The sequence below is a fragment of the Streptomyces sp. P17 genome, from assembly GCF_032436805.1.
Classification (GTDB): Bacteria; Actinomycetota; Actinomycetes; order Streptomycetales; family Streptomycetaceae; genus Streptomyces.
Genome location: NZ_JAVRBF010000001.1, coordinates 226,068 through 268,278 on the forward strand (window position 1 = coordinate 226,068; position 42,211 = coordinate 268,278).

General features: G+C 70.4%; 34 protein-coding genes and 1 pseudogene (1 of these 35 running past the window's edge). 24 read left to right on the forward strand and 11 right to left on the reverse strand.

The window, feature by feature from the left end:
* Positions 1–327 carry the 5' end (the start) of a pseudouridine-5'-phosphate glycosidase gene (locus tag RMT89_RS01080; RefSeq protein ID WP_315881969.1) on the reverse strand. Its footprint begins 582 nt before the window's first position, so only the first 327 of its 909 coding nucleotides appear in the window; the start codon lies at positions 325–327; the stop codon falls past the left edge of the window.
* Positions 328–427: 100 nt separating this feature from the next.
* On the opposite strand from RMT89_RS01080, the gene RMT89_RS01085 reads away from it, so the two are divergent.
* Positions 428–856: a VOC family protein gene (locus RMT89_RS01085; RefSeq protein ID WP_315881970.1), complete on the forward strand. Its 429-nt coding sequence runs from the start codon at positions 428–430 to the stop codon at positions 854–856.
* Between the two features lie 30 nt (positions 857–886).
* On the opposite strand, the gene RMT89_RS01090 is transcribed toward RMT89_RS01085, so the two are convergent.
* Positions 887–1,441, reverse strand: coding sequence for a methylated-DNA--[protein]-cysteine S-methyltransferase (locus tag RMT89_RS01090; RefSeq protein WP_315881971.1), 555 nt, complete (start codon positions 1,439–1,441; stop codon positions 887–889).
* Positions 1,442–1,480: 39 nt separating this feature from the next.
* Positions 1,481–2,353, reverse strand: coding sequence for a glycerophosphodiester phosphodiesterase family protein (locus RMT89_RS01095; RefSeq protein WP_315881972.1), 873 nt, complete (start codon positions 2,351–2,353; stop codon positions 1,481–1,483).
* A gap of 278 nt (positions 2,354–2,631) precedes the next feature.
* Here RMT89_RS01095 and RMT89_RS01100 point away from each other — a divergent pair, with 278 nt between their 5' ends.
* The 7 genes from RMT89_RS01100 to RMT89_RS01130 all read left to right on the forward strand — a co-directional run bounded on the left by RMT89_RS01100 (position 2,632) and on the right by RMT89_RS01130 (position 11,461).
* The gene (locus tag RMT89_RS01100) at positions 2,632–3,498 is read left to right on the forward strand and encodes an MHYT domain-containing protein (RefSeq protein WP_315881973.1); all 867 of its coding nucleotides are present in this window, start codon (positions 2,632–2,634) and stop codon (positions 3,496–3,498) included.
* 183 nt (positions 3,499–3,681) lie between these two features.
* Positions 3,682–5,814, forward strand: a complete 2,133-nt coding sequence (gene uvrB / locus RMT89_RS01105; RefSeq protein ID WP_315881974.1) for an excinuclease ABC subunit UvrB — start codon at positions 3,682–3,684, stop codon at positions 5,812–5,814.
* Positions 5,815–5,965: 151 nt separating this feature from the next.
* Complete coding sequence (locus tag RMT89_RS01110) at positions 5,966–6,544, forward strand: TerD family protein (protein WP_315881975.1); 579 nt, start codon at positions 5,966–5,968, stop codon at positions 6,542–6,544.
* A gap of 62 nt (positions 6,545–6,606) precedes the next feature.
* On the forward strand, positions 6,607–8,604 hold the full coding sequence (locus RMT89_RS01115; protein ID WP_315881976.1) for a TerD family protein: 1,998 nt from the start codon (positions 6,607–6,609) through the stop codon (positions 8,602–8,604).
* A 254-nt stretch (positions 8,605–8,858) separates the two neighbouring features.
* Complete coding sequence (locus tag RMT89_RS01120) at positions 8,859–9,860, forward strand: TerC family protein (RefSeq protein WP_315881977.1); 1,002 nt, start codon at positions 8,859–8,861, stop codon at positions 9,858–9,860.
* Positions 9,861–9,988: 128 nt separating this feature from the next.
* Positions 9,989–10,291 (forward strand): hypothetical protein, encoded by a 303-nt coding sequence (locus RMT89_RS01125; protein ID WP_315881978.1) that lies wholly within the window; start codon positions 9,989–9,991, stop codon positions 10,289–10,291.
* Positions 10,292–10,360: 69 nt separating this feature from the next.
* Entirely contained in the window at positions 10,361–11,461 is a 1,101-nt protein-coding gene (locus RMT89_RS01130; protein WP_315881979.1) for an ionic transporter y4hA, read from the forward strand.
* On the opposite strand, the gene RMT89_RS01135 is transcribed toward RMT89_RS01130, so the two are convergent.
* Both RMT89_RS01135 and RMT89_RS01140 read right to left on the reverse strand, forming a co-directional pair.
* On the reverse strand, positions 11,451–12,725 hold the full coding sequence (locus RMT89_RS01135; RefSeq protein WP_315881980.1) for an MFS transporter: 1,275 nt from the start codon (positions 12,723–12,725) through the stop codon (positions 11,451–11,453). The two genes, RMT89_RS01130 and RMT89_RS01135, sit on opposite strands and share 11 nt — an antisense overlap.
* Before the next feature lie 95 nt (positions 12,726–12,820).
* Positions 12,821–13,867, reverse strand: coding sequence for an LD-carboxypeptidase (locus RMT89_RS01140; protein ID WP_315881981.1), 1,047 nt, complete (start codon positions 13,865–13,867; stop codon positions 12,821–12,823).
* Between the two features lie 104 nt (positions 13,868–13,971).
* Between RMT89_RS01140 and aroQ the strand changes: the two genes are divergently transcribed.
* On the forward strand, positions 13,972–14,445 hold the full coding sequence (gene aroQ, locus RMT89_RS01145) for a type II 3-dehydroquinate dehydratase (RefSeq protein ID WP_315881982.1): 474 nt from the start codon (positions 13,972–13,974) through the stop codon (positions 14,443–14,445).
* A gap of 284 nt (positions 14,446–14,729) precedes the next feature.
* On the opposite strand, the gene RMT89_RS01150 is transcribed toward aroQ, so the two are convergent.
* Together RMT89_RS01150 and RMT89_RS01155 are read right to left on the reverse strand one after the other, a co-directional pair.
* Positions 14,730–15,386: an MBL fold metallo-hydrolase gene (locus tag RMT89_RS01150; RefSeq protein WP_315881983.1), complete on the reverse strand. Its 657-nt coding sequence runs from the start codon at positions 15,384–15,386 to the stop codon at positions 14,730–14,732.
* A gap of 9 nt (positions 15,387–15,395) precedes the next feature.
* Positions 15,396–16,082, reverse strand: a complete 687-nt coding sequence (locus tag RMT89_RS01155; protein WP_315881984.1) for a maleylpyruvate isomerase family mycothiol-dependent enzyme — start codon at positions 16,080–16,082, stop codon at positions 15,396–15,398.
* Positions 16,083–16,304: 222 nt separating this feature from the next.
* Between RMT89_RS01155 and uvrA the strand changes: the two genes are divergently transcribed.
* Positions 16,305–19,340 (forward strand): excinuclease ABC subunit UvrA, encoded by a 3,036-nt coding sequence (uvrA, locus tag RMT89_RS01160; RefSeq protein ID WP_315881985.1) that lies wholly within the window; start codon positions 16,305–16,307, stop codon positions 19,338–19,340.
* Positions 19,341–19,400: 60 nt separating this feature from the next.
* On the opposite strand, the gene RMT89_RS01165 is transcribed toward uvrA, so the two are convergent.
* Positions 19,401–20,324 (reverse strand): carbohydrate kinase, encoded by a 924-nt coding sequence (locus RMT89_RS01165; RefSeq protein ID WP_315881986.1) that lies wholly within the window; start codon positions 20,322–20,324, stop codon positions 19,401–19,403.
* Positions 20,321–21,364, reverse strand: coding sequence for a LacI family DNA-binding transcriptional regulator (locus tag RMT89_RS01170; RefSeq protein WP_315881987.1), 1,044 nt, complete (start codon positions 21,362–21,364; stop codon positions 20,321–20,323). The genes RMT89_RS01165 and RMT89_RS01170 overlap by 4 nt, the downstream gene beginning before the upstream one ends.
* A 210-nt stretch (positions 21,365–21,574) precedes the next feature.
* Here RMT89_RS01170 and RMT89_RS01175 point away from each other — a divergent pair, with 210 nt between their 5' ends.
* The gene (locus RMT89_RS01175) at positions 21,575–22,003 is read left to right on the forward strand and encodes a Rieske (2Fe-2S) protein (RefSeq protein WP_315881988.1); all 429 of its coding nucleotides are present in this window, start codon (positions 21,575–21,577) and stop codon (positions 22,001–22,003) included.
* A 33-nt stretch (positions 22,004–22,036) separates the two neighbouring features.
* Here RMT89_RS01175 and RMT89_RS01180 read toward each other — a convergent pair whose 3' ends face one another.
* Positions 22,037–23,026 carry a hypothetical protein gene (locus RMT89_RS01180; RefSeq protein WP_315881989.1) on the reverse strand — a complete coding sequence of 330 codons (990 nt, stop codon included), beginning with the start codon at positions 23,024–23,026 and terminating at the stop codon, positions 22,037–22,039.
* 291 nt (positions 23,027–23,317) lie between these two features.
* On the opposite strand from RMT89_RS01180, the pseudogene RMT89_RS01185 reads away from it, so the two are divergent.
* From RMT89_RS01185 to pgi, 13 genes and pseudogenes are all read left to right on the forward strand, one after another.
* A pseudogene (locus tag RMT89_RS01185) lies at positions 23,318–23,663 on the forward strand (DNA-binding response regulator); the annotation flags it as partial.
* A gap of 60 nt (positions 23,664–23,723) precedes the next feature.
* Positions 23,724–25,778 (forward strand): excinuclease ABC subunit UvrC, encoded by a 2,055-nt coding sequence (gene uvrC, locus RMT89_RS01190; RefSeq protein WP_315881990.1) that lies wholly within the window; start codon positions 23,724–23,726, stop codon positions 25,776–25,778.
* Positions 25,775–26,779 carry an RNase adapter RapZ gene (rapZ, locus tag RMT89_RS01195; RefSeq protein ID WP_315881991.1) on the forward strand — a complete coding sequence of 335 codons (1,005 nt, stop codon included), beginning with the start codon at positions 25,775–25,777 and terminating at the stop codon, positions 26,777–26,779. The genes uvrC and rapZ overlap by 4 nt, the downstream gene beginning before the upstream one ends.
* Positions 26,776–27,843: a uridine diphosphate-N-acetylglucosamine-binding protein YvcK gene (gene yvcK / locus RMT89_RS01200; RefSeq protein ID WP_315881992.1), complete on the forward strand. Its 1,068-nt coding sequence runs from the start codon at positions 26,776–26,778 to the stop codon at positions 27,841–27,843. Before rapZ ends, yvcK begins: the two co-directional genes overlap by 4 nt.
* Positions 27,834–28,823: a DNA-binding protein WhiA gene (gene whiA / locus RMT89_RS01205; protein WP_315881993.1), complete on the forward strand. Its 990-nt coding sequence runs from the start codon at positions 27,834–27,836 to the stop codon at positions 28,821–28,823. The genes yvcK and whiA overlap by 10 nt, the downstream gene beginning before the upstream one ends.
* A gap of 146 nt (positions 28,824–28,969) precedes the next feature.
* Positions 28,970–31,924, forward strand: coding sequence for a M14 family zinc carboxypeptidase (locus RMT89_RS01210; protein ID WP_315881994.1), 2,955 nt, complete (start codon positions 28,970–28,972; stop codon positions 31,922–31,924).
* Between the two features lie 216 nt (positions 31,925–32,140).
* Positions 32,141–33,148, forward strand: a complete 1,008-nt coding sequence (gene gap / locus RMT89_RS01215) for a type I glyceraldehyde-3-phosphate dehydrogenase (protein WP_315881995.1) — start codon at positions 32,141–32,143, stop codon at positions 33,146–33,148.
* A gap of 134 nt (positions 33,149–33,282) precedes the next feature.
* Positions 33,283–34,494 carry a phosphoglycerate kinase gene (locus RMT89_RS01220; RefSeq protein WP_315881996.1) on the forward strand — a complete coding sequence of 404 codons (1,212 nt, stop codon included), beginning with the start codon at positions 33,283–33,285 and terminating at the stop codon, positions 34,492–34,494.
* 6 nt (positions 34,495–34,500) lie between these two features.
* Positions 34,501–35,277, forward strand: coding sequence for a triose-phosphate isomerase (gene tpiA / locus RMT89_RS01225; protein ID WP_315881997.1), 777 nt, complete (start codon positions 34,501–34,503; stop codon positions 35,275–35,277).
* 114 nt (positions 35,278–35,391) lie between these two features.
* Positions 35,392–35,622, forward strand: coding sequence for a preprotein translocase subunit SecG (gene secG / locus RMT89_RS01230; protein WP_015661252.1), 231 nt, complete (start codon positions 35,392–35,394; stop codon positions 35,620–35,622).
* Between the two features lie 199 nt (positions 35,623–35,821).
* Complete coding sequence (locus RMT89_RS01235) at positions 35,822–36,157, forward strand: RNA polymerase-binding protein RbpA (protein ID WP_003957010.1); 336 nt, start codon at positions 35,822–35,824, stop codon at positions 36,155–36,157.
* 147 nt (positions 36,158–36,304) lie between these two features.
* On the forward strand, positions 36,305–37,573 hold the full coding sequence (locus RMT89_RS01240; RefSeq protein ID WP_315881998.1) for an MFS transporter: 1,269 nt from the start codon (positions 36,305–36,307) through the stop codon (positions 37,571–37,573).
* 52 nt (positions 37,574–37,625) lie between these two features.
* On the forward strand, positions 37,626–39,278 hold the full coding sequence (pgi, locus tag RMT89_RS01245; RefSeq protein ID WP_315881999.1) for a glucose-6-phosphate isomerase: 1,653 nt from the start codon (positions 37,626–37,628) through the stop codon (positions 39,276–39,278).
* Positions 39,279–39,554: 276 nt separating this feature from the next.
* On the opposite strand, the gene RMT89_RS01250 is transcribed toward pgi, so the two are convergent.
* Positions 39,555–41,837, reverse strand: coding sequence for an FtsX-like permease family protein (locus RMT89_RS01250; RefSeq protein WP_315882000.1), 2,283 nt, complete (start codon positions 41,835–41,837; stop codon positions 39,555–39,557).
* Positions 41,838–42,211 lie beyond the last annotated feature (374 nt).

Sequence of the window (42,211 nt, forward strand, 5' to 3'; positions counted from 1 at the left end):
CAGGGCCGTCGCCGACACTGTGGTCGCCCCGCTCGCCCCGGCCGCCATCGCGAGCGGCAGATCACGGTGGCCCAGCTTGCGGATCCCGTCCTCGTTGGCGACCCGCTCCACCTGCTCCTTGTCCAGGCCGACATGGGGCCGGCCGTCCAGCACGGCGATCGTCGCGGGAACGGCGCCCTCCCGCCGTACGACGTCCTCCAGCTCCAGGGCCACCTGGAGGTTGCGCGGCCGCGGCAGCCCGTGCGCGATGATCGTGGACTCCAGGGCCACCACGGGTTGACGCGCGTCAAGCGCGTCCCGCACCTCTTCCGACACCACCAGCACCACGCGCCTGCCTCCTGTCCGTCGGTCCTCCCTCATCCCTGGCGGGCCCGGCGCCCGGTCAAACCACTTGCGGCCGGTGGGGGACGACACCAGCCTGGGACGCATGACCGACCACACCGCACGACTCGACCACGTCGTCCTCTGGGTGAGCGACCCGATCGGTTCGGCCGAGTTCTACGAGAGGACGCTCGGCACACAGCCCGTGCGGCTCGCCGAGTTCGCCGCGGGGCAGGTGCCGTTCCCCTCGGTGCGCCTCAACGAGGACACCATCATCGACCTCATGCCGCAGTCCATGGCGGAACGCATGAAGATGCTCCCGGGCGCCGAGGAGAGCGCAGGACACCCGGTCAACCACGTCTGCGTCGCCCTCCCGGCGGCCGCCTTCGACAGCCTCCTCGCCCGCCTGGCGGAGGAGAATCTGCCCCTCTCGGAGATCTCCCACGACTCCTTCGGCGCCCGCGGCCCGGCCAAGCGCAGCTTCTACTTCCGCGACCCGGACGGGAACGTCTTCGAGGCCCGGCACTACGACTAGGGCCTGTTCAGCGGGCGGCACGGGGTGGGCTCAGAACAGCGGCTCGGGCAGCACGCCTTCCAGGGCGAGCAGCTTCCGCTTGGTCTCCAGGCCGCCTCCGAATCCGCCGATGCCGCCGTCGCTCTCCACGACCCGGTGGCAGGGGACGACCACGGGCAGCGGATTGGCGCCCATCGCCATGCCCACCGCCTGGGCGGCGCCCGGCTGGCCGACCCGCCCGGCCAGATCGCCGTAGCCGACGACCGAGCCGTACGGCACACCGGCGGCCAGCTCGCGCAGCACCTGCCGGTTGAAGCCCGAGATCAGTGACCAGTCCAGCGGCAGCTCGAAGTCGTGCCGCTCACCCGCGAAGTACGCCTTCACCTGGCGTATCGCCTCGGTGAGCACAGGGGAGTCGGGCGCCTCGACCAGCTCGCCGCCCAACCGGGACGCAAGCCGGTCCAGGGCCTTGTCGCGCACCGTGTCGGTGGCGTGGAAGACGACGTTGACCAGGCCCTCGCGGGTCGCGGCCAGCAGCAACGGACCGATGTCGGTGCCGACGACGGTCCACACGATCCGCTGCTCGTACTGCCCATGGCTGTCCATGCGCTCCACCGTACGGCCCGGCACTGACAACGCCCTCGGTCAGCGCCCGCTCACCGCGTCCCGCACCACGTCGGGCTTGTTGGTGACGATGCCGTCGACGCCGTACCCGGCCACCCGCCGTGCGTTCACCGCGTCGTCGACGGTCCAGGTGAAGACCTCCAGCGGCTTGCCGTGCGCTCCGGTGAAGGCGTGCACGGCGGCGACGTAGCCCGCGGAGATCGAGCCGTGGGAGGGGTTGATCTGGTCGGTGAATTCGGCGTACGCGGGCAGGTCGGCCACGTTCGGCGTGCCGAGGAAGCCGGTCTTGACGGCCGGCTTGAGCTGGTGGACGGTCCGCACACTGTCCGCGCTGAAGCTCTGCACGATCAGCCGGCCCAGGTGGCGCCGGTCGAGCCAGCCCTCGTTGCCGAGCACCTTCAGGGTCTGACGCTCGATGCCCGGGTACAGGCCGGGGTTCTTGATCTCCAGGAGCAGCTTCTGGCGGTGGCGCTCGACGCGGGCCATGTACTGCTCCAGTGTCGGCACGCGCGCGCCCGCGTACGCGGGGCCGAACCAGCTTCCGGCGTCCAGGCGGGCGATCTCCGCGGCCGTGAAGTCCTTCACCTTCCAGGGCGCCCGGCCGGGGAAGACCTCCTCGACGTCGGTCGTCCGCTTCAGGTTGTCGTCGTGGATGACGACCAGCTCGCCGTCCTTGGTGCGCTGGACGTCGTTCTCGACCCACCTGATCCCGAGCTGTGCCGCCTTGTCGACGGCGGCCAGGGTGTTCTCCGGCGCGTAGGCCGAGGCGCCCCGGTGGGCGAGGACCGTCGGCGGGGTGCCGGTGACACCGGCCCGGGCATCGGGAGTCGGCAGCAGGAAGGTGGCGGTACCCAGGAGCGCGGTGGTCGTGGCGGCAACAGCGCGCGCGTGCATGCGTACTCCTTCTGACAAGCGTCACGGACAGCACCACTGTGACAGCAGAGCGTCAACAACAGGGGGTTGCAGGATGGCCATGGATCGAATGGGGTTGCCCAAGTCCGTTCACCGCTGCCGCACAACTGGGGCAGGTCCGTGTTTCTTTGCCGGAAAATCGTTCGACCATTCCGGTGGGGGTCATACTCTCTGCCTCAACCCTGACCGCTCGGGCGGTCCTGGGAGGGGGCGTGTTTCAGCACATTCCGGGACGCAAGAGGGCGGAAGGACAGCCGCGCATGCAGGGCACGGTCGACGGATTCAGCTACGGCCTCGTCACACCGCTGGTGGCCTTCCTCATGGCCTGCCTCGGCGGCGCCCTCGGCCTGCGCTGCACCACCAGAGCGATGCTCGTCACCCGCTCCTGGCGCCCCGGCTGGCTCGCCCTCGGCTCGGCGGCCATCGGTTCCGGCATATGGACCATGCACTTCGTCGCGATGATGGGGTTCACGGTCAAGGAGACCCCGATCCACTACGACAAACCGCTGACGTTCGCGAGCCTCGCCGTCGCCATCGTCATGGTCGGCATCGGGATCTTCATCGTGGGCTACAAGGGCGCACGCGGCACCGCCCTGTTCACCGGCGGCACCATCACCGGACTCGGCATAGCCTCCATGCACTACCTGGGCATGGCAGGGCTGCGGCTCAACGGCAAGCTGGAGTACAACACCCTCACCGTCGCCGCCTCCGTCGCCATAGCCATGGCCGCGGCAACCGCCGCCCTGTGGGCCGCAGGTCAGGTCAGGGGCTTCCTGTGGAGCGTGGGCGCGAGCCTCGTCATGGGGCTCGCCGTCAGCGGGATGCACTACACGGGCATGGCCGCCCTCAGCGTCCAGCTGCACAGCGCCTCGGACGTCTCGACGGGCGACTCGCCCGCGGCCATCCTCGCGCCCCTGATGATCGGCCCGCTCGCCTTCCTGCTGCTGGCCGGAGTCGTCGTGATGTTCGACCCCCTGATGGTCATGGGCAAGCCCGACCTGGCCGCCGTCGACAACAAACCCGGCATCCCCGCCCACAGCGCCGCCGCCCACACCGCCCGCCGCCCGCAGCTCCGCCCCCACCGCAGCCTGGACGAACGCCGCTCCCGCACCCCGCAGAACCGGTGACCCGGCCCCGTTGATGCTCCTATCAGGTCATGTTCCGCCCGGCCGGAGCCATGAGAACAGGTCCCGGCGACCGGACAGAACAGCGGGAAGACAACCCAGCAGGGCGTCAGTCAGTGGCTGGGCCACGATCACCGGAACCTGGGTACCAGCATCAATGTCAGTGGGTGGCCGTACGGTGGATCCATGCGGCCCGTTTCCAGCATCGAACGCACGGTGGCGCCCTTCGAGGTCGTCAGCCCCTACCAGCCCAGCGGCGACCAGCCGCAGGCCATCGCCGATCTCGCCCGGCGCATCCAGGCAGGTGAGAAGGACGTCGTCCTGCTCGGCGCGACCGGCACCGGCAAGTCCGCCACCACCGCGTGGATGATCGAGCAGCTCCAGCGCCCCACCCTGGTCATGGCGCCGAACAAGACCCTGGCCGCCCAGCTGGCGAACGAGTTCCGGGAGCTCCTCCCGAACAACGCCGTCGAGTACTTCGTCTCGTACTACGACTACTACCAGCCCGAGGCCTACGTACCGCAGTCGGACACCTACATCGAGAAGGACTCCTCGATCAACGAGGAGGTCGAGCGGCTGCGCCACTCCGCCACCAACTCGCTGCTCACCCGCCGCGACGTCGTCGTGGTCGCCTCCGTGTCCTGCATCTACGGCCTGGGCACCCCGCAGGAGTACGTGGACCGGATGGTCCCCCTCAAGGTCGGCGAGGAGATCGACCGCGACCAGCTGCTGCGCCGCTTCGTGGACATCCAGTACACGCGCAACGACATGGCCTTCGCCCGCGGCACCTTCCGGGTCCGCGGCGACACCATCGAGATCTTCCCGGTCTACGAGGAGCTGGCCGTCCGCATCGAGATGTTCGGCGACGAGATCGAGGCGCTGTCCACCCTGCACCCGGTCACCGGCGAGATCATCAGCGACGACGAGCAGCTGTACGTCTTCCCGGCCTCCCACTACGTCGCCGGACCCGAGCGCATGGAGCGGGCCGTCAACGACATCGAGAAGGAGCTGGGGGAGCGCCTGGCCGAACTGGAGAAGCAGGGCAAGCTCCTGGAGGCCCAGCGGTTGCGCATGCGCACCACGTACGACCTTGAAATGCTCCGCCAGATCGGCACCTGCTCGGGCGTCGAGAACTACTCGATGCACTTCGACGGCCGGCTGCCCGGCTCCCCGCCCAACACCCTGCTCGACTACTTCCCGGACGACTTCCTGCTCGTCATCGACGAGTCGCATGTGACCGTGCCCCAGATCGGCGCCATGTACGAGGGCGACGCCTCCCGCAAGCGCACCCTGGTGGAGCACGGCTTCAGGCTGCCCTCGGCGCTCGACAACCGCCCGCTGAAGTGGGAGGAGTTCCAGGAGCGCATCGGCCAGACCGTCTATCTGTCGGCGACCCCGGGCCAGTACGAACTCTCGCGCTCCGACGGCGCCGTCGAGCAGATCATCCGCCCCACCGGCCTGGTCGACCCCGAGGTGGTGGTCAAGCCCACCGAGGGCCAGATCGACGACCTGGTGCACGAGATCCGCAAGCGCACCGATAAGGACGAGCGGGTCCTGGTCACCACACTCACCAAGAAGATGGCCGAGGACCTCACCGACTACTTCCTGGAACTCGGCATCCAGGTGCGCTATCTGCACAGCGACGTCGACACCCTGCGCCGCGTGGAACTGCTGCGCGAGCTGCGCGCCGGTGAGTACGACGTACTGGTCGGCATCAACCTTCTGCGCGAGGGTCTCGACCTGCCCGAGGTCTCCCTGGTGGCCATCCTCGACGCGGACAAGGAGGGCTTCCTGCGCTCCGGCACGTCCCTGATCCAGACCATCGGCCGCGCCGCGCGTAACGTCTCCGGCCAGGTCCATATGTACGCCGACAAGATCACCGCGGCGATGGAGAAGGCCATCGACGAGACCAACCGCCGCCGGGAGAAGCAGGTCGCGTACAACAAGGCGAACGGCATCGACCCGCAGCCGCTGCGCAAGAAGATCAACGACATCGTCGCGCAGATCGCCCGCGAGGACGTCGACACCGAGCAACTCCTCGGCTCCGGCTACCGCAAGACCAAGGACGGCAAGGGTGCGAAGGCCCCGGTGCCCTCGCTGGGCGGCAAGGCGGCCAAGGGCGGGGCGAAGGGCAAGGCCAAGGAGACGGTGCCCACCGACCGCCCCGCGGCCGAGCTCGCCGAACAGATCGAGGAGATGACCGCGCGGATGCGCGCCGCCGCGGCCGACCTCCAGTTCGAGATCGCGGCCCGGCTGCGCGACGAGGTCTCCGAGATGAAGAAGGAACTGCGCCAGATGAAGGAGGCGGGCCTGGCCTGACGGGACAGGGGTGACCGCGCGGGGCGCGCAGTGTTGCAAGACCGACACAAAGTGCGGACCTGGGTACGGCACTGTCAGTGCCTCTGCGTAGGGTTCTCGTCATCCGCGGACTCCGCGGCAACAGGGGACAGTTCGAGAGGGGAATCAGCGCGTGACCGTCAACATGACCAAGGGTCAGGCCATCAGTCTGCAGAAGGGCGACGGCGGCAGCCTGACTGCGGTGCGTATGGGTCTCGGCTGGCAGGCGGCCCCGCGGCGTGGCCTGTTCGGCTCGCGCACCCGGGAGGTCGACCTGGACGCCTCCGCCGTCCTGTTCGCCGACAAGCAGCCGGTCGACGTGGTCTTCTTCCGCCACCTGGTGAGCGACGACGGCTCGGTCCGGCACACCGGTGACAACCTGGTCGGCGGTGTCGGCCAGGGCGGCGACGACGAGGCGATCCTCGTCGACCTGCAGCGGATCCCGGTCCACATCGACCAGATCGTCTTCACCGTGAACTCCTTCACGGGCCAGACCTTCCAGGAGGTCCAGAACGCCTTCTGCCGCATCGTCGACGAGACCAACGGCCAGGAGCTCGCCCGCTACACGCTCGCGGGCGGCGGCGCCTACACCGCCCAGATCATGGCGAAGGTGCACCGCAACGGCCCGGGCTGGACGATGACGGCCCTCGGTAGTCCGGCCAACGGCCGCACCTTCCAGGACCTGATGCCGGCGATCCTGCCGCACCTGTAGGCCCACCCGGCGAGCAGCACACTTCACCACACGAGACACAGCGACACAGGGGGACGAAGGCGATGACGGCCGAGCTGGTGCGGGGGCAGAACCACCTGCTCTCCCAGGCCCGTCTTGAGATCCGGGTCTCGGCCGGAGCGCCGGTCGTGGCGGGCGCCACGCTCAGCGACGAGCACGGCAAGATCCACGGCAAGGAGTGGGTGGCCCATCCGGGCGCGCCCACCCTGCCGGGCCTGGAGGTCTCCCGGCAGGCGGCCGCCGACCATCGGCTCGCCGTCGACCTGGACGCCGTGCCGGAAGCCGTGCACCGGGTCAGTGTGCTGCTCGCCCTGCCCACCGGCGTGGGGGGCCCGGTCCGCTTCGGCGCGGTCGCCGCCCCCTTCGTCGCGGTCACCGGCCTCGACGGCTCCGAGGTGGCCAGCTACACCATCACCGGTCTGGACGCCGAGTCGGCCGTCGTCGCCCTGGAGCTCTACCGGCGCCAGGGCGTCTGGAAGGTGCGCGCCATCGGCCAGGGCTACGCGGGCGGTCTCGCCGAACTGCTCGCCGACCAGAACCTGCCCGAGGCGGGTCTGCTGGCGAACGGCATCAACGACGCGGTGGCCCAGGGCCTGGCCCGATCGGTCCAGGCGCCTCTGCAGGGCGACCGCACCCGGCAGCCGGCCGCCCCGGCTGTGGGACCCGACCAGGGCGGCACCGCGGCCACGTCGCCGTACGGCACACAGGGCCCCTCCGGCGCCGTATCGCCGCCGCCCGCCACCCAGCCGTACGGCGCGCAGGCGCCGCAGAACACCCCCGAGCCCGGCTACCCGGCCGCGCCCGCTGACCCGCCCGCCGCTGGCATCAACTACAGCCACCCGGGCCGGCAGAACACCGCTCCGCCGCCGCCCGCCCCGCCCGCGCCCCCGGCCCAGCCGGGCCGGCCCGGGCAGCCGGTCGCGGGCGACGCCACCGGCTGGTCCATGGACGAGCGGCTCTACAACCAGGTCTGGGGCATGTTCGAGGACCTGGCCCGGACGACGGCCGCGTACCGCAGCGCCGTCGACTTCGCCGACTCGCGCATGGAGAAGGAGCTCGACCAGGTCCTGTCCGACCCGCGCAGCCGGATCGGCGGCCAGGGCGACGCCGCGCGCGAGGCGGCCCAGGCCAAGCACGCCCAGCTCGTGGACCAGGCCAGGGCCACCCTCGACCGGGACCTTGCCCAGCTCACCGCCGAGTCCGACGTCGTCGAGCCCGCGCTGCCGCCCGCGTACGCACGCTGGGACAACCCCGTCTGGCATGCCTACCGCGTGCCGATGGAGACGCCCATGGCGCTGCGTCTGGGCGATCTGTACCTGCCCGAGAGCGACCCGCTGCGCATACCGATGCTGGTCCGGCTGCCGCTGGAGCGCGGTCTGTGGATCGACAGCGGACAGTCGGGATCCCTCGACGGCTCGTTCCACGACTCCCACGACCTGCGCCGGCTCGCCCTGGAGACGGCCTTGGCGCACGCGGCGCGGCTGCTCGCCGTCCATCCGGCGGGCGACTTCACGGTCCATGTGATCGACCCGGCCGGCTCCGGCGCCCAGGCGCTCGCCCCGCTGGTCCAGACCGGCGTGCTCGGGGCCCCGCCTGCCGTGGGAGCGGCCGGAGTGACCGAGGTGCTCGGCAGGCTCACCCAGCGCGTCGACCTGGTGCAGATGGCGGTGCGCGGGGGCGCGTCCGAGTCACTCCCGCCCGGCTTCGACACCTCCGAGCAACTGCTGATCGTCCATGACTTCCCGCACGGCTTCGACGACCGGGCCGTGAACCAGCTGCGCTATCTCGCGGACGAGGGCCCGTCCGTCGGCGTCCATTTGATGATGGTCGCCGACCGTGAGGAGGCCGCTGCCTACGGCCCGTTGCTGGACCCGCTGTGGCGTTCGCTGCTGCGACTCACCCCGGTGCCGGAGGACCACCTCGCCGACCCCTGGGTGGGGCACGCCTGGACCTACGAGCCCCCGCTCGTACCGCCCGGCAGCCAGGTGCTCCAGCAGGTGCTCACCCAGGTCGCGGCGGCCCGCCGCTCCTGGAACCGGTGACCTGACACCCCCTTTACCAAGCATCCGCAAAGCCGCTCCGACCTGGGCTTTTGGTGTTTCTTTTACTTCGCCCTTTACCTTTCCTTGGTGATTGGGTACTCTCGTTCGTGCGGAGGGGAGTACTCCCTGTCTACTGCGGCGTTCCCGTCAATACGGATCAGGCCAGATCCCGGGGCGTCGGCCCGATCGCGGGTGGAAGAGACCTCCGGCAGCGACGACGCTGACATTTGCCGTTACGTACTGCCGGAGGCGCAGTGGATGTTTCCCTGACCCTGTGGGTCCTGACGATCGTGGGCCTCGCCGCCCTCATCGCGGTCGACTTCTTCATCGGCCGCAAGCCGCACGACGTGTCCATCAAGGAAGCCGGGATCTGGACCGTCGTCTGGATCGCCCTGGCCGGTCTCTTCGGCCTCGGACTGCTGGTCTTCGGCGGCGGACAGCCCGCTGGCGAGTTCTTCGCCGGCTTCATCACCGAGAAGTCGCTGAGCGTCGACAACCTCTTCGTCTTCGTCCTGATCATGGCGAAGTTCGCCGTGCCCTCGCAGTACCAGCAGCGCGTGCTCCTCGTCGGGGTGCTCATAGCCCTGGTGCTGCGCGCGATCTTCATCGCCGCGGGCGCCGCTGTCATCGCCAACTTCGCCTGGGTGTTCTACATCTTCGGCGCGTTCCTGATCTGGACGGCCTGGAAGCTCATCCAGGAGGCCCGGGCCGACAAGGAGGACGAGGAGTTCGAGGAGAACAAGCTCCTCAAGGCCGCCGAGCGCCGCTTCGGTGTCGCCGACCGCTACCACGGCACCAAGCTGTGGATCCAGCAGAACGGCAAGCGGGTCATGACCCCGATGCTCGTCGTGATGCTCGCCATCGGCTCCACGGACGTGCTCTTCGCCCTGGACTCCATCCCCGCGATCTTCGGTCTGACCCAGGACCCGTACATCGTCTTCACCGCCAACGCGTTCGCGCTGATGGGGCTGCGGCAGCTGTACTTCCTGATCGGCGGTCTGCTGAAGAAGCTGGTCCACCTCAGCTACGGCCTGTCGATCATCCTCGGCTTCATCGGAGTCAAGCTGGTGCTGCAAGCGCTGCACGAGTCCGGTGTGGATGTCCCGGAGATCAGCATTCCGGTCTCGCTGGGCGTGATCTGCTCCGTCCTGATCGTCACCACGATCACCAGCCTCCGCGCTTCCAAGAAGCAGGCCGCGGCCGAGGCGGCGCAGAAGGGGAGCGAAGGCGCTCCGAAGGACAGCATCGAGGCCTGACGGCTTCGGGCGTAGAAACAACCATCACCGGGAGAGATGCGCGGCGATTGCCGTGCGCCTCTCCCGGTGCTTGCTTTGTTCTGAGCGCGTTCCCCGGCCCGGGGGCGCAGTGGCCGGCGGAGGTATCCGTGAAGTTCGTGCAGATCATCGACTTCGAGACCGAGCGGCTCGACGAAATGGAACAGCTGCTGGAGGACGCACGGCAGCGCCTGGCCGACCAGGAGGGCGGCCCCACCCACCGCATCCTCCTGAAGGACCGTGACACGCCCGGGCGTTACCTCTCGCTGATCGAGTTCGAGTCGTACGAGGAGGCCATGCGCAACAGCGAGCGCCCTGAGACCACCAAGATGGCCGAGCAACTCGGTGCGCTGTGCACCCGTGAACCCCGCTTCATCAACTGCGATCTGCTGGACGCACGCGATCTCAAGTAGTCCGGCCGAGGCGAACGGGCCCCGCACCATCGACATGCGGGGCCCGTCCCCCTTTGCGACGATCGCTGCATGATCGCTCGGCTCAGGTCGCTCGCCCTCCAGTGGACAGCCGCCGTGCCGGTGCTCGCGGTGGCCCTGCTGGCTCTGACCTGGGGCCGGGACCTGCCGGGCGCGGTCGTCGCCCTGGTGACCCTCGTTCTCGCCGGAGCCGTCCTGGCCGCCGTCCACCACGCCGAGGTCATCGCCCACCGGGTGGGTGAACCCTTCGGCTCCCTCGTCCTCGCCGTCGCGGTCACGATCATCGAGGTCGCCCTGATCGTCACCCTGATGGTGGACGGCGGCGACAAGAGCGCGACCCTCGCCCGGGACACCGTCTTCGCCGCCGTGATGATCACCTGCAACGGCATCGTCGGCCTGTGCCTCCTGGTCGCCTCCCTGCGCCACGGCACCGCGGTCTTCAACCCCGAGGGCACCGGCGCGGCCCTGGCGACCGTCGCCACGCTGGCCACCCTCAGCCTGGTCCTGCCGACCTTCACCACCAGCAAGCCGGGCCCGGAGTTCTCCACCGTCCAGCTGACCTTCGCCGCGATCTCCTCGCTCGTCCTGTATGGCCTGTTCGTCGCGACGCAGACCGTGCGCCACCGCGAGTACTTCCTGCCCATCACCCGGCAGGGCGACGTGATCACCGCCGATGACCACGCCGGCGCCCCGACTGCCCGGACCGCCTGGATCAGCCTGGCCCTGCTGGCTCTGGCGCTCATCGGTGTGGTCGGCCTCGCCAAGGCGGTGTCGCCCACCATCGAGTCCGGTGTGGAGTCGGCGGGACTGCCGCAGGCCGTCGTCGGCGTGATCATCGCCCTGCTGGTGCTGCTGCCCGAGACGATCGCCGCGCTGCGCTCCGCCCGCCGCGACCGTGTGCAGACCAGCCTCAACCTCGCGCTCGGCTCGGCGATGGCCAGCATCGGCCTGACCATCCCCGCGGTCGCCCTGGCGACGATCTGGCTCTCCGGGCCGCTCGTCCTGGGCCTCGGCGCCACCCACATGGTGCTGCTCGCCCTGACGGTCGTGGTGAGCTCGCTGACCGTGGTGCCGGGCCGGGCCACACCCCTTCAGGGCGGGGTGCACCTCGTGCTGTTCGGGGCCTACCTGGAACTCGCGATCAATCCATGACCGGCGTCGGCGTCGCCACCGCCCGCGCCGGACGCGTCTCCGGCAGCAGCGCGAAGCAGCCGAGACTGAGCAGCGCGATCCCCGTGAGATACGCCCCCACACCCCACGGCACCCGGCCGCCCTGCTCGGCCAGCGCGGTCGCCGCGAGGGGCGTGAGCGCGCCGCCCAGGACTCCGCCGAGGTTGTAGCCGACGGCGGCGCCCGTACAGCGCACCCGCGGCTCGTACAGCTCCGGCAGATACGCCGCGACGACGGCGAACATCGTGATGAACGAGAGCATCGCGCCCAGGAAGCCCAGGAACATCAGCAGCGGCGCACCGGTGGCGAGCAGCGCGACCATCGGGAACATCCACACCGCGGCCGCCGCGCATCCGGCCAGACACATCGGCCGCCGCCCGTACCGGTCCCCGAGCAGCGCCGCCACCGGGGTGAGCGACCCCTTCACCAGCACCGCGCCCATGATGCAGACCAGCATGACCGTACGGCTCACCCCGAGCCGTTCCGTCGCATAGGCGAGGGACCAGGTCGTCACCGCGTAGAAGATCGCGTACCCGACCGCCAGCGCGCCGGCTGTCAGCAGCACGAGCCGCCAATGGTCGCGCACGACCTCGGCGAGCGGCACGCGCGCGTGGTCGTCGATCTCCAGGAACTGCGGGCTCTCGGCGAGCGACGACCTGAGCCACAACCCCGCCACGGCCAGCGCCCCCGCCGCCCAGAACGGCACTCTCCAGCCCCACGCGGCGAACTGTGCCTCGGACAGGGTCGCCGCGAGCGCCAGCGTCACGCCGTTCGCGAGGAGAAACCCGACCGCCGGGCCCACCTGCGGAAAGCTCGACCACAGTCCCCGCCGGTCGGCGGGCGCGTGCTCCGCGGTCAGCAGGACGGCCCCGCCCCACTCCCCGCCGAGCCCGAGCCCCTGCAGAAAGCGCAGCACGAGCAGCAGGACGGGAGCGGCCACCCCGATCGTGTCGTACGTCGGTACACAGCCGACCGCGACCGTGGAGGCGCCGGTCAGCAGCAGGGAGGCCACCAGGACCGGCCGCCGCCCGTGCCGGTCCCCGATGTGCCCGAACAGCACGGAGCCGAGCGGCCGCGCGACGAACCCCACCCCGAACGTCCCGAACGCGGCCAGTGTCCCCGCCACAGGCGAGAACGTGGGGAAGAACAGCGGCCCCAGGACCAGCGCCGCGGCGGTCCCGTAGACGAAGAAGTCGTAGAACTCGATGGCCGTCCCGGCGAGCGAGGCGGCCGCGAGCCGCAGCATGGAGGGCTTCCTTACGGTGCGTACGTCGTGCATGCCGCGTCAACTACCCACGGTGACCGCGGGTTACGGGGCCGCGGGGAAGCGCCCGCCGCGCCTCAGTACGTGACGGTGATGCGCCGGGCCGGGCCGTCGACCCGTACGAGACCGCCGTAGGGGATCACAAGCTGTGGATCGGTGTGGCCGAAGTCCACATCGAAGACGATCGTGGTGTCGGGGGCGTACACCCGCATGGCGCGCAGGACGGCCTCGCGCTGTTCCTCGGCGTAACGCGCCGCTTCCTCGGGGCTGTTGGGGTGTTCGAAGGACCAGGTCTTCGGGCGGCCCATCAGCAGGGCGGAGAAGCGCTGGAGCAGTCCGCGCTCGCCCATGTTGCGCAGGGTGCGGAAGACCTCGGTGCCGCTCGGCAGTTCCTCCGAGGTCTCCAGGAGCAGGACGCCGCCGTCGAACTCCGTCAGATCGCGCGGGATCTCACGGTCGGCCATCAGCAGCCAGCCGAGGATCTCCAGACAGCCGCCCCAACTGCGGCCCTCCACCACGCGGTCGGCGTTCACCCAGGCCCAGCCGGCGCCCGGCTTCGTCTCGGGCTCCGCGTCGAAGGTGGCCGGGTCGGCCCAGTCACGGTCGATGCCGTTCCAGCGGTCGGCGGGGCTCAACTCGTACTCGCCCGAGGTGAACAGCGCCGCGCGCAGCGAGTCCGCCGTCAGCCGGTTCATGGTGACCGGGCGGCCCAGCTCGGTCATCACCGTCGCGCCGTGGTAGGCGACGATTCCGGTATTGCGCAGGAACGCCAGCAGATTCGTGTTGTCGCTCATCCCGAAGAACGGCTTCGGGTTCGCCCGGATCAACTCCCGGTCCAGGAAGGGAAGTACGGTGATCTGGTCGTCGCCGCCGATGGACGCGATCACCGCCTTGATGTCCGGATCGGCGAAGGCGGCGTGGATGTCGTCGGCGCGCTCCTGGGGCGTCGAGCCCATCTTGCGGGTCGCCGGGTACTCCACCGGTTCGAGGTCGTACTCCTTGCGCAGCCGCTCCAGACCCAGTTCGAAGGGGCGCGGGAAGAGTCCGGGCAGGCCGCTGCCGGGGGAGATGACGGCTATGCGGTCGCCGGGGGAGGGCTTGGGCGGGTACGAGATCGTCGTCATGCCGGGCAGGGTACGGGCCGTGGCGTCGTCCGTGCACCGTGATAAACCGGGTCTGAGCAGCGGTCCTCGACGGACCGCTCCCATTCGAACGGACCGGAGGAACCGTGCCCCGCACCCTGGCCAACGCCCCGATCATGATCCTCAACGGCCCCAACCTGAACCTGCTCGGCCAGCGTCAGCCCGAGATCTACGGCTCCGACACCCTCGCCGACGTCGAGGCGATGTGCGCCAAGGCGGCGGCCGCGCACGGCGGGACGGTGGACTTCCGTCAGTCCAACCACGAGGGCGAGCTGGTCGACTGGATCCACGAGGCCCGGCTCAACCACTGTGGGATCGTGATCAACCCGGCCGCCTACTCGCACACGTCCGTCGCGATCCTGGACGCACTCAACACCTGCGACGGCATGCCGGTGGTGGAGGTCCACATCTCCAACATCCACCAGCGCGAGTCCTTCCGCCACCACTCCTACGTCTCGGCCCGCGCCGACGGGGTCATCGCCGGCTGCGGCGTGCAGGGCTATGTCTTCGGCGTCGAGCGCGTAGCGGCCATGGTGGGCGCGGCGCAGGCCGAGGCGTAATACCCGCCGCCCATGGATGCGCGCCCCTTACCGGTGCGCGGTCCGGGAGCGCACCGGGGCCGCCGGTCGAGGGCGGGGAATGAGACCGGCGGCCCGTACCGCGCAGGAGCCGTCATCCTGTGCGGGTTGCTTCCAGTTGACTACGCAACAGCATGCGCGGGGAGCGCGCGCAGGGCGCGGGTGCGTGTGAAGGGTTCACACGGGGCGCGCGGACAGGGTTGCGCGCCGGAGCGCCCGCGCTGGGCGTACGAGTTGGGGTGCGCGCCCGGCGTGCACCCCACCGTTCACCATCCCCGAGCCCGCCACTCCGGCAGGTGCGGCCGCTCCGCGCCCAGCGACGTGTCATTGCCGTGGCCCGGGTAGACCCAGGTCTCGTCCGGCAGCACGGCGAAGATCTTCGTCTCGACGTCGTGGATCAGGCTGGCGAAGGCCTTCGGGTCCTTGCGGGTGTTGCCCACGCCGCCCGGGAACAGACAGTCCCCGGTGAACACATGGGGATGCCCGTGCGGGTCGTCGTAGACGAGGGCGATCGAGCCCGGCGTGTGCCCGACCAGGTGGCGCGCCGTCAGTTCCACGCGCCCCACGCGGATGACGTCCCCGTCGTCGACCAGGACGTCGGTCGGCACGGGGATGCCCTCGGCGTCCTCGCGCCCCGCGTACGTGCGCGCGCCCGTGGCCGCGACGACCTGCGCGAGCGCCTGCCAGTGGTCGCCGTGCCGGTGGGTGGTGACGACGGACGCGATGCCGTCGTCACCGATCATGCCGATCAGCGTCTCCGCGTCGTTCGCCGCGTCGATCAGCAGTTGCTCGTCCGTGGCCCGGCAGCGCAGCAGATAGCAGTTGTTGTCCATCGGACCGACCGCGATCTTGGTGATCATCAGGTCCTTGAGCTCGTGCACGTCCGCCGGGCCCCCGACCGTCACCTCTCCGCTGTACGTCATGGCGGCAGCCTATAGTGGGGGAAGCGTCGGCAGGGGTCCGCCGGCAGCGGTCAGCGCCGATCCGTCGCGGCGGCCGCAGAGCCAGCCGAGCAGATCGGCCTGGCGGCCGCTGACGGTGACCGGGTCTCCCTCCCGACGGCCGGTGGGGATGTTCCTCCCGTCGTCCTCCACGATCATCACGGCGGCCACCGCGGGGTTGCCCCGGAACCGCTCCGCAAGGAAGTTGATCTCCCGCTGGGTGAACTCCTCCGGAAGATCCTCCAGCTCGTACCCGATCCCGAGGTCCACGTGGTGCAGCTCCACCTCGACCCACCGCCGGAACGGCACCCGGGCCGCGGAGTCGGTGACCCCGTTGCGCAGCTCCACGGTCCGCGACCAGTCCGCGGGCACCTCCCCGGCCCGCGCGAACCGGGCCGCGCTCTCGCGCACGTCCGCGAGCTGGACGTCGAGGGCGCGCGGCGCGTCCCGCTCGATGTCGGCGTCCCGTGCCTCGGCGGAGGCGTACATGGGCCGCCCTTCGAGCACGTTCACCAGAGCGTCCGCGTTGCGCGCGAGATGGGCGAGGACATGGCCGCGGGTCCAGCCGGGGAGCCGTGACGGCTCGGCGATCGCGGCGTTGTCCAGCTTGGCGGCAGCGGTGAGCAGTCGTTCGGTCGCGTCACGTACAGACGCCAGGTCATGAGCGTGATCAATCATGCTGCTGACCTTAGTCCCGCCACACCTTTGGGTGAAGGTCGTGAAGCAGTGCCGAAAATCGAATGCGCGTGCTATATGGTCGGAAGTGGCGTCGGGCATGCTGGAGAGCTGGGGATTGTTACGCATCCGGGAATCCGACCGGCGTTGTCAGTGGCTCCCCCTAGTCTGAGAAAGACGGGGGCCCCGCCCCTGTCACTTCTCTCAAGAAAGGTGCGGACCGGCGTGGCCGACCGTCTCATCGTCCGTGGCGCGCGCGAGCACAACCTCAAGAATGTCTCGCTCGACCTGCCGCGCGACTCGCTCATCGTCTTCACGGGCCTGTCGGGGTCGGGCAAGTCCTCGCTGGCCTTCGACACCATCTTCGCGGAGGGCCAGCGGCGCTACGTGGAGTCGCTGTCCTCGTACGCCCGCCAGTTCCTCGGCCAGATGGACAAGCCGGACGTCGACTTCATCGAGGGCCTCTCGCCCGCGGTCTCCATCGACCAGAAGTCGACCTCGCGCAACCCGCGCTCGACGGTCGGCACCATCACCGAGGTCTACGACTATCTGCGCCTGCTCTTCGCGCGCATCGGCAAGCCGCACTGTCCCGAGTGCGGCCGCCCGATCTCGCGCCAGTCGCCGCAGGCCATCGTCGACAAGGTCCTGGAGCTGCCGGAGGGCAGCCGCTTCCAGGTACTGTCGCCGCTGGTCCGCGAGCGCAAGGGAGAGTTCGTCGACCTCTTCGCCGACCTCCAGACCAAGGGCTACTCCCGCGCGCGGGTCGACGGCGAGACCATCCAGCTCTCCAACCCGCCCACGCTGAAGAAGCAGGAAAAGCACACCATCGAGGTGGTGGTCGACCGCCTCACGGTGAAGGACTCCGCCAAGCGCCGGCTCACCGACTCCGTGGAGACCGCCCTCGGCCTGTCCGGCGGCATGGTCGTGCTCGACTTCGTCGACCTCCCCGCGGACGATCCCGAGCGCGAGCGCATGTACTCCGAGCACCTGTACTGCACGTACGACGACCTGTCCTTCGAGGAGCTGGAGCCCCGCTCCTTCTCCTTCAACTCGCCCTTCGGCGCCTGCCCCGAGTGCACCGGTATCGGCACGCGCATGGAGGTCGACCCCGAGCTGATCGTCCCGGACGAGGACAAGAGCCTCGACGAGGGCGCCATCCACCCCTGGTCGCACGGCCACACCAAGGACTACTTCGGCCGGCTGATCGGCGCCCTCGCGGACGCGCTGGGATTCCGGACCGACATCCCCTTCGCGGGGCTCCCGCAGCGCGCCAGGAAGGCCCTGCTGTACGGGCACAAGACGCAGATCGAGGTCCGCTACCGCAACCGGTACGGCCGCGAGCGCGTGTACACGACGCCGTTCGAAGGCGCCGTCCCCTTCGTCAAGCGCCGGCACAGCGAGGCCGAGTCCGACGCCAGCCGGGAGCGCTTCGAGGGCTATATGCGCGAGGTGCCCTGCCCCACCTGTGAGGGCACACGCCTGAAGCCGATCGTCCTCGCGGTCACCATCATGGAGAAGTCGATCGCCGAGGTCGCCGCGATGTCCATCAGCGACTGCGCGGACTTCCTGGGCGAGCTCAAGCTCAACGCCCGCGACAAGAAGATCGCCGAGCGCGTGCTGAAGGAGGTCAACGAACGGCTGCGGTTCCTGGTCGACGTCGGCCTGGACTACCTCTCGCTCAACCGCGCGGCCGGCACCCTCTCCGGCGGCGAGGCCCAGCGCATCCGCCTGGCCACCCAGATCGGCTCCGGCCTCGTCGGCGTGCTGTACGTCCTCGACGAGCCGTCCATCGGTCTGCACCAGCGCGACAACCACCGGCTGATCGAAACCCTGGTCCGGCTGCGCGACATGGGCAACACGCTCATCGTCGTCGAGCACGACGAGGACACCATCAAGGTCGCCGACTGGGTCGTCGACATCGGCCCCGGCGCCGGTGAGCACGGCGGCAAGGTCGTGCACAGCGGCTCCCTGAAGGAGCTGCTCACCAACGCCGAGTCGCAGACCGGGCAGTACCTCGCGGGCAAGAAGTCCATCCCGCTGCCCGCCATCCGGCGCCCGCAGGACCCGACCCGCAGGCTCACGGTGCACGGCGCCCGGGAGAACAACCTCCAGGACATCGACGTCTCGTTCCCGCTGGGCGTCTTCACCGCGGTCACCGGTGTGTCCGGTTCCGGCAAGTCGACGCTGGTCAACGACATCCTGTACACACACCTGGCCCGCGAGCTCAACGGCGCCCGGAACGTCCCGGGGCGGCACACACGCGTGGACGGCGACGACCTCGTCGACAAGGTCGTGCACGTCGACCAGTCGCCCATCGGCCGCACCCCGCGGTCCAACCCGGCGACGTACACCGGAGTCTTCGACCACATCCGCAAGCTGTTCGCCGAGACGACCGAGGCGAAGGTCCGCGGCTACATGCCGGGCCGCTTCTCCTTCAACGTCAAGGGCGGCCGCTGCGAGAACTGCGCGGGCGACGGCACCATCAAGATCGAGATGAACTTCCTCCCGGACGTCTACGTCCCGTGCGAGGTCTGCCACGGCGCCCGGTACAACCGGGAGACCCTGGAGGTCCACTACAAGGGCAAGTCCATCTCCGAGGTCCTGAACATGCCGATCGAGGAAGCCATGGACTTCTTCGAGGCCGTCCCGGCGATCAACCGCCACCTCAAGACGCTGAACGACGTCGGTCTCGGCTATGTCCGCCTCGGCCAGTCCGCGACCACCCTGTCCGGCGGCGAGGCCCAGCGCGTGAAGCTCGCCAGCGAGCTCCAGAAGCGCTCCACCGGACGCACGGTCTACGTCCTCGACGAGCCGACCACCGGTCTGCACTTCGAGGACATCAGCAAGCTGCTGAAGGTCCTGTCCGGCCTGGTCGACAAGGGCAACACGGTCATCGTCATCGAGCACAACCTCGATGTGATCAAGACCGCCGACTGGGTCGTCGACATGGGCCCCGAGGGTGGCGCCGGCGGCGGTCTGGTCGTCGCCGAGGGCACGCCCGAGGAGGTCGCAGCGGTCCCGGCCAGCCACACCGGCAAGTTCCTGCGGGAGATCCTCGGCGACCGGATCAGCGACGCGTCCTCGGTGCAGGCCCCGCGCAGGGCGGCGGCCAAGAAGACGGTCGCGGCCAAGTCGACGGCGAAGAAGACGGCCACTGCCAGGACCACGAAGGCCGTCAACAACACGGCCACCAAGAAGGCCGCGGGAGCCACCAAGAAGGCGGCACCGGCGAAGAAGACGACCCGGGCCCGCAGGGCCTGAGCCCGTCGGCCGGAGAGCGGCGCGCCCCCGCGGAGACCTCCCGCGGGGGCGCGCCGCGTCTCACCTGCCTTCGAGTACGTCGGCCAGTTCCGAGGCGTACGGCGGTTCCGCGCCCGCGCGCGAGCAGGTGATCGCCGCCGCGCGGGCCGCGAAGCGCAGCAGCGCCGTCCAGTCGTTCCCGCCGAGCCGCGCCACCGCCTGCGGGGACAGCGCGCCCCGGACGGAGAGACCGTGCAGCAGGGCCGCGTTCACGGTGTCCCCGGCTCCGATCGTGTCCACGACGTCGACCTTCTCGCCCGGCACGGAGTGCTCCGCGCCGTCCCGGGTGAACACGGTGAGCCCGTCACCGCCGTGGGTGACCACCACGGCCGCGGGGCCCTCGGCCAGCCACGCGCGCGGGGTGCCGCCGAGCCACTCCGCGTCCTCCGCGGACAGCTTGAGCAGCGACACCGACGGCAGCCAGCCGCGGAACCGGGCCCGGTAGGCGTCCGGGTCGGGGATCAGTCCCGGGCGGATGTTCGGGTCGAGGGCGGTGAACACGCCCTGCGCGGCCGCCGCCCGCATCAGCTTCTCGTAGGCGGTCGCGCCCGGCTCCAGGACGAGCGAGCAGGTCCCGAAGGACGCCGCGCGGGTGCCGTGGGGCAGGGCGTCGGGCGTGGTGAACAGCCGGTCGGCGGTGCCGTCGACGTAGAAGGAGTAGGCGGCCGAGCCACCCGCGTCGACAGTGGCGACCGCGAGCGTCGTCGGCTCGGTCCCGCGCTGCACGCCCGACACGTCCACCCCGGCCGTCCGCAGCCCGTCCAGCAGGGCCTCGCCGAAGGCGTCGGAGGACGTACGGGAGCAGAAGGCCGTGGGGGAGCCCAGGCGGCCGAGGGCCACGGCCGTGTTGAAGGGGCCGCCGCCGAGGGCCGGCCGCAGGCTCGCGAGGGCGCCCGTGCCCTGCGGCACGAGGTCGATCAGGGCCTCACCGGCGACGACGATCACGAGGCGGTTCCTTTGCTTGCGTTCGGGAGCTGGTCGGGGCAGCCGCACGAGGTGCGGTGGACGAAGGAGCAGTCGAGCCGCACCGTGCGGGCGGGCCGGTCCGGTTCGGCGAGCCGGTCCAGGAGGACGCGTACGGCCTGGGCGCCGATCTCCCTGCTGGGCTGGGCGATCGCGGTGAGCCGGGGTGCGAACAGGTCGGCCCAGGCGAAGTCGTCGAAGCAGCACAGGGCGATGTCGTCGGGCACGGACAGGCCGCGTTCGCGCAGGGCGCGCAGGGCACCGATGGTCATCGCGTTGTTGGCGGTGACCAGAGCCGTGGGCGGTGCGGCGAGGGACAGCAGGGCCGCGGTGGCGCGCTCGGCGCCCGCGGACTCGGAGTCGCCGTGCACGATGAGACGTTCGTCGTGGGCGAGGCCGGCGTGCGCGAGCCCGTGCCGGTAGCCGGTGATCCGTTCGCTGGTGGTGCTGAGCCCGTGGCGCCCCGCGACCAGGCCGATCCGCCGGTGGCCGAGCTCCGTGAGGTGGGTGACCAGACGGGTCGTCGGCTCGGCGCTCGCGGCGCACACCTGGTCGAAGTGCGGCGCGGCCTCGTCGTCCACCAGCCGGTCGAGGAACACCGTCGGTACGTGGTGGCGGCGCAGGTAGGCCAGGAGCGCGCGCGGGTCCGCGGAGGGCGCGACGATCATGCCGTCCACGCGCCGCTCGAGCAGCAGCTGGACGACCTTGCGCTCGTGCTCGGGGTCGTCGTGCGGATCGGCGATGAGCAGGCTGTAGCCGTGCTCCAGGGCGCCGGCCTCGACGCCCTGGAGGATCTCCGTGAAGTAGGGGTTGCTGATCGCCGACACCGCGAGGCCGATGGACCGGGTGCGGGCGGTCACCAGGGAGCGGGCCAGGGAGTTCGGTGTGTAGCCGAGCCTGTCGATGGCGTCCAGGACCGCCTGACGGGTGTGGGGGAGGACCGGGCGGGTGTCGTTGAGCACATGCGAGACGGTCGCCACGGAGACGCCCGCGTCACGGGCCACATCGGCCATGGTCGGCATCGTGTTCCTCCCGGCTTCAGACCGCGTCCGTTCTTCTTCTGGCCGGGAAGGTATCCCATCCGGAGGCCCGCGTAAACGCTTGCGCAATCGTTTACGTCAACGTTTACGTCAACGTTTACGCAAGCGTTGACGTCTCCCGCCCCGGCTCCGGTCCCGCCCGCCCCGGCAGGTATCGTCGCCCTGCCTGCCCTCTGACCAGTGGAGACCCGCATGTCCGGCCGCCCGTCCCCGACCCGTCGTACCGTCCTGCGCGGAGCGGCCCTCACCCCCGTCGCCGGGCTCGGCCTCGCCGCCTGCTCACCGGGCGGGGAGACGACGGACGCCGAGCCGAGCGCGCCGGTCGACCTCGGCGCGGAGAGCGAGGTCACCAAGGGGAGCGTGAAGCTGTACCGGGATCACAACGTGGTCGTCAGCCGGGACGCGAACGGCACCCTGAAGGCGTACAGCACGATCTGCACGCACGCGTTGTGCCCCATCAACAAGCTGGAGGGGACGAAGCTCGTCTGCCCCTGCCACGGCAGCGAGTTCGACGCCACGAGCGGCGAGGTGCTGCACGAACCGGCCACCGTGCCTCTGAAGGAACTGCCGGTGCAGGCCAAGGACGGCCGGATCGTGGCGGGACCGGCCGCCACCGCCTGAGCTGCTGCCGGGCGGCGACTCGGCCGAGGCCGCTCACCCCCAGTCCCACCCGATGCCCACGATCCCCGTCCGCAGCCGCGGCTCGACGAGATGGACGGAGTGGTGCCGCCCGCTGAGCGGGAGTTCCTGACGGCCGCTGCGCGGGGCCGCCGCGGAGTGCTGGACGAACCGGTGGCAGCGCACCGGCAGATGGAGCTCGTCGAAGCGGACCTGGAGCGCGTACTGGCCGCCCGCGAGGCCGAACCCGCGCGCGTACTCGCGGGACACACCGGCTGTGCCGTCCTCGACGCCATACCGGAAGAGGAAGGTGTCGCCGGAGCGCAGGCGGGTGTCGAACAGCAGCTCGGCCACGAGGACGCCGGTGTCGTGGTCGTGCCGGACGCGGCCCGTACGGCAGTTCTCCAGGGCCTGCACGCGCATGAGGTCGGGCGTGCAGCCGGGGTCGCCGTGGTACACCGCCACGAAGCGGTCGACGCCGTCCCTGTGGGCGCGCACGATGTGATGCGACTCGCGGCCCGTCAGTTCCCGGCGCACGCCGATCCGCACCCGCTCGTGCAGCCCGAGGGTGTGCAGCCCGCCGTCCACCGGGGCGTCCAGTTCGGCCAGCAGCCGCTCCAGGACGCCGTCGGCCTCGACGAGGGAGCGGTAGGAGCGGGCCGCCGGCCGCCCCGCCGCCGGTTCCTCGCCCTCGGCGAGCAGCCGGATCAGCGATTCCTCCGGCAGCTGGAGGATCTCCTCCCGGGCCCGTACCGCGCGCAGCGACTCGGGGCGCTGTGGTCTGCGGGCGCCCTGCTGCCAGTAACTCAGGCTGGTGACGCCGACCTTGACCCCGTAGCGCGACAGATGGTGCTGCACACGCTGGAGCGGCAGCCCGCGCGCGGCGATGGCGGCACGCAGGGCGACGTGGAAGGGGCCGCGGCTGAGCACCGCGTCCAGTTCCGCGTTCGGCGCCGCGGCCCTGTCCACGTCAGGCTCCGCGGTGGCGACGGCGGCGACGGCCGCGTGCTGAGAGGCGTGCGGCATGCGGGGGCCTTTCTGTGCAGCGTTCACGACGGCTGGTCGGACCGTTCGCGCGGGCGGCAGGGGCCGGGACCGAGTTCCCCGAATTGAAGCGTGTTGACCAAGCCCCGACAACACCTGATGCCCAACCGTCGCGCAGACGTGGCCGGTCCTGGATGCGTGCCATCAGACCGGTGCGGACGGACCACGGTCGCCGAGCGCCTCCCTGGTGGCCCGCGCGGACAGTGCCGCGATCAGCTCCTGGAAGCCTCCCGCGCGTGGGTCGAGACAGCAGCACCGCAGGCACCCGGTTTCGGCCGACAGGCGTGCTACCTCCTCAAGAGCCGGGTCACGCTCGTCGACGAGCTCATCGAGGCGCTCGACCGGATCGGGCGGGGCGGCTCGGTCGTCGACCCCTTCTTGGTGCGGGAGCTGTTCTCCGCCCGGCGCCGCGACGACCCGCTGGCGCCGCTCAGCGCCCGGGAGCGCGAGGTGCCCGGCCGTGGTCCGCTCGAACGCGGGCATCGGCCGCCGCCCGTGGGTGACCGAGGGCACCGTCGAGAAACACCTCCGCAGCATCCTCGCCAAGCTCCGTCTGCCCGAGGACGCGGACGACCACCGGCGGGTGCTCGCCGTGCTCACGTTCCTGGAGCCGCGGTAGCCCGCCGGCGTTGTCCACAGCCTCGCCGCGCTGTCACCCCTCGCCAGTAGGGTGTGAAACATGGCCGACCCCTCCAGCTACCGCCCCAGGCCGGGACAGATCCCGGACTCCCCCGGGGTCTACAGGTTCCGCGACGAGCACCGCCGGGTGATCTACGTCGGAAAGGCGAAGAGCCTGCGCCAGCGCCTGGCGAACTACTTCCAGGACCTCGCGGGCCTGCACCCCCGCACCCGCACCATGGTCACCACAGCGGCGTCCGTGGAGTGGACCGTGGTGTCCACGGAGGTGGAGGCGCTCCAGCTGGAGTACTCCTGGATCAAGGAGTACGACCCTCGGTTCAACGTCAAGTACCGCGACGACAAGAGCTACCCGTACCTCGCGGTGACCATGAACGAGCAGTTCCCGCGCGTACAGGTGATGCGCGGTCACAAGAAGAAGGGCGTGCGCTACTTCGGGCCGTACGGGCACGCCTGGGCCATCCGCGACACCGTCGACCTCCTGCTGCGCGTCTTCCCCGTGCGCACCTGCTCGGCCGGAGTCTTCAAGAACGCCGCCCGTACTGACCGCCCCTGTCTGCTCGGCTACATCGGCAAGTGCTCAGCGCCCTGCGTCGGCCGGGTCTCGCCCGAGGAGCACCGCGAACTCGCCGAGGAGTTCTGCGACTTCATGGCCGGCCGCACGGGCACGTACCTGCGCCGTCTGGAGAAGCAGATGATGCAGGCGGCCGACGAGATGGAGTACGAGCGGGCCGCCCGGCTGCGCGACGACATCGAGGCCCTGAAGAAGGCCATGGAGAAGAACGCCGTCGTGCTCGCCGACGCGACCGACGCCGACCTGATCGCCGTCGCCGAGGACGAGCTGGAGGCGGCCGTGCAGATCTTCCACGTCCGCGGCGGACGCGTGCGCGGCCAGCGCGGCTGGGTCACCGACAAGGTCGAGGAGATCACCACCGGCGCCCTCGTCGAGCACGCCCTCCAGCAGCTGTACGGCGAGGAGACCGGGGACTCCGTACCCAAGGAGGTCCTCGTCCCGGCCCTGCCCGACCCGGTGGAGCCCGTCCAGGAGTGGCTCACCACGCGCCGCGGGTCGAACGTCTCCCTGCGCATCCCGCAGCGCGGCGACAAGAAGGCGCTGATGGAGACCGTCCAGCGCAATGCCCTGCAGGCCCTCGCCCTGCACAAGACCAAGCGCGCCTCCGATCTGACCACACGCTCGCGTGCCCTGGAGGAGATCGCCGACGCCCTCGACCTGGACAGCGCCCCGCTCCGGATCGAGTGCTACGACATCTCCCATCTCCAGGGCGACGACGTCGTGGCCTCCATGGTCGTCTTCGAGGACGGCCTCCAGCGCAAGGGCGAGTACCGCCGCTTCCAGATCAGGGGCTTCGCCGGCCAGGACGACGTGCGGTCCATGCACGAGGTGATCTCCCGCCGCTTCAAGCGGTACATCGCCGAGAAGGAGAAGACCGGCGAGTGGGTCGACGAGGACTCCCAGGACCTCTCCGAGAACGGCCTCAAGGACGACGACGGCCGCCCCAAGAAGTTCGCCTACCCGCCCCAGCTCGTCGTCGTCGACGGCGGGCAGCCCCAGGTCGCCGCCGCGAAGAGGGCCCTGGACGAGCTCGGCATCGACGACATCGCCGTGTGCGGCCTCGCCAAGCGCCTGGAGGAGGTCTGGCTGCCCGGTGAGGACGACCCGGTGGTCCTGCCCCGCACCAGCGAGGGCCTGTATCTGCTCCAGCGGGTCCGTGACGAGGCCCACCGGTTCGCGATCACCTACCAGCGCACCAAGCGCGCCAAGCGCTTCCGGTCCAGCCCGCTGGACGACGTACCGGGCCTCGGCGAGACCCGCAAGCAGGCGCTGATCAAGCACTTCGGTTCGGTGAAGAAGCTCCGATCGGCGACAATCGACCAGATCTGTGAGGTCCCGGGCATAGGCCGTAAAACGGCCGAGACCATTGCCGCGGCCTTCGCCCAGGCGGCCCCGGCCGCGCCCGCCGTGAACACGGCGACTGGAGAGATCATGGAAGACAGGGAAGACGGGGCGCCCGAGGGTGCCCCCGGGGAGCCCGTGACCGCGGGCACCCCGGACGAACGACGGGGGCAGGAGACATGACCGAGCAGGAAAAGCAGCCCACAGCCGAGCGAGATCAGGCCCACCAGGACATGGGCGATGATCACACTCAGCGGAAGTCACCCGAGGAAGACGGAGCACAGGTGAGTACGGCCGGCGACAACGCCGCGGTCCCCGAGATCGCCATCCCCGAGCTGGTGATCATCTCCGGTATGTCCGGAGCCGGCCGCTCGACCGCCGCGAAGTGTCTGGAGGACCTCGGCTGGTTCGTCGTCGACAACCTGCCGCCCGCGCTGATCCCCACCATGGTGGAGCTCGGCGCCCGCTCCCAGGGCAATGTCGCCCGGATCGCGGTCGTCGTCGACGTCCGCGGCCGCCGCTTCTTCGACAACCTCCGCGAGTCGCTCGCCGACCTCGACACCCGGGGCGTCACCCGGCGGATCGTCTTCCTGGAGTCCTCCGACGAGGCCCTGGTGCGCCGCTTCGAATCGGTGCGCCGTCCGCACCCGCTCCAGGGCGACGGCCGGATCGTCGACGGCATCGCCGCCGAGCGCGAGCTGCTGCGCGAGCTGCGCGGCGACGCCGACCTGGTGATCGACACCTCCAGCCTGAACGTGCACGAGCTGCGCGCCAAGATGGACGCCCGGTTCGCGGGCGAGGAGGAGCCCGAGCTGAGGGCCACCGTGATGTCCTTCGGCTTCAAGTACGGCCTGCCCGTCGACGCCGACCTGGTCGTCGACATGCGGTTCCTGCCGAACCCTCACTGGGTCCCGGAGCTGCGGCCGTACACCGGTCTGAACGAAGAGGTGTCGGCGTACGTCTTCAACCAGCCCGGCGCCAAGGAGTTCCTCGACCGGTACACCGAGCTGCTCCAGCTGATTGCCGCAGGCTACCGTCGTGAGGGCAAGCGCTATGTGACCATCGCGGTCGGCTGCACCGGCGGCAAGCACCGCTCGGTGGCCACCTCGGAGAAGCTCGCCGCACGGCTCGCCGCGCAGGGTGTGGAGACGGTGGTCGTACACCGGGACATGGGACGCGAATGACAGGACGTACTCCGCGGCTGATCAGGGTCGGACGGGTGGTTCCGGAAGGACGGATCGGCCGGCCCGTCGAGGCCCGTGGCGCGAGGCCGCGCCGCCGGGGCACCCAGCCCAAGGTTGTCGCCCTCGGCGGCGGCATGGGCCTGTCCGCCTCGCTCGCCGCGCTGCGGCGGATCACCGGTGACCTCACCGCCGTCGTCACCGTCGCCGACGACGGCGGCTCCAGCGGGCGTCTGCGCGACGAACTGGGCGTGCTGCCGCCCGGCGATCTGCGCAAGGCGCTGGCCGCGCTGTGCGGCGACGACGACTGGGGGCAGACCTGGTCGCGGGTGATCCAGCACCGCTTCACCTCCCAGGGCGACCTGCACGACCACGCGGTCGGCAATCTGCTGATCGTCGCCCTGTGGGAGCAGCTCGGCGACCATGTCCAGGCCCTGGACCTGGTCGGCAAGCTGCTCGGCGCGCACGGGCGCGTGCTGCCCATGTCCGCCGTGCCCCTGGAGCTGCAGGCCCTGGTCAAGGGGCACGACCCGGAGCGGCCCGAGGACGTCGACACCGTGCGCGGACAGGCCACCGTCGCCCTCACCCCGGGCGAGGTGCAGTCCGTGCACCTGGTGCCGCACGACCCGCCCGCGGTCCCCGAGGCCGTGGCGGCCGTCCTGGACGCGGACTGGGTGGTGCTGGGCCCCGGCTCCTGGTTCTCCTCGGTCATCCCGCATCTGCTCGTGCCCCAGCTGCTGGACGCGCTCACCGAGACCAAGGCCCGCCGGGTGCTCTCGCTGAACCTCGCTCCGCAGCCCGGAGAAACCGAAGGCTTCTCCCCGCAGCGTCATTTGGAGGTTTTGGGACGACACGCCCCTAAACTCGCCCTGGACGTGGTGCTGGCCGACGAGGCTGCCGTGCCCGACCGCGAGGTGCTGACCGAGGCCGCCAAGCGGCTCGGGGCCGCGGTCGAGCTGGCTCCGGTCGCCCGGAGGGACGGATCTCCACGGCACGACCCGGAGCTGCTGGCCGCCGCGTACGACCGTATTTTTCGGATGCATGGAAGGATCGGCCCATGGCGATGACGGCAGCGGTGAAGGACGAGGTCTCCCGGCTCCCCGTCACCCGGACCTGCTGCAGGAAGGCGGAGGTCTCCGCCATTCTGCGGTTCGCCGGCGGCCTCCATCTGGTCAGCGGGCGCATCGTGATCGAGGCGGAGCTGGACACCGCGATGGCGGCCCGCCGGCTCAAGCGGGACATCCTGGAGATCTTCGGCCACAGCTCCGAACTGATCGTGATGGCGCCCGGCGGACTGCGCCGGGGCTCGCGGTACGTCGTGCGCGTGGTCGCCGGCGGTGACCAGCTGGCCCGGCAGACCGGCCTGGTCGACGGGCGTGGCCGCCCGATCCGCGGTCTGCCCCCGCAGGTCGTCTCCGGCGCCACCTGTGACGCCGAGGCCGCCTGGCGCGGTGCCTTCCTGGCACATGGCTCGCTCACCGAGCCCGGCCGCTCCTCCTCCCTGGAGGTGACCTGCCCGGGGCCCGAGGCCGCGCTCGCGCTCGTCGGCGCGGCCCGCCGGCTGTCGATCGCGGCGAAGGCCCGCGAGGTGCGCGGCGTGGACCGGGTCGTCGTCCGCGACGGCGACGCGATCGGCGCCCTGCTCACCCGCCTCGGCGCCCATGAGTCGGTGCTGGCCTGGGAGGAGCGGCGGATGCGCCGCGAGGTCCGCGCCACGGCGAACCGTCTCGCCAACTTCGACGACGCGAACCTCCGCCGCTCCGCGCGCGCGGCCGTCGCCGCCGGTGCCCGCGTCCAGCGCGCCCTGGAGATCCTCGGCGAGGAGGTCCCCGAGCACCTCGCGGCCGCCGGCCGGCTGCGCATGGAGCACAAGCAGGCCTCGTTGGAGGAACTCGGCGCGCTCGCCGACCCGCCGCTGACCAAGGACGCCGTCGCCGGCCGTATCCGCCGGCTGCTCGCGATGGCAGACAAGCGCGCCCAGGACCTCGGCATCCCGGGCACGGAGTCCAGCATCACCGAGGAGATGGCCGACAACCTCGTCGGCTGACGCCTGTTCACCACGCCGGTGGCCACGCCCAGTTGGGCGAAGGCCACCGGCGTTTTCGTGTCCTTGAGGCACCCTTGACTCGATCATGAAGTGTCATGAGCCTGGCATCTGTTCGCTGACGTGGCGAACCCACGCTAGGGGGGTTCATGAGACACAGAGCGAGATCGATCCTCGCTGTCGGCGCGCTCCTGATCGGCGGAGCGAGCATCGCACCCATCGCCCAGGCACAGAACGGCAGGTCGGACACTTCCGAAGCCGACGAGGTCAAGGTCTTCCGCGCCGAGGTCACCAAGAAGCAGATCCCGCTGCTGCTGGCCGCCGGACAGGACGGCCAGGAACTCAGTGAGCGGGCGCCCGAGAAGGGCACCGCCACGATCGAGGTCTACCTCACCGACAAGCAGGCCGACAACCTCGAGAAGCAGGGCGTCGAGCTCAAAGAGCACACTCTGTCCGCCAAGGCCGAGCAGCGCGCCGAGGCGGCCGCCGAGGGCGTCTTCCGGCCCTACAGCGGCAGCGGCGGCCTGAAGGAGGAGATCCTCCGCGCGAGCCAGGAGAACCCCGGCCTCACCAAGGTCGTCTCCATCGGCAAGACGGTGAACGGCCAGGACATCCTGGCGCTGAAGCTCACCAAGAACGCCAAGAAGTCCCAGGACGGCGCCAAGCCCTCCGTGCTGTACATGTCCAACCAGCACGCGCGCGAGTGGATCACCCCGGAGATGACGCGCCGGCTGATGCGCCACTACCTGGACAACTACCAGACGGACAAGCGGATCAAGAAGATCGTCGACACCACCGAACTGTGGTTCGTGCTCTCGGCCAACCCCGACGGCTACGACTACACCTTCCAGGACACGGGCGACCGCCTGTGGCGCAAGAACATGCGGGACGTCAACGGCGACGGCGCCATCAGCACCGGCGACGGCGTCGACCTCAACCGCAACTTCGCCTACAAGTGGGGCTACGACGACGAGGGTTCGTCCCCCAACCCCACCAGCCAGACCTACCGCGGTGACGCCCCGGGCTCCGAGCCGGAGACCAAGGCGCTGGACGCCTTCCAGAAGCGCATCGGCTTCGAACTCGGCATCAACTACCACTCGGCCGCCGAGCTCATCCTCTACGGCGTCGGCTGGCAGGTGGCCACCAACACCCCGGACGACGTCCTCTACAAGGCGCTCGCCGGCACCCCCGACAACCCCGCCGTCCCGGGCTACCACCCCCAGGTCTCCTCGGAGCTGTACACCACCAACGGCGAGGCGGACGGACACGCCTCCAACGTCAACGGCCTGGCGATGTTCACCCCCGAGATGTCGACCTGCCAGACCGCCTCGAACGTCGACCCGAACGACGCCTGGCTCCCCGGCGACTGCCAGTCCATCTTCAACTTCCCGGACGACGAGAAGCTGATCCAGCAGGAGGTCGCCAAGAACATCCCGTTCGCGCTCTCCGTCGCCGAGTCCGCCGCCCGCCCGGACCAGCCGTCCTCCTCGCTCGGCCTGAAGGCCGCCGACTTCACCCCGGCGCCGTTCACCACGTCGTACTCCCGCGGCGCCGACCAGGAGGTCTCCGTCGTCGCCCGGAAGTCCGTGCGCGACAAGGAGCTCAAGTACCGCGTCAACGGCGGCCGTACGCACGACGTGGCGCTCCGGCCATGGAAGGGCGGCGAGACCTACGGCGGTGAGGACAACCTCTACTTCGACGAGTACCGCGCCAAGGTCGCCGACGGCGACGTCGGTGACAAGGTCGAGGTGTGGTTCACCGGCAAGACCCGCAGCGGAAAGCCCGTCTCCAGCGAGCACTTCACCTACACCGTGGCCGAACGCCCGCGCGCGGACACGCTCGTCGTAGCCGAGGAGGGCGCTGCCGCCACCCAGGCGCAGACCTACGTCGACGCGCTCAAGGCCAACGGATACAAGGCCGTCGTCTGGGACGTGGCCACCCAGGGCGCGCCCGACGCGCTCGGCGTGCTGGGCCACTTCGACACCGTCGTCCACTACACGGGCGCCGGCCTCCCGGGCAACGCCACCCAGCTCCAGCTGCGCGCCTTCCTCAACGAGGGAGGCAAGCTGATCGAGGCCGGCGAGCAGGCCGGGGGCAATGTCGACCTCGGCGGCGGCACCCTGTCCAACGACTTCAGCCAGTACTACCTGGGCGCCTACAGCCGTACCTCGCTGCCCGGCGCCACCTCCTTCGAGGGAGCCGGTGACCTCGCGGGCGCCAAGGGCGCACTGGCCGGAGCGCCGGGCAACCCGCTGAACGCGGCCGGTTCCTACAGCGTCACCTCCGAGACCCTGCCCGTGGACAGGTTCCCGCAGTTCGCCAGCGCCGGAGCGGGCCGCTACCCCGGCACCGTCAACCCGTACGGCCCGTACGAGGGCAGCTCCATGGCGGCCGTCACGCACAGCGACTACGCCTGGAACCGCCTCACCCGCACCATCGACCTCACCTCGGTGACCGCCGCGCAGGCACCGACGCTGCGGACCCGGATGCTGTGGAGCACCGAGCCGGGCTACGACCACGCCGTGCTGGAGGCGCGTACGGCAGACGGCGACGACTGGACGACGCTGCCGGAGAAGGGCGGCGCCACCAGCACCGCGGTGCCCGAGGAGTGCTCGGCCGGGTACTTCATCCAGGCCCACCCGGCGCTCAAGCGGTATCTGACACTCGCCGGCGGCGCCTGCACCCCGACCGGCACCAGCGGCTCCTGGAACAGCTTCACCGGGGCGTCGGCGGGCTGGCAGGAGGTCTCCTTCGACCTGTCCGCCTATGCGGGCAAGACCGTCGAGGTCTCGCTCGGCTACATCACCGACCCCGGTTCCGGCGGCCGGGGCGTCCTCGTCGACAACGCCTCCGTGGTGATCGGCGGCAGCGCCGTCGAGACGGAGGGCTTCGAGACGTCGCTGGGCGCCTGGAACGTGCCCGGCCCGCCCGCGGGCAGCCCCGCGGTGGTCAAGGACTGGTCGCGCGTGGGTCAGCTCTTCCAGACGTACGGCGCGGTCACCACGGACGACACCGTGCTGCTGGGCTTCGGCCTGGAGCACGTCGTCGCCCCGGCCGACCGTGCGGCCCTGATCGGCAAGGCGCTCACCGCTCTGGACGGGTGAGACCGGACCTACTCCCTGTGATCATCGGATGACAGGACGATGAAGTCCGGGGGCGGTCCGTACCCCTACTGGCGGGTACGGACCGCCTGCCCGTGTATGGGGCATCTCGATGTCACCTCGGGGGCCTCAGGGAGGTAGGGTCGTAGGCGGTCGGGGACATCCCAAATACAGCTCGCCGGCACCGCATGGCCGGCGTACCAACGAGGAGATCGGTTCGTGACGATCCGCGTAGGCATCAACGGCTTCGGTCGTATCGGTCGCAACTACTTCCGCGCGCTCCTGGAGCAGGGTGCTGACATCGAGATCGTGGCTGTCAACGACCTGGGTGACACCGCGACCACCGCTCACCTGCTGAAGTACGACACGATTCTGGGCCGCCTCAAGCAGGAGGTCACCCACACCGCCGACACGATCACGGTCGACGGCCACACCATCAAGGTCCTGTCCGAGCGCAACCCCGCCGACATCCCGTGGGGTCAGCTGGGCGTCGACATCGTCATCGAGTCGACCGGCATCTTCACGAAGAAGGCCGACGCCGAAAAGCACATCGCCGGCGGCGCCAAGAAGGTCCTCATCTCGGCTCCGGCCAAGGACGAGGACATCACCATCGTGATGGGCGTCAACCAGGACAAGTACGACCCGGCGAACCACCACGTCATCTCCAACGCCTCCTGCACCACGAACTGTGTGGCGCCCATGGCGAAGGTCCTGGACGAGAACTTCGGCATCGTCCGCGGTCTGATGACCACGGTGCACGCGTACACCAACGACCAGCGCATCCTTGACTTCCCGCACAAGGACCTGCGGCGCGCGCGTGCCGCCGCCGAGAACATCATCCCGACCACCACCGGTGCCGCCAAGGCCACCGCCCTGGTGCTCCCGCAGCTCAAGGGCAAGCTGGACGGCATGGCCATGCGGGTACCGGTCCCCACCGGCTCGGTCACCGACCTGGTCGTGGAACTCAGCCGCGAGGTCACCAAGGACGAGGTCAACGCGGTCTTCAAGAAGGCCGCCGAGGGCCAGCTCCAGGGCATCCTGGAGTACACGGAGGACGAGATCGTCTCCTCCGACATCGTCAACGCCCCGGCGTCCTGCACGTTCGACTCCTCCCTGACCATGGTCCAGGAGGGCAACAGCGTGAAGGTCATCGGCTGGTACGACAACGAGTGGGGCTACTCCAACCGCCTCGTCGACCTCACGGTCTTCGTCGGCAACCAGCTCTGATCTCCGGAGCAGGCACTTCGATGTGACAGCAGGGCTCGGGCGGCGCAGGGACGCGCCGTCCGGGCCCTGTCTCACGTACAGACCGGCCCTCTTAGGATCACGAGCATCACGAACACTTCTCGGGAGCCCTCTCAATGAAGACGATCGACGAACTCCTCGCCGAAGGCGTCACCGGCAAGCGGGTTTTCGTCCGCGCCGACCTCAACGTGCCGCTGGACGGCACCACGATCACCGACGACGGCCGGATCCGCGCCGTCCTGCCCACCGTCAAGGCCCTCGCCGAGGCGGGCGCCCGCGTGATCGTGGCCTCTCACCTGGGCCGCCCCAAGGGTGCCCCGGACCCCGCATTCTCGCTCGGCCCGGCCGCCGCCCGGCTCGGTGAACTCCTCGGCGCCGACGTGGCCTTCGCGACCGACACGGTCGGCGAGTCCGCCACGGCCACGGTCGCGGGCCTCGCCGACGGCCGGGTCGCCGTCATCGAGAACCTGCGCTTCAACGCCGGCGAGACCGCCAAGGACGACGCCGAGCGCGCCGCCTTCGCCGCCCGGCTCGCCGCCCTCGCGGACGTCTACGTCGCAGACGGCTTCGGCGCGGTGCACCGCAAGCACGCCTCCGTGTACGACCTCCCGGGCAAGCTGCCGCACTACGCCGGCTACCTCATCGCCACCGAGGTCGGCGTCCTGAAGAAGCTCACCGAGGACGTGAAGCGCCCCTACGTGGTCGCGCTCGGCGGAGCCAAGGTCTCCGACAAGCTCGCCGTCATCGACCGGCTGCTCGGCAAGGCCGACCGCATCCTCATCGGCGGCGGCATGGCCTACACCTTCCTCAAGGCCAAGGGCCACGAGGTCGGCATCTCCCTCCTCCAGGAGGACCAGATCCCGGCCGTCACCGAGTACATGGAGCGCGCCGAGAAGAACGGCGTCGAGATCGTCCTCCCGGTCGACGTCCTGGTCGCCACCGAGTTCCCGGACCTGAAGACCAAGGCCCCGGCCAACCCCAGGACCGTCGCCGCGGACGCCATCCCCGCCGACCAGGAGGGCCTGGACATCGGTCCGGAGACCCGCAAGCTGTACGCCTCGAAGCTCGCCGACGCGGCCACCGTCTTCTGGAACGGCCCCATGGGCGTCTTCGAGCACCCCGACTACGCCGAGGGCACCAAGGCGGTCGCCCAGGCACTCCTCGACTCCCCGGCCTTCACGGTCGTCGGCGGCGGTGACTCCGCCGCGGCCGTGCGCATCCTGGGCTTCGACGAGAACGCATTCGGCCACATCTCGACCGGCGGCGGCGCCTCCCTCGAATACCTTGAGGGCAAGACGCTCCCCGGCCTCGCCGCACTGGAGGACTGACCCTCAATGACCACCCGTAAGCCGCTGATGGCGGGCAACTGGAAGATGAACCTCAACCACCTTGAGGCCATCGCCCACGTCCAGAAGCTCGCCTTCGCCCTGGCCGACAAGGACTACGAGGCCGTCGAGGTCGCCGTCCTGCCGCCCTTCACCGACCTGCGCTCCGTACAGACCCTGGTCGACGGCGACAAGCTGAAGATCAAGTACGGTGCCCAGGACCTCTCCGCGCAGGACTCCGGCGCCTACACCGGCGAGATCTCCGGTGCGATGCTGGCCAAGCTGAAGTGCACATACGTGGCCATCGGCCACTCCGAGCGCCGCCAGTACCACAACGAGACCGACGAGATCGTCAACGCCAAGGTCAAGGCCGCCTACAAACACGGTCTGACCCCGATCCTGTGCGTCGGCGAGGAACTGGACGTCCGCGAGGCGGGCAACCACGTCAGCCACACCCTCGCCCAGGTCGAGGGCGGTCTGAAGGACCTCCCGGCCGAGCAGGCCGAGGCCGTCGTGATCGCCTACGAGCCCGTCTGGGCCATCGGCACCGGCAAGGTCTGCGGCGCCGAGGACGCCCAGGAGGTCTGTGCCGCCATCCGCGCCAAGATCGCCGAGCTGTACACCCAGGAGCTGGCCGACAAGGTCCGCATCCAGTACGGCGGCTCGGTCAAGGCGGGCAACGTCGCCGAGATCATGGCGCAGGCCGACATCGACGGCGCGCTGGTGGGCGGCGCCTCGCTGGACGCCGACGAGTTCGTCAAGATCGTGCGCTTCCGCGACCAGTGACTCGACCAGTGAGTATGCGGTAGCGGCGATCCGTCGTACCCTTGCGGGGGCACAGCCCGGTGGCTGTGCCCCTGTCGTCCATCCAGATCCGAGGAAGTTGGTCCAGCCGTGGTTATGGGGTTCTCGATCGCCCTGATCGTGTTCAGCGGTCTGCTGATGCTGCTGGTGCTGATGCACAAGGGCAAGGGCGGCGGCCTCTCCGACATGTTCGGTGGCGGCATGCAGTCGTCCGTCGGCGGCTCCTCGGTCGCCGAGCGCAACCTCGACCGGATCACTGTCGTGGTCGGTCTGCTGTGGTTCGCGTGCATTGTCGTGCTTGGCCTTCTGATGAAGGTGAACAACTGACCGGCACGCACAATCCGTACGTAAGGCCCCATGTTCGGTACGCGCAGCTGAGCGCGGCCTATCATGGGGCTTGCGTCTAGATGTGGGGCCTGTAACTCCAATCACTGGACGCGCGTTGGGCCTTACGTAGACTGAGGCGCTCGCAACGAAGCGAAACGCCGACTCGCTTCGCGGCACCATCACGCAGGGAGTTACGACCGTGGCAAGTGGCAACGCGATCCGAGGAAGCCGGGTCGGGGCGGGGCCGATGGGCGAGGCCGAGCGCGGCGAGTCCGCGCCGCGGCTGCGCATCTCCTTCTGGTGCTCCAACGGGCACGAGACCCAGCCCAGCTTCGCCAGCGACGCGCAGGTTCCCGACACCTGGGACTGCCCGCGCTGCGGCTTCCCCGCCGGGCAGGACCGGGACAACCCGCCGGACCCGCCGCGCACCGAGCCCTACAAGACCCACCTCGCCTACGTACGGGAACGGCGCAGCGACGCGGACGGCGAGGCGATCCTCGCCGAAGCGCTCGCCAAACTGCGGGGCGAGATCTAGAAGTTGAGGACCGGCCAGGCACCGAGCAGTGCCTGGCCGTAGCTGTTTCGCGGCCTGCCGGCCCCCGCGCCCCGGCCGATTGTCAGTGGTGCCCTCTACGGTTTGTGCATCGATCTTTGTGCATCGGGCGAATCGTGAGGGGGACACGTGGTGACGGTCGAGTCGGGGGATCCGAGCGCACCGGCGTGGCGCGGGGGTTTCGGGCGGTTGTGGAGCGCCGCCGTGCTCTCCAGCTTCGGCGACGCCCTGCGTACGGCCGCGCTGCCGCTGCTCGCCGCGACGCTGACGGACCGGCCGCTGCTCATCGCCGCGGTGACCGCCTGCGGCTATCTGCCCTGGCTTGTCTTCGGGCTGCTGGGCGGCGCCGTCGCCGACCGGGTGGACCAGCGGCGCGCGATGTGGACGGTGGACGCGGTACGGGGGCTGCTGGTCGCCTGTTTCGCGGTGGCCGTCGCTCTGGGGCACGCCTCGATCCCCTTGCTGATCGCCCTGGCCTTCGCCCTGACCACCCTCCAGACCCTCTTCGACAACGCGTCGACGGCCCTGCTGCCGGCCCTGGTCGGCCGCGCCGAACTGGGCAGCGCCAACGCCCGTCTGATGACCGGGCAGAGAGTCGCGGGCGGCCTGCTGGGCGCGCCGGCCGTGCCGCTGCTGATCGCGGCCGGGGCGGCGGCACCCTTCCTCGCCGACGCGGTCACCTTCCTGGTGGCGGCGGCGCTGGTCGCCTCGCTGCGGACCGCGCCGCCGGAGCGCACTCCCGGACCGGCGGGCAGCACCCTGCGCGGGGAGATCGCCCAAGGTCTGCGCGCCTTGTGGCGGGACCGGTCCCTGCGCGGACTGTGCGCCGCCACCGCCCTGTGCAACATCGGCATGGGCGCCCTGATCGCCACACTGGTGCTGCTGGTGACGGGCTGGCTGGACGCGGGCACCACCGGATACGCGGTGGCGATGACGGCGTACACGGCCGGCAGTCTGACCGGCGGGCTGATGGGCGGAAGGCTCGTCGCACGGGTGGGGCGGGTGCGGGCGGTACTGGTCGCCGGGGTCGTGCAGATCGGCGCGCTCGTCGTGATGGGCTCGGTGCGGAGCATGGCCGCACTGGCCCTCGCCCTGGCCGTGTTCGGGTTCATGGGCATGGTGTGGAACGTCAACACCACGACCCTGATGCAGCAGCGCAGTCCGGCCGACATGCTGGGCCGGGTCAGCTCGGCCTTCCGGACCCTCGGCGTCGCCGGGGCGCCGCTGGGCGCGCTGCTCGGCGGAGCCGTCGCCACCGCCTGGGGACTCAACAGCCCGGCCCTGCTCGCGGCCGCGTTCTTCGTCCTGTCCGTCATCGCGCTGATACCTGTACTCAAGGTGGACGTACTTGTTGTTGCCCCGCACGACGACAGCACGACAGCTCATGTCACCCGCTGATCAACTAGGTTGGAACAGCGGGGACAGGTACGAAAGAAGGCTGAAGTCCGAGATGAACCAAGACGGCCGTACCAGGCTCAACCAGACTCCCGAGTGGACCGCACTGGCCAAGCACCGCGAGGAGCTCGGCGGGGTCGGACTGCGCGAGCTGTTCGCCGCCGACCCCGGCCGCGGCACCGGCTACACGCTCCAGGTCGGCGACCTGTACGTCGACTACTCCAAGCACCTCGTCACCGACGAGACGCTGCGCCTGCTGCGTGAGCTGGCCGCCGCCACCGAGGTGTTCGGGCTGCGCGACGCCATGTTCCGCGGCGAGCGGATCAACATCACCGAGGACCGGGCGGTCCTGCACACCGCGCTGCGCGCCCCGCGCGAGGCGGTCATCGAGGTCGACGGGGAGAACGTCGTGCCGGGGGTGCACGCCGTCCTCGACAGGATGAGCGACTTCGCCGACCGGGTCCGCTCCGGCGCGTGGACCGGCCACACCGGCAGGCGCATCAAGAACGTCGTCAACGTCGGCATCGGCGGCTCCGACCTGGGTCCCGCCATGGCCTACGAGGTGCTGCGCGCATTCACCGACCGCGAGCTGACGGTCCGTTTCGTGTCGAACGTCGACGGCGCCGATCTGCACGAGGCCATCCGCGACCTGGACGCGGCGGAGACGCTGTTCATCATCGCCTCCAAGACCTTCACCACCATCGAGACGATCACCAACGCCACCTCGGCGCGAAACTGGCTGCTGGGAGAGCTGAACGCCGGTCAGGAAGCCGTCGCCCAGCATTTTGTGGCGCTGTCGACGAACACCGAGAAGGTGGCGGAGTTCGGCATCGACACGGCCAACATGTTCGAGTTCTGGGACTGGGTCGGCGGCCGCTACTCCTATGACTCGGCGATCGGCCTCTCCCTGGTGATCGCCATCGGCCCGGACCGTTTCCGCGAGATGCTCGACGGCTTCCGGCTCGTCGACGAGCACTTCAAGAGCGCCCCCGCCGAGTCCAATGTGCCGCTGCTGCTGGGCCTGCTGGGCATCTGGTACGGCAACTTCCACGACGCCCAGTCGCATGCCGTGCTGCCCTACAGCCACTACCTGTCCAAGTTCACCGCATACCTCCAGCAACTCGACATGGAGTCCAACGGCAAGTCGGTGGACCGCGACGGACACCCGGTGGACTGGCAGACCGGGCCCGTGGTGTGGGGCACGCCGGGGACCAACGGGCAGCACGCCTACTACCAGCTCATCCATCAGGGCACCAAGCTGATCCCGGCGGACTTCATCGGCTTCGCCGAGCCGGTCGCCGAGCTGAGCGAGGAACTCAAGGCGCAGCATGACCTGTTGATGGCGAACTTCTTCGCCCAGACGCAGGCGCTGGCCTTCGGCAAGACGCCGGAGGAGGTGCGCGTGGAGGGCGTGCCGGAGGAGCTGGTCGCCCACAAGACCTTCAAGGGCAACCACCCGACGACCACGATCCTCGCCCGTGAGCTGACCCCGTCGGTGCTCGGCCAGCTGATCGCCCTCTACGAGCACAAGGTGTTCGTCCAGGGCGCCGTCTGGAACATCGACTCCTTCGACCAGTGGGGCGTGGAGCTCGGCAAGGTCCTCGCCAAGCGCGTCGAGCCCGCCCTCACCGAAGGCGCCGAGGTCCCCGGTCTCGACACGTCCTCCAAGGCGCTGGTCGCCAAGTACCGGGAGCTGCGCGGACGGTGACACGGGAAGCGGGCGGCGGACAGTCGCCCGCTTCGACCAGACCCCCTCGTGGATACCGGCCTCGCTCGATTCGTCCGTCGAGGCCCTCAAGCGCGTCAGGATCATCGCCGGGGCGGTCGCCGCGGTGGGCGTCCACACCGCCGTCGAGGGTGGCATCGCCTTCGACGAGATCCTGGGGGTGACGGCTGCGGATTCGTCTGCGGGTTCGTGGGGGCTGGTCGCGCCCGCGTGGCGGAGCCGCATATCGATACAGCCCCGCGCCCCTGTCGGGGCGCTTCAGGCCACGGCGCTCAATGTGTCCGTCAACCGACGCCGGCCGGCCCTGGCCGCCGGAAGCGCGGCAAGCGCGGCCGACCCCACTACAGCCGCCGTGCCGAACGCCAGCAGGAGAGCTGCCGACGGGCCGTCCGCTATTCCGGAGCCGATGCCGCTCGATCTGCCCTGGGCGTCGATCAGCCACCGCCCGAGCGGCGCCCCCAGGGCCGTGCCCGCCACGACCGCGGCCAGCGTCATGCACGCCGTCGCCGTGACCGTGATGCCCGTGATCTGGCGGGGTGACAGGCCGATCGCCTTCAGGGCCAGCAGATCGCGTTCGCCCTCGCGGACCATGCCGCCGATGGCCGTGAGTAGCTCGATCAACCCGATCAGGGCCAGCACGGCGATCAATCCGACCACGACTCCGCGCAGCGGCGAGAGGCCGTCGGCGGGGTTGGGCACGGCGTGCACATTCACCTGGCCCTGACCGGCCGAGGTCAGCCGGTTCGCGACCTCGGAGGCGTCCGCGCCCGCGCGCAACTGGAGTTCGTAGCGGCTGGGAGCCAGGGCGGGGTCGTTGTCCCGCAGGGTGTCCAGGGACGTGGAGATCACCCGGCCCGCGTTGTCCGGTTCGATGCTGCGGCCGACGATGTGCAGGATCTGCGGCTGGTCGCCCACCGTCATCCGGACCCAGTCGCCGACCCGTATGTCCAGCAGATTCAGCAGGCCCTGCCCGGCGACCGCCTCGTCACGGCCGCGCGCGGGGCGGCCCTCGGCGAGGGCGTAGGGGTAGGGGTCCTCCCGGGTGCCCAGGCCGCGCAGCGCGATGGTGGAGGTCTGGCCCGGGACCAGCGCCGCGACCTCGACGCCCGGGTAGACCGCGGCGACCTGTGGGTCGTGTTCCAGGAGCGCGCGGGCGTCCCGGGCGCCGATGCCGGAGTCCGTGTGGACGGTGAGGGCGGTGGGCAGGCCGATCTGCTCGGGCCTGCTCTGGAAGCGGTCGATAGTGCTCCAGGCGCTGAGCGCCACGACGATCAGCAGTAGCGGCAGCGCGAGCCGGGCGACGGTGGCCAGCGTGCGCGGACGACGGGCGAACGCCGTGTGCCAGCCCAGCACCAGCGCGGGGGACAGCCGTATGCCCAGCATCCGCCGGACCGGGCCCGACAGTCCGCCGCCCGCCGAGGCCGCCGGCCGGGGCACCGGTACCGGGGGCACACGGCCGGCCCGCCAGGCCGCGAGGCCGGTGGTCCCGGCGATGAACAGGACCGCGCAGGCCGGGACCGCGAACAGGGCCACCGCGTGCCCGGGCAGACCCTGCCACACGCCGACCGCGTCACCGAGGCGGCCGGGGAGGCGGTTGCCCAGGACCTGGGTGAGCGCGGCCGCGGAGACGGCGCCGAGCACGGCGTAGGCGAGGTGCTGGAGCAGGTAGACGCGGACGACCTGGCCCGGGGTGAAGCCGATCGCCTTCAGGATCGAGATGTCGCGGAGGTGGCCGCGGATCCGGGTGCCGATCGCGCCGTGCACGGCGAGGCCGGCGGCGATGAGGGCGCCCAGGCCGAACAGGCCCAGCACTTGTCCGATCAGCCGGTTGTCGCCCTGTTCCTCGGCGCGCGCCTGCTGCCAGGTGGTGACCTCGCCGACCGCGCCGGCGCCCAGCACGGTGACGGCGCGCTGGACGGCGTAGTCGGTGTCCTCGGGGTCGGTCAGGCGCAGGCCGGTGACCTGGCCGCTCGGGTCGCGCACGGCGGAGGGCAGGGCCCAGACGAGTCCGGGCCGTTCGCCGGGCTGGTAGCGGGGCTCCGCGCTGTCGGCGATGCCGAGGACGGTGAGGGTGCGTGCGGTGCCGGGAAGGGTGAGGGTGTCGCCGGGGGTGGCGAGGAGGGTGCGGGCGAGGCGGGATTCCAGGACGACGCCCTCGGGGGTGGCCGGGTCCAGCCAGTGTCCCGCGGTGAGCAGCGGGCGGCCGACGGAGGGCTGCTCCGGGGTGCCGCGCAGCTCGACCGAGGCGCGGGCGCCGCGGGAGGCGAGGGTGGCGGAGGCGGTGGGGTAGGGGCCGGCGACGGAGGCGACGCCGTCGAGCGCGTTCAGTCGGCCCGCGTCGGCGGACGGGCCCGTGTGCAGCCATACGTGGGCGCCGCGGGACTGGGAGAAGACGCGCTGCCAGGGGTTGGTGGCGTAGCCGAAGAGGGCGGTGGCCAGCAGCAGGGAGACGACGACGCCCGCGGTGGCGAGGACGAGGAACAGCGCCTCGCCGCGGTGCGCGCGCAGATCGGAGTGCGCCCAGCGCAGGGTGGCTCGCATACGGCTCAGTCCCCCCGGGGATCGTCGTTGGGCCGCAGGGCAGTCCGTGAGCTCCAGCACACCGCAGTGGCACGTATCCGGCTCAGGTCCCGGGGATCGTCGTTGGGCCGCAGGGCAGTCCGTGAGCTCCAGCACACCGCAGTGGCACGTATCCGGCTCAGGTCCCGGGGATCGTCGTTGGGCCGCAGGGCAGTCCGTGAGCTCCAGCACACCGCAGTGGCACGCATCCGGCTCAGGTCCCGGGGATCGTCGTTGGGCCGCAGGGCAGTCCGTGAGCTCCAGCACACCGCAGTGGCACGTATCCGGCTCAGGTCCCGGGGATCGTCGTTGGGCCGCAGGGCAGTCCGTGAGCTCCAGCACACCGCAGTGGCACG

Bases quoted from the DNA above. Each gene is read 5' to 3' on its own strand.
- RMT89_RS01155 (WP_315881984.1), bottom strand. From the start codon at position 16,082: ATGATTGATCACGCTCATGACCTGGCGTCTGTACGTGACGCGACCGAA.
- RMT89_RS01130 (WP_315881979.1), top strand. From the start codon at position 10,361: ATGATCGCTCGGCTCAGGTCGCTCGCCCTCCAGTGGACAGCCGCCGTG.
- RMT89_RS01115 (WP_315881976.1), top strand. From the start codon at position 6,607: ATGACGGCCGAGCTGGTGCGGGGGCAGAACCACCTGCTCTCCCAGGCC.
- RMT89_RS01170 (WP_315881987.1), bottom strand. From the start codon at position 21,364: ATGCCGACCATGGCCGATGTGGCCCGTGACGCGGGCGTCTCCGTGGCG.
- RMT89_RS01100 (WP_315881973.1), top strand. From the start codon at position 2,632: ATGCAGGGCACGGTCGACGGATTCAGCTACGGCCTCGTCACACCGCTG.
- secG (WP_015661252.1), top strand. From the start codon at position 35,392: ATGGGGTTCTCGATCGCCCTGATCGTGTTCAGCGGTCTGCTGATGCTG.
- uvrC (WP_315881990.1), top strand. From the start codon at position 23,724: ATGGCCGACCCCTCCAGCTACCGCCCCAGGCCGGGACAGATCCCGGAC.
- RMT89_RS01220 (WP_315881996.1), top strand. From the start codon at position 33,283: ATGAAGACGATCGACGAACTCCTCGCCGAAGGCGTCACCGGCAAGCGG.
- RMT89_RS01095 (WP_315881972.1), bottom strand. From the start codon at position 2,353: ATGCACGCGCGCGCTGTTGCCGCCACGACCACCGCGCTCCTGGGTACC.
- RMT89_RS01090 (WP_315881971.1), bottom strand. From the start codon at position 1,441: ATGGACAGCCATGGGCAGTACGAGCAGCGGATCGTGTGGACCGTCGTC.
- RMT89_RS01250 (WP_315882000.1), bottom strand. From the start codon at position 41,837: ATGCGAGCCACCCTGCGCTGGGCGCACTCCGATCTGCGCGCGCACCGC.
- RMT89_RS01150 (WP_315881983.1), bottom strand. From the start codon at position 15,386: ATGACGTACAGCGGAGAGGTGACGGTCGGGGGCCCGGCGGACGTGCAC.
- whiA (WP_315881993.1), top strand. From the start codon at position 27,834: ATGGCGATGACGGCAGCGGTGAAGGACGAGGTCTCCCGGCTCCCCGTC.
- uvrB (WP_315881974.1), top strand. From the start codon at position 3,682: ATGCGGCCCGTTTCCAGCATCGAACGCACGGTGGCGCCCTTCGAGGTC.
- pgi (WP_315881999.1), top strand. From the start codon at position 37,626: ATGAACCAAGACGGCCGTACCAGGCTCAACCAGACTCCCGAGTGGACC.
- yvcK (WP_315881992.1), top strand. From the start codon at position 26,776: ATGACAGGACGTACTCCGCGGCTGATCAGGGTCGGACGGGTGGTTCCG.
- RMT89_RS01175 (WP_315881988.1), top strand. From the start codon at position 21,575: ATGTCCGGCCGCCCGTCCCCGACCCGTCGTACCGTCCTGCGCGGAGCG.
- RMT89_RS01210 (WP_315881994.1), top strand. From the start codon at position 28,970: ATGAGACACAGAGCGAGATCGATCCTCGCTGTCGGCGCGCTCCTGATC.
- RMT89_RS01140 (WP_315881981.1), bottom strand. From the start codon at position 13,867: ATGACGACGATCTCGTACCCGCCCAAGCCCTCCCCCGGCGACCGCATA.
- RMT89_RS01180 (WP_315881989.1), bottom strand. From the start codon at position 23,026: ATGCCGCACGCCTCTCAGCACGCGGCCGTCGCCGCCGTCGCCACCGCG.
- RMT89_RS01085 (WP_315881970.1), top strand. From the start codon at position 428: ATGACCGACCACACCGCACGACTCGACCACGTCGTCCTCTGGGTGAGC.
- rapZ (WP_315881991.1), top strand. From the start codon at position 25,775: ATGACCGAGCAGGAAAAGCAGCCCACAGCCGAGCGAGATCAGGCCCAC.
- tpiA (WP_315881997.1), top strand. From the start codon at position 34,501: ATGACCACCCGTAAGCCGCTGATGGCGGGCAACTGGAAGATGAACCTC.
- RMT89_RS01135 (WP_315881980.1), bottom strand. From the start codon at position 12,725: ATGCTGCGGCTCGCGGCCGCCTCGCTCGCCGGGACGGCCATCGAGTTC.